The sequence below is a fragment of the Xenorhabdus sp. SGI 60 genome (assembly GCF_056632175.1).
In genome coordinates, this window is the sequence record NZ_CP196860.1 from 1,607,052 (window position 1) to 1,664,722 (window position 57,671).

Genomic DNA, 57,671 nt, shown 5'->3' on the forward strand with positions numbered 1-57,671 from the left:
TTTGCTCATCGTCCTCTGTCAGCGTCTTATTTTGCATTACAGAGATTATTGTTGAAGAGCAATTTGGCCTTGCCTGCGTTGAGAAAGCATCTTCAACAGCGACTAAGTATCGAACAATGTGTCAGTGAATTATCGCTGACTGGTCGTAAGGTCCTATTAAAACACTGGCGTGAAGAGACTGCTGATGCATTGGCAAGCATCGACAAAATACTTGCCAAGCACTGGAGAGATTGGGTTATTTCTTGCGATCCCGCTGTGGCCAATCATCCTCATCATCCCATTGATCATTAAGATCCCGGTGCGGGGGCAATTCGGGTTTGTTATCTAAGAAAGATTTCTTATCGACGCGACTTAGTGCTTTTACTGCATTAACAATAATGCCGATGAGCACTAACAGAACAATCCACCAATAATCTATCAACCAATGCATGGTATTTTCCTCAGAATGTTTAGAGCCTCTTCCATGAGGCTCAGGAGCCTAATGTGTTAATCAGCTATTTTTTATAAACAACGGCTTCTTATAACCAACCATTTTTGTAATGAATTATTTCTATCAATGAATTATTTTCATGACCAGCTATTTTGCTGATCTGTTATTTTCCTGATTTATAGTTTTCTTAATCTATTATCCTGATGTATTTTTCAAATATATAGGATAGATTGGTTTTTAACCAGTTTATGCCAGCAATATCACGATCTGCCCAAGCATTTAATAGAACTTGTTCATCGAATAAATTTTCGGCTTCATAGGATAATGGCCAATAGCTGATATGCCACGGCTCATAAGCTACACCTGCATCGTGGTGCGTAAAGGGACGGTAGAAATCATACTGAGACATATTTTCTGTCAGCCAATGAGTTAATGGCTCAAAGTACCCATCGTTTTCATACTCCCACGGCTCTAGCTGCAAATTTTTACCTTCTGGTAGCAGAAAGGGATCATAAATATCCAGTTCCGTCCCCCAATGATGGCGGCTTGCTCCTGGCAAAGCTGACCAGCCGAGAATGGCTTTACAACGTTCCCCTTCATCCATTTTCGAGATATCAAGGGGCTGGCTATGCTTATCTAATACTGGACGCTGACCACGGAATTTTTCATTCCAGATAGTTTGTTGGCGGGTGAAATCGCGGAACGAACTGGCAGGTTGTAGCTTAAAACCTGCTTTGGCCGCTTCTCTCTGCATGGCAAGAAACGCTTTGGTGGCATTAAACTGCAAACGGTGATTGCCGGTAAGAGTAACCAGGTGATCAGTGGACAGGCCGGTCAAAGTTTCAGGTGTCATCATTTGATTAATTGCTCCATGATACGTTGATAAATCAGGCTCAATTTTTGTAAATCAGTTACTTTGACACATTCATTGGTTTTATGGATGGTGGCATTAATTGGTCCCAATTCCACGACCTGAGTCCCCATCTTAGCAATAAAACGTCCATCTGATGTACCGCCACTGGTTGATAGCTCTGGTTTATATCCACAATAGTGCTCAATGGATTCAACTACAGTGTCAACAAGGATCCCCTTGCAGGTCAGAAAAGGCTGGCCTGATAACCACCAGTCAATCTCATATTTTAGATGATGCTTTTTCAGCATATTTTCAACCTGTTGGCGGATCTCGCTGTCTGTCAGTTCAGTGCTGAAACGGAAATTAAATTGTACCCACAATTTACCAGGAATAATGTTATTACTGCCGGTTCCCGCCTGAATATTGGCGATTTGCATACTTGTGGCAGGGAAAAATTCATTGCCGTTATCCCACTGAGTATTGACGAGTTCTTGCAGAAAAGGCATTGAACGATGGATCGGGTTATCTGCCAACTGTGGATAAGCAACATGTCCTTGGGTGCCAAAGATAGTTAAGCTGGCAGTTAACGATCCCCGTCGTCCGTTTTTGATCATATCCCCAAGGCATTGCTGGCTGGATGGCTCTCCGACCAGACAATAATCCAAACGTTCATGACGAGCCATTAACTCTTCAACCACCTTGACTGTACCGTTGGTCGCTTTGGCCTCTTCATCGGAGGTGATCAGAAAAGCCAGACGGCCTTTATGTTCAGGGTGTTCTGCCACAAAACGTTCGGCGGCAACAACCATTGCAGCCAGAGAGCTTTTCATATCTGCGGCGCCACGACCATACAGCATTCCGTCACGGATAGCGGGTTCGAAGGGCGGCGTTTGCCATTGTGAGATATCGCCGGCAGGAACGACATCGGTGTGCCCAGCAAGGGCAAAAGTGACTCCGGTTCCACGATAAGCCCAGAAGTTCTGGGTATCGCCAAAAGGCATTCGTTCTATTGTGAAACCAATGTCTTGCAGGCGCTGGATAAGCAGTTCCTGGCAACCTTGATCATCAGGGCTGACAGAAGGACGCTTGATTAACTGCTGAGCAAGGTCAATTACCGGACAAGTCATGAATGCTCTCCTCATCTAGTCATGCGAGAAAAATTGTTGATATTGTTCTGCCTTGAAACCGAGTAAATACTTTTCTGTCCCTTCGCTTTTTGAAGGCCTGAGACCAATAGAGGGCGTTTTATGATTGAAGGATGCTCCAGCATGAGTGCCTTGGCAGCTTCTGCATTGTTAATAGCTGCTTTTTGCTCGTCGGGCAATTTGCGCCACGTTGTACCGCGGGTATTCAGGAGAGATCCCCAGCCAACTTGCTCAATAAATGATTGAAGTAGCTCAGGAGATAGACCATCAACCCGATAGTCATGGAATTGATAAGGTATTTTTTGATCTTCTAACCAACGACGTGCTTTTTTTATGGTATCGCAGTTTTTAATGCCGTAGAGAATGGATATTTTGTGAGAAAGGGTATCTGGATGCAAAGTGGTATTTGACATGATGGGAGCCTTGGTTTTGTCTTGTTCAACATATCCGACATAATGCGGGAAATTGGCTATTTTATCCAGATAACACGTTTTTGCGCAGACTTTCTGTCTGCTTTTTCCTGGCATTGAAGTTACAGGTGTTTAAATTATCGACAAAAACAGATTGCCTGCATTTCAAGTAATAAATTTATAGATAATACCCTTATTTATTATATGCAAAATTAATTTGTTCCTAATTAATTTATTATTCTTAATAACGCACAATTTCCCCATCGGTAAAAATGAGGGAAATTGTGTTTCGTATTGGGGCGTTAAGCAACAAGCCAATGTTAAATGAACTCTGTTTTTCTGTGTTTTAGATAGATGATAGTGGCTTCGAGACGGGAACGTGATTTAAGTTTTTTCAATAAGTTACGGGTGTGAACTTTCACCGTTTCTTCTGAAATAAAAAGAAAATCAGCAATTTCTTTATTTGTCATTCCTTCTGCAATTTCTTTTAAAACATCTAATTCACGTTTGGTTAATTTTGATAACGGATCAACATAAAGATGGCGAGTGGATAAATATTGATGGACTTTTTCACTGAACACCGCATGACCATCTATGGCTTTTTTTATGTTGTTCAATAGAGAAGTAAGCTCGATATCTTTTAATAAATAACCATTCGCACCGGCATCAACTGCATCGTAAATATCACTTCTGTGATCTGAATCAGAAAGTACCAGAATATAGGAATCAAGCCCTTTGCGGCGGAGAGATTTAATCGTATCAATCCCTGAAAGACCATTGATTTTCAAATCTATCAGAATAATGTCAGGCTTTATTTGGCAAGCGATATTAATTGCGTCTTCGCCATTGCCAGTTTCGGCTGTCACAATGAGTTCTCGTTCTAATTCAATCAACCCTTTTAAGCCGTGACGAATGATAGGATGATCATCAACTATCATGACTGAATGATTATGCATATTCTTTCTCCCATATAGAAATGCAGATTTATGTTTAATAAAACATAAAAGACAGGTTTCTGCTTTATGTTAAATCGCTGTGTGATTTTTATGGAGTATATTGAATCATCGTTAATGAGATTCTGGAAATATATCCTGATATAAAAATAGAAATGGCGCAAACAGGTTTAACCACTCAGATGAAATTCACTTTCATAAGAAAATGTGTTTCCTTAATTGCTAATAATTTTCCAAATAAATTTGGATGAATATTTTATAGATTAAATTTTGTTTTTGTAAACTTATTTTAAATATTAATTTAAAAATCCATCTTTAATTAATTTATCAGGTTATTAATTGGCGACAAAATACTCCTATATGGGTATCATTAAGATAATATCTATATAATATTGATTAACGTAACGTCATCATTTGTTTGTTTTTGCGCCTTGATTTTAAAGATTATGAACAAAATGCTGCTGATATCATGATTTAACCTTCTGTAACTATTATACTGAAACGGTTTTCACTAAGACATGACGCGTAAAGGATCTGATGATGGATGAAAAATTAAAACAAAGTGCTCTTGATTTTCATGAGTTCCCACAACCTGGAAAAATTACGGTTACACCAACCAAGCCACTGGCAACACAACGTGATTTAGCATTGGCATACTCACCGGGTGTTGCTGCCCCTTGTCTTGAAATAGCAGAAGATCCTTTGGCGGCCTATAGATATACTGCACGTGGCAATCTTGTTGCGGTTATCTCTAACGGCAGCGCTGTCTTAGGGTTGGGGAATATCGGTGCATTAGCCGGTAAACCTGTTATGGAAGGGAAGGGCGTTTTATTTAAGAAATTCTCTGGTATTGATGTTTTTGACATCGAAGTGGATGAATCCAATCCTGATAAATTGATTGATATCATCGCAGCGCTGGAACCCACTTTTGGTGGTATCAACCTTGAAGATATTAAAGCACCAGAGTGTTTCTACATTGAGCAGAAACTCCGTGAGCGCATGAAAATTCCTGTATTCCACGATGATCAACATGGCACAGCCATTATCTGTACCGCCGCCGTGCTGAATGGATTGCGGGTAGTTAATAAAGACATTGGCAAGGTGCGCATGGTGGTATCGGGGGCTGGTGCTGCCTCAATTGCCTGTATGAACCTGCTGGTAGCATTGGGTTTGAAACGTGAAAATATTGTCGTCTGTGACTCAAAAGGGGTTATTTATCGTGGCCGCGAAGAGAGCATGGAAAAGACCAAGGCGGATTATGCCATTGAGGATAATGGCAGCCGTACATTGGCAGATGTGATCCCTGATGCGGATATTTTCCTTGGTTGTTCTGGTCCGGGCGTATTGACCCAAGACATGGTGAAAACCATGGCAAAAAATCCGCTCATTATGGCATTAGCCAATCCAGAGCCAGAAATTTTGCCACCATTGGCAAAAGCAGTACGTCCTGATGCCATTATTTGTACTGGCCGTTCTGATTTTCCTAATCAGGTGAATAACGTTCTTTGCTTCCCGTTTATTTTCCGTGGCGCATTGGATGTTGGGGCTACAACCATCAATGAAGAAATGAAGCTTGCCTGTGTGCATGCCATTGCTGATCTTGCATTGGCTGAACAAAGTCAGGAAGTGGCTTCTGCCTATGGTGATCAAGACCTGTTCTTTGGCCCTGATTACATCATTCCAAAACCGTTTGATCCTCGCTTGATTGTAAAAATTGCTCCGGCTGTAGCGAAAGCGGCGATGGACTCAGGTGTGGCAACCCGACCTATTACCGATTTCGGGGCATATATTGAGAAACTCAATGAGTTTGTCTATAAGACCAACTTATTTATGAAACCCATCTTTTCCCAAGCCAAAAAAGAGAAGAAACGGATTGTATTGGCAGAAGGGGAAGATGTTCGCGTACTACATGCGACCCAAGAACTTGTCTCCCTTGGGCTGGCATTCCCTGTCCTGATTGGCCGCCCTGGCGTCATTGAAATGCGGATTAAAAAGCAAGGGCTGCATATTGAAGCGGGTAAAGATTTTGAAGTGGTGAATAATGAAAATGATCCACGTTTCAAAGAATATTGGCAAGAATATTATCAAATGATGAAGCGCCGTGGTGTTTCGCAAGAGCAAGCACGTCGGGCAGTGATTGGTAATCCAACGCTGATAGGTACAATTATGGTGCACCGTGGTGAAGCAGATGGCCTGATTTGTGGCACTGTTGGCAGCTACAGCGAACATTATCAGGTCGTAAAAGATGTCTTTGGTTTTCGTCAGGGAGTGCATACTGCAGGTGCTATGAACGCCTTAATGTTCCCGATGGGAAATACGTTTATTGCCGATACTTATGTTAATGAAGATCCAAGCCCAGAAGAGTTGGCAGAAATCACGTTGATGGCGGCTGAAACGGTTCGCCGTTTTGGTATTGAACCTAAAGTGGCCTTGCTATCACGCTCAAGTTTTGGCTCTTCTGATTGTGATTCTGCGCAAAAAATGCGTAAGACATTGGCATTGGTTCAGCAAATGGCACCAGCGCTTGAAATTGATGGTGAAATGCACGGTGATGCTGCGCTGGTGGAAAGTATCCGCCGCGATATTATGCCGGACAGCCCGCTCAAGGGTTCAGCAAATCTGTTAATTATGCCGAATATGGAAGCGGCTCGTATCAGCTATAACTTGCTGCGTGTGACCAGCTCAGAGGGTGTAACTGTTGGCCCAGTTTTGATGGGGGTTGCGAAGCCTGTTCATATCCTGACACCGATTGCTTCTGTACGTCGTATCGTGAATATGGTGGCGTTGGCGGCGGTTGAAGCACAAACAGATCCACTATAAAAATAACTCTCCATTCTAACCGAGGTCTGGGATAAATCGGTAAATTACCCTGTTAGGCTTATGCCTGGCAGGGTTTTTAAGTTTGTAAATAATTCTCATTATCTATAATATGCGGGCAATTTTTTGATGCTTACTTTTTTTAATGACTAACAGTTATGCAAACATCTACCCGTATAAAATCGACTTTTTTAACCGGTTCTCTCCTGCTTGGTGGTTGTTTTCTTGCAGGTTGCACCGCAGTTCTAAACAACGCTCAAAATAGCTCTCAGGCAGCACTGCAAACTCTCCCCGGTGAGTTGATGCGATCGGGGGCGGTGCTTGATATGAAAACAGGCAAAGCGATCACGCCAGATCAACTGCGGGAGCAATTGGCAAATTACCCTCGTGTCATTGTTGGTGAAAAACATGACAATCCTTACCATCACCAAATCGAGTTATGGTTAGTGCAACAACTTGGGCAAAAGCGTCCCCAGGGTTCCGTATTACTGGAAATGATTAACCCAAACCAGCAAGAAAAAGTGAATAAAGTGAAAAGTTGGTTGCAGAGTAATCCGATCGTCAGGGAAGAGCGGATTCAGAATTTATTGGCATGGCAGCAGGGCTGGCCGTGGAAATGGTATGGTGATTTGGTTATGGAACTGATGGGGGCGCCTTATCCTCTGCTGGCCGCAAATTTGGATCGCAGTGAAGTTGAACAAGCGTATAGAAATCATGATGTAGAAGATAAAAATTCCTTGGTTTCTGATGAGGTCAAAAAGCTGATTGAAGTTACGATTAGAAATTCCCATGGCGGAAATATAGAGCCACAACTGCTTTCTGGTATGACTAAGATTCAGCAAATGCGGGATCAACGGATGGCAGAGCAGCTAATGAAGGCTCCATCACCTGCCTTACTGTTTGTCGGAGGATACCACGCGGTAAAAACCATGGGGGTTCCTCAGCATGTTAAAAAAATAGCGCCAAATGAAAAAATAGCCGTCTTTATCATTGCGGAAGAGGGCGTTTCGTTAGATAGCGAATATGCTGATTTTGTCTGGTTTACACCTAAAGTAAGCGGAAATATAACCAAATAATAGTAAGTATCACAAGGAAGTGACCAATTAATAAATAAAAATAGTTTTCATTTATATATTGAATTGATTATCATTCATATCCATTTATTATTGACATAATGTGCTATAAGAGATGTTGACGTACACCACGTATCAAAATGCTCACACAGGTCATGTGACAAAATCCTTCCTCGCTGCGATCACACTTCATGCCTTGTTCGTAGGATGGCTGGTCTATAAACCAAAGGATGTGGATCTTGAGGAGCTTCTTCCTCCGCCGGCGGTGATGGTGGAATTGTCAACGCAGACAGAAGCGCTACAAAAAATACAAAAACAGCCGATTGGCATTGAGCAGCAGCTATCCGTTGTCAGTAAGCAGCAGGAGAGCAAAGTTGACGAAATAAACATGCCAAAATTGGATGTAAATGAAAACGCCCTGCTTTTGGTGGATAAGCAGAAGAAAAAAAGAAAAAACAAGATACACCGAAGAAAACTCAGCCTGTTAAGCGAGTGAAAGCAAAAGAGCAAGAAAGTGAAAAATCCCACAGTAGTGCCGCGCCAGCAACCAGTAATACGACGGCCGATAATGTGACCGCTCGTACCGCAGCATCCTACGAAAGCAATTCTGATGCCATTGCTGATGCCAAAGCCGTTTGGCAGGCAGAGGTAGCCGGACACTTAAACCGCTATAAAAAATATCCAGAAGATGCCCAGAGAAGAAGACGAACAGGGCGTCCGATGGTGAAATTTATGGTTAACCCATTGGGTGTCGTAATTAACAGTGAACTCACTCGACGTTCAGGGACTAACTCACTGGACAGGGAAGCAAGGATGGTGTTGGAAAGAGCACAGCCTTTGCCTAAACCACCTGAAATCGTTTTAACTAATGGCAGTGTTACGGTTGAACTGCCGATAGATTTTTATTTATCCCAATAAAAATACAGGGTTGATGGCATGTCACAGCATAAGGCGGCGTTTTCACCAGATACGAAAAGGTCGAATAAAGAAAAGATAGTTTGCAGTAATACGATGTGCAGTAAGACAGTGTGCGGTAAAAGAGCAATGCTTGGCTTGTTACTCAGTGGTAGTTTATGGGGTCACAGTTTTGCTACTACTGCAATGGAGGAAAATAGGGTGCCACCTTTGGCCGCAAAACAGCCGCATAAAATGGAACTCCACGGGGATGTGCGTGTTGATAACTATTATTGGCTGCGCGATGACAACCATCAGGATAAAAACGTCATTGATTACTTAAAGGCTGAAAATCAATACGCCGAGCAGATGCTGAAATCAGGTCAGGAATTGCGCGAAACACTCTATAAAGAAATGTCTGATAGAATGAGCAAAGATGATCAGTCCGTTCCTTATACCTATAATGGGTATATTTATCGTACTGTTTACGAGGCAGGAAAAGATTTCCCGATCTATCAGCGCAAACCAGTCGATAATTCAACTGATTGGCAGGTCATGGTTGACGGTAATGAGCGGGCAAAAGACCATAAGTTTTATCAACTTGGTGGCTTTGCGGTTTCATTGGATAACAAGCGCCTCGTAGTGGCAGAGGATACCCAAGGGCGCCGTAACTACAAGATCTCATTTAAAAATTTCAGTGATACCGATTGGCAGAATAATGTCATAGAGAATACTTCTGGCCACATTGTATGGGCAAATGATGGCGAGACGCTGTTTTATGTGCGCAGAGATCCACAAACGTTGCTGCCTTATCAGTTATTCCGCCACCAATATGGCACTGACAGCCAACAAGATAAAAAGATCTATCAAGAGGAAGATGAACGTTTCTATCTGTCGATTTCGGAGAGTACTTCACTGGATTATATTTTGATTTCGAGTACCAGTTACACGAGTTCAGAATATCGACTCATTGATGCTAACCACCCACAATCAGAGCCGCAGATTTTTTCTGCTCGGCAAGTTGGGCATGAATATGATCTAGACCATTTCCGTGGGCAATTCTATATCCGCTCTAATCGTGAACATCCATTGTTTGGCCTGTATCGGACAGAGGCCATTAATAAACCCTGGGAAACCGTGATTGCCCCACAGGAAAATATCGATCTGGAAAATTTTGCCCTGTTCAACGATTGGTTGGTTGTACAGGAACGGACTAAAGGATTGCCGTTGATCCGCCAGATTGATTGGAAAACCCGGCAGGAAAAACGGGTTCAATTCGATGATCCGGCATATATGGCATCATTGGGTTTTAACCCAGAACCCGATACCCATTTCTTGCGTTATAGCTATTCATCAATGACCACACCAAGTTCAGTATTCCAGTGGAATATGCAAACAGGTGAGCGTGAATTGTTGAAGCAACAGGCAGTAAAAGGATTCAACAAAGAAAACTATGACAGCCAGCGCATCTGGGTAAAAGCCCGTGATGGCGTGGAAGTCCCTGTTTCTCTGGTATACCGCAAATCTTTGTTCAAAAAAGGTGAGAATCCGATCCTGATTTATGGTTATGGTTCTTACGGTATCAGCATGGACCCTTATTTTAGTTCTGCCTTGCTGAGTTTGTTGGATCGTGGCTTTGTCTATGCCTTGGTGCATGTCCGTGGTGGTGGTGATTTAGGCAAAAATTGGTACTTGCAGGGGAAACTCAAAAATAAGATAAACAGTTTCCACGATTTTACTGATGCGACCAAGACCTTGATTGCTGATGGATATGGTAATCGCAAACGCGTTTATGCTGAAGGGGGTAGCGCGGGCGGTTTATTAATGGGTACGGTTATTAATCAGGCGCCAGAATTATACCGTGGTGTGATTGCAAAAGTGCCTTTTGTGGATGTTTTGACAACCATGCTCGATCCCTCTATTCCATTGACCACGGGTGAATATGAAGAATGGGGTAATCCAAATAACAAAGAAGATTACTTCCGTATTAAGTCTTATAGCCCATATGACAATATTCAACATCAGCGTTACCCCCATTTATTGGTTACGACAGGTTTGTATGATTCTCAAGTACAATATTGGGAGCCGGCAAAATGGGTAGCTAAATTAAGAGAAATGAAACAAGGCGACAGTCTGTTATTGTTAGAGACTAATATGGATACGGGGCATGGTGGAAAATCAGGGCGTTTTAATCGCCTGAATGATATTGCCTTTGATTATAGTTTCTTATTAATGTTAGATGACGCGAAAACCTATTTTCCAGAATTAAAAGATTAATAAAAATAACTAATTATCACTCAGGGTACTGATAATTTTATCAGTGTCTTGGGTGTTTTATTACATAAATTTGTGAAGCAATGTGAGCGGTAATAAATATTCTTCAATTTAGGATAATATATTAATGAAAACTGTGGCAAAAATAGCTGGAGCCAGCGCAATGCTGATTGGGCTTCAGGGCATCGCTTATGCTGAAAATGGCAATGACGAAAAAAAAGAGAAAGTCATACGATTCAGCAGCCTGAAAGTTTCAGGCTCTCAGGATAATCATAATTCTCCTCAGATTGAGGCCATGGAAAAACCAGGGGCTTATAGTTCGGTAGGGGAAGATCATAAATTAGAATCCGTAGATAGCATATTGCGTAGCTTGCCAGGCACTTATACCCAAATGGATGCAAGTCAAGGGCAAGGGGTTGTAAGTGTTAACATTCGTGGTTTAAGTGGCTTTGGCCGCGTTAATATGATGGTGGATGGTGTCAGCCAAACCTTCTACGGTACGGCGCCGAGTGAATTTGCGCATGGAGGCCAGCCTTATAATCAGTTTGGTGCTTTGATTGATCCCAATTTTATTGTTCGGGTTGACGTTGCCCGAGGGCAAGCTGATGACGCTGACTCGATTAATGCCTTAGTTGGAAGTGCTAATTTCCGTACCATTGGTGTTGATGATGTCATATTCGAAGGTAATAATCTGGGTGTTCGTACTAAATGGTCATATGGTAATAATGGTATCGGCCGAAGTGGTATGGTGGCTGTTGCAGGAAAAACACAAGCATTTAGCTCAGAAGGTTCTTTGGGCGCACTATTCGCTGTTAGTGGGCACAATATTGAAGCGCATTATAGAAATGCGGAGGGTATCAGTAGTGAAGAGTTTGGTACCAAAAAAACATTTAAACAAAAACCAAATTCTCAATTGATGAAACTCAATATTAAACCGAATGATTTTCATGATCTGGAATTAAGCAGTCGTCTTTACCATAATAAATTTAACAAACGTCATGTTGATAATAATGATTATTATTTGAAATATCACTATACGCCATTTACTGAGTTGGTTGATACTAAAGTTATGCTGAGTACCAGCAATGGACAACAAAATTTTCAAAATCATTCCGTGGGGGTATTGGATAAGAGTGAAGCAAAAAGTCAATCCGATTCTATCAATATCAGCAATACCAGCCGATTCAATTATGGTGATATTGATTTTGCACTCACTCTGGGCAGCAAATGGATGAAAACTGAATATCGCAAAAAAATAGATACAAGTTCGGAGGATGAAAAAACAGATGGAGAGATACAAGAATACAATACCTTTGCTCCAAGTGGTAAACAAGATATTACCAGTATTTACAGTAGATTAAAAATTGAACGTGGCATTTATACCGCTAATCTGGGGTTAAATTATTTGGATTATAGTATTAAAGGATTCAAACCAGCCTGCGACCAACGTGTAAATTGTTTCCCACAAGGGAAGGCACTGTTAAATCTAAAAGAGCGTGGATTTAATCCAAGTATTTTATTATCGGCAGAAATTATTCCTGAATTTGAGCCATTTGTAAGCTATATTCACTCAATGCGAGCACCGAATATTCAGGAAATTTTTTATACTAATGAAAGCGGTGGTTCTATTAATCCATTCCTGAAAGGAGAAAAAGCGGATACTTATCAAATTGGATTTAATAGCTATCGTCCGAATTTAATTGTGGAAGGGGATTCATTCCGCCTCAAGGCTACAATGTTTCATACTAAAATCAAAGATTACATCCTCAATGAATCTTATTTACTTTGTGCGGGAGGTAGAGTTTGTAAAAATGATGGGACGTTGACAAATGAAGATTGGGCTGGTATCAACCCTAACTTTAATTTTTATATTCATAGTAATAGCCTGACTCCAGTAACTATGCGTGGTTATGAGCTTTCGATGAATTATGATGCTGGCATATTTTACAGCTCATTAGCATATAGTCAGCAAAAAACTGAGCAGCCAACTTCAATTTCATCAGTCATTTTTGGTTCAAGTCCTGCATCTCAATTGCCGGAGCGCTATGCTACTCTGGATATGGGAGTGCGTTTGTTTGATGAAAAAATGCGTATTGGCGCTATTGCAAAATATACAGGGAAATCTTATCGTCAGGAATCTTCAATGGAATTGAATGAGGACGGTGTTATGCTAGCACACATGAAAAATGATGATAAAATACCGACTATTATTGATTTATATACCGATTATCAAATTAATAAAAATATTTTAGTTAAATTTTCCGTTCAAAATTTAACTAATCGAAATTATTCTGATGCATTGAACCGTATGAATTCATCGGCGTTTTTAGGAGAACAAGATGCGAAAACTCAAACTTCCCGTGGCCGAACTTACGTCATGGGCGCAGAAATTCGTTTTTAATTTTTTAATAAAGAACAGAGCCTAAATAGCCATATAACGATAGCGGTGAAGATCCACCGCTATTTTATTAAATCTATTTTAATTTCTTTCTCTTATTGACTTTTGTAACCTGCGTTGCCTGACTCTCAACCCAGCCATCTTGCAACCGCGTTTTCAGCATATCGCCTGCTTTTACTTGTTTGACTTGCTTTAATAATTTTCCATCAGATACTTCGCTAATACTGTAACCGCGGCTCAATGTTGCCAGCGGACTGACTGCTTCCATACGTGAACAAGAAACGGCAAATTTTTCCCGATAACGCCCTAATTGCCGTTCAATGGCCTGTCTCAAACGAAAATCAAGCTGCTGGATAGATTGGTTATAACGCTGAATCTCCCGCTCAGGATGGATTTGCAGCAATCGCTGATTCAGCTTCTCATATGAAACTGATCGCTGTTTTAGGCAACGTAAAAAACTATCAATCAACTTTTGTCGTAACTCAGCCAAATGATTCTGCTGGCGGGCTAATTGCAGATCAGGACGCTGTTGCTGGAGGCGGTGCTGTAATATATCCAATTTCTGCTGTTTTTGGGCAAAGAAATAATCCATTGCCATTTCCAGACGTTGTTGCAGGGATTGTATTTGTCGTAATAACTCTATCTGATTGCGGCTAACCAATTCTGCTGCCGCGGAAGGCGTTGGTGCACGTAAGTCAGCGACAAAATCAGCAATGGTGACATCGGTTTCATGGCCGACTGCGCTGACAATGGGAATATGGCTTTGAAATATTGCCCGTGCTACTTGTTCATCATTGAAGCACCATAAATCTTCCAGCGATCCTCCGCCACGACCGACAATCAAAACATCACACTCTTGTCGCACATTTGCCAGTTCGATTGCTCGAATAATCTGTAATGGCGCTTCGGCTCCCTGAACAGCGGTAGGGTAAATGACAATTGGCAAGGAAGGATCACGGCGTTTCAGGATATGGAGAATATCATGCAGTGCTGCGCCACTGGTGGAAGTGATGACACCGAGTCGTTTGGCAGGAGAGGGCAGTGATTTTTTATGAATTTGATCGAACAAGCCTTCGGTGGAAAGCTTTTGTTTTAACATTTCAAACTGTTGTTGAAGCAAACCCTCTCCGGCAGGCTGGATACTTTCTACAATCAGTTGATAGTCACCCCTGGGTTCATACAAGGTGATTTGTGCCCGAACCAATACTTGCTGACCATTTTGTGGACGAAACGTTGCCCTCAAATTGTGACTGCGAAACATGGCAGCCCGAATTTGTGCCCGTTCATCTTTTAACGTGAAGTACCAATGCCCTGACGATGGCTGAGAAAAATTGGATATTTCGGCGGATAACCAAATTCTGCCCATTTCCAGCTCAAGTAACTGACGGACAGTTTGGTTTAAACGGCTAACGGAAAAAATTCCGGTATTGATTGGTAGTGACATGTGAGCTAGATCAAATTTTAAAACAATGACTTAATTGACTGATATTAATCCCATCATATTACTAATCAAGAATTTTTTTCAAAAAATGCTGGAGGCAACCGATTTCGGCCTGTATAATGCCGCGGCAATATTTTATCCCTCTTATTGCTCCATAGCCTGGTGAGATATTGCCCATGTTACGAATTAAAAAAGAAGCATTAACTTTTGACGATGTATTGTTGGTTCCTGCCCACTCAACAGTCTTGCCTAACACAGCAGATTTGTCCACTCAATTAACTTCCACTATTCGCCTGAACATACCTATGCTTTCTGCCGCTATGGATACTGTGACGGAATCTTCACTGGCAATCGCACTGGCACAAGAAGGGGGCATCGGCTTCATTCATAAAAATATGTCAATCGAACGCCAGGCTGAAGAAGTCAGCCGCGTGAAGAAACATGAAAGCGGCGTAGTCACTGATCCTGTCACTGTCACGCCACAAACGACCCTGCGCGAAGTCCATGAACTGGCTAAACGTAATGGTTTTGCGGGTTACCCGGTGGTAACAGAACAAAACGAACTGGTGGGTATCATTACTGGTCGTGATGTGCGCTTTGTGACTGATTTGGAGCAGCCTGTGACCGCGGTGATGACGCCTAAAGAACGTTTGGTGACGGTAAAAGAAGGCGAAGCCCGCGAAGTTGTTTTGCAGAAAATGCACGAAAAACGCGTTGAAAAAGCACTGGTTGTTGATGATAACTTCCACCTGCTTGGCTTGATTACGGTGAAAGATTTCCAGAAAGCAGAACGTAAGCCAAACGCCTGTAAAGATGAACAAGGTCGTTTGCGTGTTGGCGCTGCCGTGGGTGCAGGTTCTGGCAACGAAGAACGGGTTGATGCATTAGTTGCTGCGGGGGTCGATGTCCTGCTTATTGACTCCTCTCATGGTCATTCTGAAGGTGTGTTGCAGCGTATTCGTGAAACTCGCGCTAAGTATCCTGATTTGCAAATCATTGGTGGTAACGTAGCGACGGGGGAAGGTGCCAAGGCTCTGGTAGAAGCGGGTGTAAACGCAGTTAAAGTGGGTATTGGTCCGGGTTCTATTTGTACAACCCGTATCGTAACCGGTGTGGGTGTTCCTCAAATCACGGCGATTGCAGATGCGGTTGAAGCACTGGAAGATACTGGCATTCCTGTTATTGCCGACGGTGGTATCCGTTTCTCTGGTGATATTGCCAAGGCGATTGCAGCGGGTGCATCCTGTGTCATGGTTGGCTCTATGTTGGCAGGAACTGAAGAATCTCCGGGTGAAATTGAACTTTACCAAGGCCGTTCATTCAAATCTTACCGCGGTATGGGTTCTTTGGGCGCGATGTCCAAAGGTTCTTCTGATCGTTACTTTCAGACTGATAACGCTGCCGACAAACTGGTTCCTGAAGGCATTGAAGGTCGTGTGGCTTACAAGGGCCTGCTGAAAACCATCGTTCACCAGCAAATGGGCGGTTTGCGTTCTTGTATGGGGCTGACGGGTTGTGCAACCATTGATGAACTGAGAACTAAAGCCGAATTCGTTCGTATCAGTGGTGCAGGTATTCAGGAAAGCCACGTTCATGATGTGACGATCACCAAAGAATCACCAAACTATCGTTCAGGTCTGTAATTTATTGAGAGTGGCCCACCATTGGGTCACTGACTTTTTTTATTTTTTAATTGCCACTTGTTTTGGGAATTCACCTCAAATGACGACTAATATCCATCAGCATCGCATTCTGATCCTTGATTTTGGCTCGCAATATACCCAGCTTATTGCTCGCCGCATTCGTGAAATTGGTGTTTATTGTGAACTTTGGACATGGAATGTCACTGAAAAACAAATCCGTGAATTTAATCCGAATGGTATTATCCTTTCTGGTGGACCAGAAAGTACGACTGAGCACAATAGCCCACGTGCGCCTGAGTATGTTTTCAATGCAGGTATACCTGTATTGGGTATCTGTTATGGTATGCAAACCATGTCCACGCAATTGGGTGGTCAGGTTTCCAACTCTGATGAACGTGAATTTGGTTATGCGCAGGTTGAAATCAAGAATGATTGTGAACTATTCCGCGATATTCAAGATGCCCTGAGCGAAACAGGCAAACCGCTGCTGGATGTATGGATGAGTCATGGTGATAAAGTGACAGCGATCCCTGCTGATTTCACAACCATTGCCAGTACGGATACTTGTCCGTTTGCCATCATGGCCAACGAAGCGAAACGTTTTTACGGCGTACAGTTCCACCCAGAAGTGACTCATACTCACCAGGGTTTGAATATCCTGAAACGCTTCGTGCAGGATATTTGTCAATGTGAAGCATTGTGGACTCCTGCATCTATCATCGACGATATCGTAGAACGTTTGCGTGCGCAGATTGGGGGTGACCATGTTATCCTGGCACTGTCTGGCGGCGTGGATTCTTCTGTGACTGCACTGCTGTTAAACCGTGCGATTGGTAAGCGTTTGACTTGCGTTTTCGTCGATAATGGCTTGCTGCGTTTGAACGAAGCGGATCAAGTGATGGCGATGTTTGCCGGTAAATTTGACCTGAACATCGTGCATGTTAAAGCGGAAGACCGCTTCCTGTCTGCACTGGCAGGCATTGATGAGCCAGAAGCTAAACGCAAAACCATCGGTCACGTATTTATTGATGTGTTTGATGAAGAAGCATCGAAACAAACCCAGGTTAAGTGGCTGGCACAGGGCACGATTTATCCAGATGTTATCGAGTCAGCAGCATCTGCAACTGGCAACGCCCATGTTATTAAATCTCACCACAATGTCGGTGGCTTACCAGAAGATATGAAACTGGGTCTGGTTGAACCGTTGAAAGAGTTGTTCAAAGACGAAGTACGTCGTATCGGTCTGGAATTGGGCCTGCCATATGACATGCTGTATCGCCATCCATTCCCAGGACCGGGCCTTGGTGTTCGCGTATTGGGCGAAGTGAAGAAAGAATATTGTGACTTGCTGCGTCGCGCGGATGCGATCTTTATTGAAGAGCTGCATAAAGCGGATCTATACAATAAAGTCAGCCAGGCATTTACCGTGTTCCTGCCGGTTCGTTCTGTTGGTGTTATGGGTGACGGTCGTAAATACGACTGGGTTGTGTCCCTGCGTGCGGTAGAAACCATTGATTTTATGACCGCGCATTGGGCGCATCTGCCATATGACTTCTTGGGTCGTGTCTCGAACAGAATTATTAATGAAGTTGATGGTATTTCGCGTGTAGTTTATGACATTAGCGGTAAACCACCAGCGACGATTGAATGGGAATGATTTAAAGCTTCCCCAAGTCTCACGAAATCATCATGATTTTCTAATTAATGCCCTGATTTCAGGGCTTTTTTATTCGTGGCTTGCCACTAACATGATGATCTTTTGCAGTTTTTACTGGCCTAAACCATACATCCGTTAAAAATCATTCCAAAAAATATGCACTTATTTCACTCCTGCACTGAGCAAAGAGTGTGATTTCTTTCACGCTTTATGCTCGAACAAGGCAAAACTAGGAAATATTCTTAGTTAAACTAAGACCATGGCTCAAGCCAACCTGCCTCTAGTTTTCTAAACTGACCAGATAATAACTATATCTACGAAAACTATATCTCGGAAAACTATATCTGAGAAAATTTCCACTTTCTTGCGATTTGCCTTTTTTATTTTCACCTGTCTCAAAAAGGCTCTTTTTCTCGTTGTTATCTAAGGATTTCAAATGCTTAAGATTCTAGAACAAATTCGTAAGCCAACATTGGATCTTCCAGTGGAAGTACGCCGTAAAATGTGGTTCAAACCTTTTATGCAGTCGTATTTGGTGGTTTTTATTGGCTATATGGCGATGTATTTGGTACGTAAAAACTTTAACATAGCCCAAAACGATATGATTTCGACTTATGGTCTGTCGATGACGCAGCTTGGGTTGATAGGGTTAGGGTTTTCTATTACTTATGGTATTGGTAAAACCGCCGTTGCTTATTATGCCGATGGTAAAAATACCAAACAATTCTTGCCATTTATGCTGATCCTATCTGGCATTGCCATGTTAGGGTTTAGCATGAGTATGGGAAATTCCGGCATCAGCATTTTCCTGATGGTGGCATTTTATGCGATGAGTGGCTTTTTCCAAAGTATCGGTGGGCCTGCCAGCTACTCCACTATTACGAAATGGACTCCCCGTAACAAACGTGGAACCTATCTGGGTTTGTGGAATATGTCACATAATGTCGGGGGGGCTGCTGCGGCTGGGATTGCCCTCTTTGGTGCCAATTATTTCTTTGATGGTCATGTAATAGGGATGTTTATTTTCCCTTCTATTCTCGCCCTGATCATTGGTTTCATTGGATTGCGTTATGGTAGCGATTCTCCAGAAAGTTATGGTTTGGGTAAGGTAGAAGAGTTATTTGATGAACCTGTCAGCGAAGAAGATATCGCGGCAGAAAAAAACCAAATGACCAAACGTGAGATCTTTGTTGAATATGTATTAAAAAACAAAGTCATTTGGCTACTCTGTTTTGCCAATATCTTCCTTTACGTCGTGCGTATTGGTATTGACCAATGGTCAACCGTGTATGCCTATCAGGAATTGGGGCAATCAAAAGAAACCGCCATCACGGGTTTTACCATGTTCGAAATAGGAGCGCTGGTAGGCACATTAATGTGGGGGTATTTATCAGATTTGGCGAATGGCCGTCGTGCCCTGGTTGCCTGTGTTTCGTTAGGGTTGATTATTGTCTGCCTTGAATTCTATCAACATGCAACCAGTGAATACATGTATTTGGGCTCCTTGTTTGTGCTTGGTTTTCTGGTATTTGGTCCACAGTTGTTGATTGGTGTAGCTGCTGTTGGGTTTGTACCGAAAAAAGCGATTAGTGTGGCTGATGGTGTTAAAGGAACATTTGCTTATTTAATCGGTGACAGCTTTGCCAAGCTCGGTTTGGGAATGATTGCTGATGGTGTACCTGTCTTTGGTTTAACGGGTTGGAAAGGGACATTTGTTGCTCTGGATACCTCAGCATTCGTATGCCTTACCTTACTTGCTTTCGTAGCTATTGCGGAAGAGAGAAAGATTCGGAAAGCGAAGAAAGCACATTAAGCTATATTAAAAACTTACTGATGCTGCTGTATATCCGCAGTAGCATCTTTTCATCATTTCTGCCCTAATATCCCCTATTTTCTATCTATGACGTACTATTGCGAAGCTATATCAATAGGAGTAGTTTAGTCCGATGCTTAATTTGATAATAAATGATGATGATTAAAGTAGCATTAGTTGATGATCATGTTGTTGTACGTTCAGGATTCGCTCAGTTGCTGAATTTAGAGCCTGATATTGAAATCGTGGGAGAGTTCAGTTCATGTGCTGAAGCCAGGCAAGGATTACCGGGATCGGGGGCAACAGTTTGTATTCTTGATATTTCAATGAAAGACGAAAGCGGACTTTCACTACTGAAAGACCTTCCCTCAGGCATTGCCTGTATTATGCTCAGTGTTCATGATTCTGCCACAATGGTGGAGAATGCTTTGAAAGCAGGTGCGTGTGGTTATCTCAGTAAACGTTGCAGCCCGGATGAACTGATTCAGGCGGTGCGGACTACAGCCAATAATGGTTGTTATCTTACACCGGATATTGTACTTAATTTAACGTCATCAAAGAGCAATCCGTCTTCATTGGAATACCTGACCAGACGAGAACGACAAGTTGGAGAGATGTTGGCTCGTGGTATGGATGTTAAAGCCGTCGCGGCTGAGTTAGGATTAAGCCATAAAACCGTACATGTCCATCGAGCTAATGCGATGAGTAAATTAGGGGTAACGAATAACGTGGGTTTGGCGAATTATTTTGCCACTAGTGATCTTTAATGCGTCAATATCTGATTAATTCATTTTGCGGGGGGGTACTGTTTTCTTGTTGGTGGTTCTGCTTATGGGTCATCGCTTACTATTTTGTCAATGACTCTGAGCTGGCTATCCTGTTTTTCCCTTTTGCTTTACGCCTCGGCATGACTCTCCATACTCCCAAACGTTATTGGACGACTATTTACGGCGTAGAATGGGGGCTTACCATCTGTTTGACGCTCCTAATGGGGCAGCTACAATGGCTGACGGTATTAACTGCCAGCATGGCCAGTTTTCCTCTTGTTTGGTTTGCCAGTCGCTATTATTGTGGCAGTCAATGGCAGCGATTTGCTGTTATGGCTGGTATCATTCTGGCAACTTCCATGATTAATGTGGCGGCAATCAGTAATCATAATTCTGCTTTGAGTATTGCATTTTTGGTGAGTTTAACCGGTGGTGTCATGTTAGTCCCTTTGTGTTACTTAGTATGGCACTACCTGTTCCAAAATATTTGGCTTCCCCTGACTGCTAATCTTGTATCACATCATATTCAGTTTCATTTGAAACACATTGTTCTTTATACTTTATTGTTTGTATTGAATATTTTTCTTCAAATCGGTCTTCCGAATGAGTTGCGTTATTTTGCTCCGTTTTGTCTGGCTATTCCTATTATCTTGCTGGCTTTTCGTTACGGCTGGCAAGGCGCTGTGGTCGGCACTTTGCTAAACAGTATTGCCTTGATTGCCGCGCGCAATGGTGTCTCGAATAACGGTGTTTCGCATATCGAGATCACGGATCTCTTGTTATCACTGTTGGCTCAAACGTTAACGGGGATCATGCTGGGAATGGCAGTGCAGCGTCAGCGTGACCTTAATGCACAGTTAAAGCGTCAACTTCATTGTAATCACAGCTTGTCCCGCCAATTGGTGAAAGCAGAAGAGTCGGTAAGGCGAGAAATTGCACGTGAACTGCATGATGAAATTGGTCAGAATATTACCGCTATTCGTACGCAGGCCAATATTATTCAACGGGTAGAAGTGGCACCGATTAGCGCTAATTGTGCGAAAACTATCGAATCGTTATCCCTCAACGTTTATGATACAACTAAAGGGTTACTTAGCCGATTGCGGCCTAAAATTCTTGATGACCTCGGTTTGAAAGAGGCGATTGAGCAATTATTGCGGGATATGGAATTTGAGTCCCATGGCATATTGGTAGAAGTTTATTGGGAAACGGATTCAGCTATGGCAATTGCGCAACTCAGTGACACCGCCCAAATTACGTTATATCGCCTTTGTCAGGAAGCGCTGAATAATGCCATGAAATATTCTCAAGCGGATCGTATTGAATTACATTTTTCCATCAACGGGATGATCCACTTATTGATCAGGGATAATGGTATTGGTTGTAAATCTGAAGATCATATGAAAGGGTTTGGCTTACGTGGTATGCGGGAGCGTGTGCAGGCGCTGGGTGGGACGTTTTCAATTCACAGTGAAAAACGACAAGGTGATTCGACACCTTCGGGGACGGATTTGTCTGTCATCTTGCCTAAACTTTAAGATACGGTCATGACAGCTTCTTCTCAATCCAATTCGGTACATTACAAACAGTTATCAGGTGAAGAAATCCGGCAACAGTATCGCCACTGGCGGTTGCATATCATGCTGAGTCTTTATGTGGGATATGCGCTATTCTACTTTACCCGTAAAAGTTTCAATTATGCGATGCCTGCCATGATAACCGATCTCGGCCTTGATAAGGGGGAAATTGGTCTTATTGGAACGCTGTTTTATATCACTTATGGTTGTTCCAAATTTCTTTCCGGTATTATCTCTGATCGCTCTAATCCGCGTTATTTCATGGGGGGCGGGTTAATTGCTACAGGGATCATCAATATCTTTTTCGGCCTGTCCAGCTCGATTGTGATGTTTACCTTTTTGTGGATATTAAATGCCTGGTTTCAGGGTTGGGGTTCGCCGTCCTGTGCCAAATTGCTCACCAGTTGGTATTCTCGCTCAGAGCGCGGTTTCTGGTGGTCTCTGTGGAATACATCACACCATATAGGCAGTGCTTTGGTTGCGTTGTTTGTCAGTTTCTTAACATTACATTTTAGCTGGCGAGAAGGGTTTATTGTGCCGGGCTGTTTAGGTATTTTGGCTGGGATATTTTTATGTTGGCGGTTACGTGATAAGCCTGCAACAATGGGGTTACCAACCATTGGTCAATTTCGTAATGATCATTTAGAAAAGATACAGGAAAATCAAGGACAAGGGCTAACCCCCAGAGAAATACTGAAAACCTATGTTTTTTGCAATAAATATATCTGGTTGCTTTCACTGAGTTACGTTTTGGTCTATCTCGTCCGTACGGTTATTAACGATTGGGGAAACCTCTATCTGACAGAATATCATCATTACGATTTAGTGAGTGCGAACGCAGTATTATCACTGTTTGAAGTGGGTGGTTTTATAGGCTCGCTGGTGGCGGGCTGGGGATCGGATAGAGTGTTTGGTGGCAATCGTGGGCCGATGAATTTGATATTTGCGATGGGTATTTTCTTATCGGTAGCTGCTTTATGGCTGATGCCGGTGACTGATTTGATTTTTCAATCCATTGGTTTTTTCACGATTGGTTTTTTCGTTTTTGGTCCACAATTATTGATTGGTATGGCTGCTGCGGAATGTTCCCATAAAGATGCTGCGGGGGCGGCAACGGGGTTTGTCGGTCTCTTTGCTTATACGGGAGCTGCACTTGCTGGCTACCCTTCTGCGATTATTTTGAAGCATTACCATTGGACAGGGTTATTTATTATCATTTCTGTCTGTGCAGTAATGATAGGTTTATTATTACTACCATTCCTGCAAGCCCAGTTTTCTAGCCAGAAGGTGCAGGATTGATGGTTGAGTTAATTTGATGAAAAATATCCTAGAATTCGCAATTATATTTTCCTGAAACATACGTTGATCGATGGTGAATATGAAGCGTAAACTTCAAAAAGAATGGGTAACAAAAATATGGTATAGTATGTCCCTGATTTTTCCTATTCGTCGAAATGTTATGTCTTATCAATGTCCTTTATGTCACACATCTTTACTGTTTGCGAACCACCAATGGCGTTGTGAAAACAATCACCAGTTTGATTGTGCAAAAGAAGGGTACGTCAATTTACTGCCCGTTCAGCATAAACGCTCAAAAGAGCCTGGGGATAGTGTGGAGATGATGCAGGCGAGAAGGGCGTTTTTGCATTCAGGCCATTATCAAGCCCTGCAACAAAAAACGGTTGAGTTACTTGGGGAATATTTACCAGAAAGCGCTGAAACTTTGCTGGATATTGGTTGCGGCGAAGGTTATTACACCGCCGCGGTTCAGGAACAGTTGAATCCTCACCGAAAACTGGCGGTGTATGGATTGGATGTGGCGAAAATCGCCGTTCGTTATGGTGCCAGGCGTTACCCTGATGTTAATTTCTGCGTAGCATCTAGCCATCGACTGCCACTTGCGGACCATTCATTGGATGGTATTTTGCGGATCTACGCCCCTTGCAAGGTAACAGAATTGGCTCGGGTGGTGAAAACGGATGGTATTGTTCTGACGGTAACGCCAGGGCCTCGTCACTTGTATCAATTGAAAGCGCTTATTTATCAGGAAGTGCATTTACATCCTGAAAATCAGGAACAATGGGAAGAATTTGAATTAATTTCAACTGAAACACTGGCTTATGCAATGTCATTAGATGGTGAACAAGCTTATCATTTATTACAAATGACCCCTTTTGCCTGGCGAGCATCAGAAGAAGTTAAAAGGCATTTAATAGCGAGAGAACAGTTTAATTGTGAAGCAGATTTTACGTTAAAAGTATATCGACGTACTTGATAATAAGAAGACGGTTTTCACTTTATTAAACTGTTCCCTTGTCGCCACGACGCAATTTGAAGTTCATTGGGTATAAATAATCACCTTATTTCGTATATCAGAATAAATTAAGATGTTCGAATAATATATTGAAACCAATGGCAATTAAGACCAACCCCCCAATCAATTCGGCTCTTTTACCCAATAATGGGCCAATATAACGACCAATTAACATACCTAATGTAGCCATAATCATGGTCATAAGACCAATTGCCATAGCTGTATGGAGAATATCAACTTGCAGGAAGGCAAGGCCGACACCAATTGCCATCGCATCCAGACTGGTAGCGATGGCAGTGAGAATCAGTGCTACTGAACTATGGCGTTGAGGGGGGGCTTTACAGGAAAGTTCAGACTCATGCTTGAAGCTGTTAATTATCATGCGACAACCAAGGATCAGCAGGAGGGAAAAGGCAATCCAATGATCCCATTCCATTATATATTGGCTGGCATACAAGCCTAATGACCAACCAATTAAAGGCGTACAGGCTTCAACCAGGCCAAAGATGATACCTGTGCGGATAGCTTCGCGAAAATGAGGTCGGTGAAGAGCGGCTCCTTTGCTTACAGCAGCGGCAAAAGCATCCATAGACAGGGCGAGCGCGAGAATAAGTGTTGCATAGAGATTCATTAAAATAGCCTCGGCTGGGTGACTCCATATACACATAACACACCCCCAACCAATGGTGCTGCTATGTGTCTATGGTCTTGCCAACCGATTTATACCTGTATCTTTCAAGTTTCCATTTTGTTAACTGTTACTTGAAATAGACAAGGCATAATAACCTGACTTTTGTTAGGTTATTTAGGCATTCGTACCACGTTTTATTTTAAACGAGCATGTTGATACGAATTTTCCAGCGATTTCTGGAACAGGCTACTCCCCAATGACTGTGACGGACGATATCATATTCAGAATAAAAGGCAAAAAATATTTTGCCCTATTTTAAATATGAGAATGATAATGGTTATCGTTATATTATTTGTTTTGGGAGGTAAATAAGACCAATGTGAATGATTAATCTTATTTCGTCGAATCCGCCAAGTTAACTCATTTGTTGTTAACCAGAAATTGATAAATTTTTTCTAAGTCATCCAGCTTTGTTACGGATAGATATATTTTGTTTTGCCCTAAATCCATCATGAGAATACCGTCTTCAGATAAGTTCATTGCCTTAATGCTTTCATAAGAAAAAAACGGTTGGCATAATAAAAACCCTGTTTTTTGAATATTAGTTTTGGTGAGCGAATATAACCCAGATATAACGTTACCAGGATGATAAATGTTAACAAGTAGGTTGTGAACTGACTGCCATGTAATGTGACATTATTGTAAATAATAATAGCAATCAAAATGATAAATATCAGCGCATCAATTCGTTGCTTTCTTTTGAGTTTGATATTTAACAGTGTTTCTCCTTTGAGCTGATTGATAATAAATTCATCATAAATCGCAAAAGCGAGCATGAATATAATTAAAACGATTAGAACAATATCATTCAAACTCATTTTTAATCCCTATTTTATTTATTGTCTTAACAAAGAAAAGGGGAGGTAAACCTCCCCCGAATATTCATGCCATGCAGGAATATCAGATCTAGCCGAGGAAACCAAAACGGAAACCGACGATCCCCAGCACGAAAAAGCCGATGATAATCCATAACGGATTGACTTTCTTCCGCAGTAGCCACATACAGCCAAATGTTAATAATAATGGCATTAAGCCAGGCATTAACTGGTCAAGGATGGTTTGAACTGTAGTCACTTTCATCTCACCAGTGATTGGATCAGGAACTTCAGAAACCACTAGCGGAATATTTACTTTGGTCCATTTATTGACGAGTGCGCCCATGACAAACAAGCCGAGAATTGACGCGCCTTCTGTCATTTTCTGCAAGAAGCCGCCCCCCATATCTTTAACGATATCCAACCCTTTTTTGTAGCCATAAGCGACCCCCAAGTAACGGGTAAATAATCGCACTAAATTAAACAGGAGGAAAAACAGAACAGGGCCTAACAGACTGCCACTCATGGCAATACCTGCACCCAGAGCAGCGAATACCGGACGAACAGTTCCCCAGAAAATAGGATCACCGACACCTGCTAAAGGACCCATCAAACCCACTTTGATACCGTTGATAGCTCCGTCATCAATGTCAGCCCCATTGGCCCGTTGCTCTTCCATTGCCATAGTGACACCAAGGATAGGTGCTGCAACATAAGGATGGGTATTAAAAAATTCCATATGTCGTTTGAGAGCTTGCTTCCTTTCTTCGGTATTCTCTGGGTACAGACGACGAATGGCAGGTATCATTGAGAAGCAGAAACCGAGTGCCTGCATACGTTCGAAGTTCCACGACCCTTGAAATAGGTTAGAACGGAGGAATACACTACGAATATCGCTTTGTGTCAGCTTTTTCTGACCCATATTTGTTGCCTCGGACATGTTGTTTATCCTCTTAATCTAATTCGTTATCAAGGTCGTTTGGGGTATTGCCAGCAGGGGCGGTTGCCTGTGATTGATTGTATTTTGGACTAAGCTGGATATACAGGATTGCCATAACAATACCAATCACACCTAATGCCACAAGGTTGAAGTTAGTGAAGGCCGCCGTGACGAAACCAAGGTAGAAGAACGGCATCAGATAACCTGCGCGCATCATGTTAATCACCATTGCATAACCGACAACCACGATCATACCCCCGGCGATATTCAGGCCGCTGGTGACCACTTGTGGAATGGAATTCAACATATGCTGAACTTCGGAAGTTCCTACTGATACCGCAACAATCAGGGCAGGGATAGCGATCCGCATCGCCTGGAGCAGCAAAGCTGAAACGTGAATGACGCTAATTGCACGAAGATTGCCGTTTTCTGCTGCTTTGTCGGCTGCGTGCTGGAAACCCACCGTCAAGGTACGGACGATGATAGTCAGAACCTGGCCTGCTGCTGCCAATGGAATAGCGAGTGCGATACCGGCACCGACATCTTGTCCACCGGCGATAACCAGGATGGTTGAAATGATGGAAGCCAATGCTGCATCGGGAGCGACTGCTGCACCGATATTCATCCAGCCAAGGGCAATCATTTCCAGTGTACCGCCGATGATAATGCCGGTTTTCATATCGCCAAGCACTAAGCCGACTAATGTACAAGCAACTAATGGACGGTGGAATTGAAATTCATCAAGAATTGACTCCATACCTGCGATACAGGCAACGATGAATATCAACACAAGTTGAACAACGGTAATTTCCATTGTTTTTCTCCTGTAACCAAATGTAATTTGGTAAGAATTTTGTTATTAAGTAATGGTTGGTAAAATGACATCTGTTTTTATTATTAAACTTTTTTCAGTAGATCCATCATGTTCAAACGGGCATCGCTGGCAACTTTACGAGCTTCAAGTTCTATGCCCCGAGAGTTCAATTTTTCAAAAGCTTCAATGTCAGTCTTATCAACGGAAATCGCGTTGTTGATTTGGGTTTTTCCTTGGCGGAAAGCCATGCCACCGATATTTATGGATTCGATAACGACGCCACCTTCGACAATACGCAGAACATCTGTTGGATTGGTGAAGAGCAACATGACGCGTTCGTTAGCATATTTGGGGTTGTTGTAAACCCGAACGCACTTAGCAACGTCTATGACATGTGCGCTAACGCCGGGAGGTGCGACTTGTTTCAACAAGGTAGAACGAACAGTATCTTGGGCAACATCATCACTGACGACAATGATACGTTTGACGTTAGTTTCCTTCGTCCAACGGGTAGCAACCTGGCCGTGGATAAGGCGATCATCAATACGTGCAAGGGCAATCTTCATATGACCGCCCGCAGAGGTTGATGAAGCTGAAATGGCTGAAACAGGTGCTGCGGGTTTTACGGGTTCGGGTTTGGCTGGCTCTTCATCTTGTTTTGCTTTAAAGGCTCGGATCCCTTCTTTGCCGGTTTCCAATGCAACAGCAACCAGCTCTTCCATCGTTGGATCATCGTCACGACACATGAAAGCTTCAACCAACATCGGAACATTGACACCAGTAACGATTTCATAGTTGTCTTTATCAATCACAATACGGTTTGCGGCATTGAATGGACTGCCACCCCAGGTATCGACGAAAAACAGTACGCCTTGTTCTGTATCAAGCGATTCCAGCTTTTGGTTGTATTTCTCGAATAACGTATCAGCATTTTCACCGGGCACAAAGTCGATATAAGAAACATTTTCCTGCTCCCCAATCAACATCTCTGTGGTACGAAGCAGCTGTTCCGCCGCGGCCCCGTGTGTGCCAATCATAATGGCTATACTCACTTGTTTTCCCCTTTCTATAACAATTGAACTCAGACTACTGCAAGCTCATACTCAATATTTCTAATGTATTTAACTTCCTATCAATCAATAGGGTGGTCGTGAATATAAAACTGTCATAGTTTTATATTTTGTTACATAAGTAAATATATAGTTAGAGTATCATTTGCAGGCTTCAAGAAAATTGCTATCAGTCAGAAAAATTAAGATAGACTATTTTAATAGGTTAAAACAATATTTTATTCTAAATAATTATTTTTATTTGTTTTTAAATTCCTATTATTCATTCTAATTTGGTGTTTAAATCCGTTCCCGGTAACATTTTCTTAATTTTCTTATAAAAAAATTGTGATGTTTTTGGCGAAAATAGAAAAAAATATACTTTAGAAATTCGTTTCAGCCAAAAAAATATCCCTGCCAAATGGCAGGGATACTATTTCAGTTAAAATTCAATTGTAGAAAAAACAGGCATAAATATCGCTTATTGTAAAATAAATGAACGATATCTTACGACTAGTCACATTGAACTTTTATCGCTAAACCACCGCGTGAAGTTTCACGGTATTTTGCGTTCATATCTTTGCCGGTTTCATACATAGTTTCAATCACTTTATCGAGAGAAACACGTGGTTCACTGGTACGGCGAAGTGCCATACGGGCAGCATTAATCGCTTTAACGGAAGCAATAGCATTACGTTCAATACAAGGCACTTGCACCTGGCCTGCGACAGGATCACAAGTCAGGCCGAGGTTATGTTCCATACCAATTTCTGCTGCGATACAAACCTGCTCAGGGCTTGCGCCCAGTAATTCTGCAATGCCGGCCGCGGCCATAGAACAAGCAACCCCAACTTCACCCTGGCAGCCAACTTCGGCACCAGAAATAGAGGCATTCATCTTATATAAGATACCGATTGCACCGGCAGCCAGAAAATAGCGGGTGTACAGTTCTGCGGTTACAGGTTCAATGCAATGGTTGTAATAGGCCAAAACAGCCGGGACAATACCACACGCGCCATTAGTTGGCGCTGTCACAACCCGGCCACCCGCCGCATTTTCTTCATTGACGGCCAATGCAAACATATTGATTAAATCAACAACATTCATTGGGTCATTCGACAAATTGTTTGATGATGTCAGCATACGCTGCAATGCGGCGGCACGGCGAGGAACCCGCAAGGGGCCTGGCAAAATGCCTTCTGTATTCAGGCCACGTTCAATACAAGCTTGCATCGTTGCCCAGACATCGGCGAAATACTCAGCAATTTCTTCTTTGCTGTGTAAATCCAATTCATTTTTCATCATCAAGCCAGAAACAGACAAGCCGGTTTTATTACAGTTCATCAGCAGTTCTGCCGCAGAGCTATAAGGATAAGAAACAGGTTTGGAATCTTGGGATGGCTTGCCAAAATGCTCTTCATCAACAATAAAACCACCACCGATGGAGTAGTAGGTTTTGCTGTAAACTTTTTCGTCACCTGCGAACGCATGAACTTGCATGCCGTTTTCGTGCAGTGATAAGTTATCGCTACGGAAGTTCATACCGCCATCGCGAGGAAAATCGACTTCGTGTAAACCATTTGCCAGCGGCAAACGTTCAGTTTGCTCAACATCACGAATAAAACCTGGAATTGAATCAATATCAACAGTTGCGGGCATATTACCTGCCAGGCCCATGATGATAGCGATATCCGTATGGTGACCTTTCCCGGTTAATGAAAGTGAGCCGTATACATCAACAGCTACACGCGTGATAGAGGACATTACCCCCAGGTTTACAAGATCATCGACAAATTGTTTGCCTGCTTTCATAGGACCAACAGTATGAGAGCTGGATGGGCCAATACCCACCTTAAACATGTCGAAAACGCTAATCACGCCAGACTCCTTTAAAGAAGAAAGAGATATAGTTATTTATATAAAGCGCGCTACTTTACTGTTATTTGATAGTGTTGATAAAGGAGTTTACAGTTTTTTTTTAATTATAATAGCAATTGATATGATTATGGATAAGTAATGCACAGTTTTATGGTGTTTTGTGTCCAATTCAGAATGTTTTTTGCACTTGCTGTGCTAAGTGATAAATAATGGCTGCGGTTAATCCCCAAATCATATGCTCTTGGTGCCAATAAAAATAGACTCGACGTTGTTGATTACGGCGTTTTATATCCAAATACCGATAATGGGGAAGAGAAAGAGCATCAAACAGTGGGATTTCAAAAATGCTTGCTACTTCTGCTGGGTTGGTTCGAAAAGAGATGGGTTCGGAAATAAGCCCAATTACCGGAGTGACACGATAACCGCCAATGCTATCCAGGGGAGCTAATTGCCCCAGTATTTGTACCTTATTTTGCGGTAGGCTGACTTCTTCTTCTGCCTCACGCAAGGCGGTGGCAATCAGGGATGTGTCTTCAGGATCTGCCGCTCCGCCCGGAAAAGCAATTTGCCCGGCGTGGGAGCGGAGGCTTGCGGAGCGTTGAGTGAATAACAGCGTGGGTTCTGGCTTACATATAATCGGTAATAATACCGCAGCATTCCGCGAGTTGCTGGCTAAATGTATTGGTCGTGCAGGAAGCTGCAATTGAAACCGATGAATGAAGTCAGAGAGCGATGTCATGATAGAGAGAGTTCCCCCAATTGAGGTAAGATCCGTCCGAGTTTATCAAATGTTTCCTGATATTCTTTTTCAGCAATGCTATCTGCAACGATACCACCACCGGCCCAACAGTAAATTTTTCCTTTTTCTGTCAGTAAGGTACGAATAGTAATATTGCTGTCCATTGTACCGCAGAAACTAATATAGCCAACAGCACCACAATATCCGTGTCTGCGATGTGGTTCCAACTCTTCAATGATTTCCATGGCCCGAATTTTAGGGGCGCCCGTAATTGATCCACCGGGAAAACAGGCACGCAGTAAATCTGTGGCATGATATGTATCGGGCAAGGTTGCGGTGATAGTGCTGACCAGATGGTGCACGGCCGGAAAAGGTTCAATAACAAATAATTCAGGGACTTTGACCGAGCCTGGAATAGCAACCCGCCCAATGTCATTTCTCAACAAGTCAACAATCATCAGGTTTTCCGCACGATCTTTGCGTGAGTTTGCTAATTTCTCTGCTTGCAATTGATCCTCTGCGGGGTCTTGCAATCGGGGCAGCGTTCCCTTTATTGGGCGTGTCTGAATGTGATGATCTTTCAAAAGAATAAAACGTTCAGGTGAAACGCTGATAATGCAGTGCTCAGGCAAGCGAATAAAGGCAGAAAAGGGCGTTTGGTTACTTTCATTGAGCTGGATAAATGCTTGCCATTCATCTCCCTTGTAATCAGCCTGGAACCGTTGTGATAAATTGACTTGATAGCAATCCCCCTCTCGTAGGTAACGATGGATTTGAGCAATTTTTTCGTGGTATTGCTGCTCTGTCATATTGGATTGCCACGGACTCGTCAGGGAAAAACCTTCTTTCCTGTTTTCTCGCAGAGACTCTAACCATATCAGCCGTTGGTCAATATTGTGGTAGCTCAGTAACGTCGCTTTCTGTAGCTGATGATCAATAACCAATCCCCAATCGTAGATACCCATAGCCATATCAGGAAAGCTCAGTTCATTAGCCGCTAATTCAGGTAGCTTTTCGATACGTCGTCCGAGATCGTATCCCCATATACCTAATGCTCCTCCTTGAAAAGGGAGGTCTGGATCAAATTGAGCATCAATACCACCGGCGTGAAGATGGTCTTTTAATAGCTGGAAGGGATCTTCTTTGGAAAGAAAAACCTTACCATGATGATTAATTTCGGTAGAGGCTCTTTGGGTGACAAGCGTTGTCACTGGTTCGGCGACGATAATATCAAATCGATTATGCGGATGTTCGGCCGTTCCAGAATGTAACAGCATGGCCCAAGGTAATGCAGAAAGGGGGGCGAAATAGTGAATGGCGAGATCAGGAGAATACGGTAATTGTCGTTTTTGTAATGCAATTTTCATGACGGAATCAATATTGGTGTTTAGCAATCCACAAGGAATAACATATTAATCCACGGAGATTATCATACAATCTTGCTCCTGACTTGAGATAAAACAGGCTATAATCGCCGTTTGCCATTAATTGTTATGTTTTGTTTGAGGTTATAACGATGTTTTCAGGTATGCCAGCATTATCCCATGAAGAGCAGCAAGCTGCCGTAGAAAGGATCCATCAGCTTATTGCCGAAGGAATGAGCAGCGGAGAAGCCATTGCTATGGTTGCTCAGGAATTGCGTGAAAAGCACCAGCACCATGAGCAGATCCATGTTTTATTTGAAGACGGTGAAAACTAGTCGCAACGCATTTTTAACAAAACTCACATAATTACTTTCTATTACATGGTAATTTACCGCAACTTTTAATCCATACTATTTGGATGGTAATAGGAGGTAACATGAAAGCAAGTCAATTTATTCGTCGTATTGGTTTATTGAGTGCAGGTGTCCTGTTTTCTGTTTCGTTTACTGCAACCGCTGCTGATAATGAGCGTGTGGCGAAGTTTATTTCTTGTAAAAATTTAACCAAAGATCAAGTGGCAGCACAGATTAAACAAGATTTTTTACAAAATCGTATTAATCACTGGGATGAAGACAGAAAGCAATTAGGCACAGCAAAACTGATTGCGTGGGTAAATGTCAATGATATTACTGGTGATAAGGACGCATTGCAGGTTCCTTTGATCGTCCGGGGCACGAAAAAAGATAAAAGTTACAATGTCACAATTGATTGTCAAAAAGAGACTATCAATTATAGTAAATAATTTGCCGCGCTATCTTTTCTTTAAATAGGTACGGGATACTGGGGAAGTATCCCGTTTTGTTTAAACAGTGAGAGGGCTTTATGACGGAACAACGAAAACTCTATCCCGCTTATGATGCGTATCAAACAGGGTATCTGGATACGGGAGATGGACACCGGGTTTATTGGGAATTGTGCGGTAACCCGAAAGGTAAGCCCGCAGTATTCATACATGGCGGTCCAGGTGGTGGGATAGCAAACTATCATCGTCAGTTATTCGATCCCGAACGTTATCATATTATGTTATTTGATCAGCGTGGCTGCGGGCGTTCTAAGCCCTATGCTAGTCTGGAAAATAATACAACATGGCATTTGATAGCCGATCTTGAACGGCTGCGTAATCTTATGGGCGTTGAGAAGTGGTTGGTTTTTGGTGGGTCATGGGGATCAACACTGTCTTTGGCCTATGCTGAAAAACACCCGAATAGTGTGTCAGAATTAGTGCTAAGAGGGATTTTCTTGCTTCGTCCACAAGAATTGCATTGGTATTATCAAGAAGGCGCCTCTCGTTTTTTCCCAGAAAAATGGGAGCATACATTATCTATCCTGTCGGAAGAAGAACGTAAAGATGTCATAGCTGCCTATAACAAACGGCTGACCAATGAAGATTTGCAAGTACAATTGGAAGCTGCACGTTTATGGAGTCTCTGGGAAGGAGAAACGGTAACTTTGCTGCCTTCTGCAAGTTCAGCCTCTTTTGCAGAAGATAATTTTGCCTTGGCATTTGCACGTATTGAAAGCCATTATTTTATCAATAATGGTTTTATGGATGAAACCCAGCAATTACTGGATCATATTGATGTGATCAGACATATCCCTGCTGTGATTATACATGGTCGCTATGATATGGCATGTCAGATACAGAATGCGTGGGATTTGGCAAAAGCGTGGCCGGAAGCTGAATTGCACATTGTGGAAGGTGCTGGTCACTCTTTTGATGAAGCTGGTATTTTACACCAACTCATTAAGGCGACTGATAAATTTGTTGGAAAATAGATTTATTGAAAATAGTTAAGATAACCACCCGCAAAGTGGTGGTTATCCTTTCTTATCGTTCTTTCAACGACTTTTAGGCTCATAAGGCAGGCGCGCCAGTAATCTTGATTGCTGGCGGTAGTGCTGTAGGCGTTGTTGGAAATATTCCCGCAGATGTGTTGGTTGTGATTGTTCAACAGTGTTAGGAATGACAGGCATGTTATAACGTTCTTTAAAAGCAACACCGGATGCTGCTAAATCAACATTGACCTTATTCATCTCATCTTTAGATAATCTGGCTAAGTTACGTTCCATTTTGGCCTCTCTGAAAACTCATTTTTAATTTCTCTAACATAACAGAAAATTAATAGACTCTTTTTTGTTTAGCAAGTTGTTTAAAAAATGGCTACAATATACCTTGTAAACATAAATAATATCAATTCTCATTTTTATTAAAAATATTTTTTTGAATAAAAATGTAATTAAATAAAACTGATTCTTATTTTCTTATATTTAATGAGATTTATTCTTGTTTGTTTATATAAATAAATCATTATTTATCAAGTTGTTATATATTTTTATTTTGTTTTTGTATTGTGTGATTTTAATTGGCATAATACGCCAAGTTTAATGAGTTATTAGGAGAATTGGCCGATGTTAAAACAAGAAATGATCAAAAAATTAAATGAACAATTAAACCTGGAATTTTATTCTGCGAATTTATACCTGCAAATGAGTGCATGGTGCAGTGATAAGGGATATGAAGGCGCAGCAGCGTTTTTAAAGACTCATTCACAGGAAGAAATGCAACATATGCAACGCTTGTTTGATTATTTGGGCGACACGGGTTCAATGCCTGTATTAGGCACTATTCAGGCCCCGCCGGTTGAATTTAAGTCTATCTCCGATGTATTCAATCAGACTTATGAGCATGAAAAATTGATCACAGAAGAGATCAATAAACTTGCTCATGTAGCGATGACGACACAAGACTATTCCACTTTCAATTTCTTGCAGTGGTATGTAGCTGAACAGCACGAAGAAGAAAAACTGTTCAAATCTATTCTGGACAAACTGGATATGGTGGGTGAAACTGGAAAGGCCTTGTTCTTGTTGGATAAAGATCTTAAGGGATTGTCTATGGCGCCAGCACACGCCTGATATAGCCTTCGTTTTTCAATTTGATCTGTTTTTCCATCGTAACTCCCGTTTCTTTGCGTGTTTTTTCATGCATTGTGAAACAGGGGTTACGGCTCCCCCTCTTTTAATTCCCATTTTTGCGTAGTGTCTCACAGGTCAGGACATTACCCGTCATTTATCGCAGATTAAACAGATTTTTTGGTATAGAATCTCCCCTCAAGCATAAAAAATTCATCTACATATTAAAGGGTTATCTATATGTTTATTCTTAACATCCGTTCATTCTGGATCAAATTATCTACTCTTGTGGTTCTGTTTGTCGGCATGTCTTGTCAGCAGGCTTTGGCCCATGCACATTTGAAAGATCAGATTCCCGCAGAAAATACAACGGTTGAAGCTGCCCCACAAGCGATCACCTTGAACTTCTCAGAACGTATTGAACTTGGATTCAGTAAGGTAAAATTGATTGGCCCAGAAAAAGCCGTAGTTAAAACAGGTAAGTTGGAACTTGATCCTGAAACCAAAACCAAGTTAATCCTGCCAGTTGAAGGCAAACTTACGGCGGGAAAATACCGTGTTGACTGGAGTGTACTCTCTGTCGATGGCCATAAAACAAAAGGCGTTTATAGTTTTACCGTAAGATAATGATCTCTCTAGAGGCGCTATACATATTCTGCCGTTTCTCTCATTTTGTGGTCGTCATGTTGATGTTCGGCCTTAGCTTATTCACCGTAATGCTTGTTTCTGGGCATTTCTCGATCCTAATGAGAGAACGGTTAAAAGTCGGAGTTTTAATCAGCACCGTGCTGGCTCTGATAACCTCAATCATCTGGTTTATTGTACAGGCTGGATTAATGGGGGATGGCTGGCACGATGTTTATGCTCTGGATATCTGGCTAGCTGTCTTGGGAACCTCTTTTGGGCAAGTATGGAGATGGCAGTTATTGACAGCTGTCCTTGCTATTGGTGGACTGTTCCTTTCCAATATTAAAGTCAGAAATTTCTTGTTGTTAGGTTGCTCGGTTATTTTACTCTCAAGCCATGCTTTCATTGGACATGCAGCGATGTATGAAGGAAGCATAGGGCTATTACTTCAAGCCAATCAGGTTATCCATTTACTCAGTGCAGGTTACTGGTTTGGTGGATTGTGGCCATTCTTAGTGTGTCTGCAATTCTTGCGATTACGGCAGCCAACAGAAACAAACTTATCTCCTAATACGACTATCCTGTATGCAGATAGTGTAACAGCCATGAGGAAATTCTCTCTTTATGGGCATTTTGCCGTGTTTCTGGTGGTTGTGACAGGAATTGTAAGTAGTGTGATTCTAATTCCAGATTGGCCCATTTTCAGTCGAGTTCTGTCTGAATACCAATCCATGCTATGGTTAAAAATAGTGCTGGTTATTGGAATGGTGCTTTTGGCTTTGATTAACCGCTATATTTTAGTTCCTAAGTTAAAGCAGAAAAGGTGCTATCAGCAATTGATAATCAATAGCTGGCTGGAAATTATTCTGGGTACAGCCGCATTGTTATGCGTAGCGATTTTTGCAACGCAACCTCCTGCGTGATTCTTAAATGATTGGTGTAAATCTGGCTATATAAACAGGAAAATTAGCGATAAAATCACGGCATGTATCTATCAGGGGAAAGATAATGAAACGACTATTTTGGGCTTTGCCTCTTTTGCTTCTCTCTTTTCAGGGAGTGGCTGCACCAATAAAAACCATTAGCAAGCTACAGTTTGGCAAACAGTGGGCATTTACTCGCGAAGAGGTTATGCTTGATTGTCGAACAGATGGCGCGTTGTTTGTGATAAATCCCAGCACATTGATGCAGTATCCGTTGAATGATCGAGCAACACAACTTATGCAAGCCAATAAAGTGATTGCATCATCATTAGAGACAATCCTCTTAAATGACCCCGCTCATCCTAATCAAAAAATGAGTGTTGAGCCATTCCAGAAAGCGGCATTGGCTTTATGTGACCATCCATCCAACCGATAATGGTTGAAATTTGGTAAATCATTGTATGTCAACTACGCTTTAAATCGTAAGTTGTTCTACGTCTCAATGGCAACTTTTAGCGCAAGGCTCTTTGATAGAGCTATTTTTCCCTGGGTCGAGTAGAGGAGTGAACTCGGCCTTTTTTTTGTTTGTGCTTAAAGTCACAAAACCCGCTAGTTTTTAAATAATCGGTGATATCCCCCTAAGTTTTATAAGCGAATACTGGTAAAAATAATTAAAGAAAATTTAAATTCAGGAAGAGAGACGGTATTCTGAAAGAAAATTTAAATCATAGTGGCAGATTATGCTTAGAAATAGTCTGTTAAATATGGTAAAAATTTTATGTAAAATCATTGTTTCTATTTTGTTAAATATTGTCTATTGCGTAGGAGCTTATGGATAAGAATGAATTTTATCAAGAGCTAGCTGATAGTCTGATGGCACTGCTATCAGGGGAGTACGATCTTATCGCTTCTCTTGCTAACACAAGCGCATTGTTATATGAACGTTTGGATAATGTTAATTGGGTTGGCTTTTATTTAGTTGATGATGATACCCTGGTTTTAGGGCCATTTCAGGGTAAGATCGCTTGCGTTCGTATTCCTGTAGGTAAAGGTGTATGCGGAACGGCTGTTGCAAATAAGAGTATACAGCGTATTTCTGATGTGCATGCTTTCCCCGGTCATATAGCCTGCGATGCCACCAGTAATGCTGAAATTGTACTTCCTTTAGAAATCAATGGACAAGTTATTGGCGTTTTGGATATTGATAGCACGGTTTTTGATCGGTTTGACGAGAATGATGAAAATGGCTTGAAAGCCTTAGTTATCAGGCTTTGTAACCATTTGGAACAATGTGTTGTGTCAAAATATCTACAACAGAACGTAACTTAACATACGTATAACGTGGCATTTATCAGCAACACTATTATAATGTCGCCTGTTCATGCCTGCGCTGGTTGGCAAAACCGTTGTAATCAGGAAATTTCATGGAAAATCAACCTAAGTTGAACAGTAGTAAAGAAGTCATTGCTTTCTTGGCTGAGCGCTTCCCGCTTTGCTTTGTAGCAGAAGGTGAAGCACGTCCTTTGAAGATTGGGATCTTCCAGGACATCGTTGAACGTATTCAGGATGAGGAGTGTTTGAGTAAAACACAGCTCCGTTCTGCTTTGCGCTTGTATACCTCCAGTTGGCGTTATCTCTATGGTGTAAAAGAAGGAGCCCAGCGTGTTGACCTTGACGGAAACATGTGTGGGGAGCTGGAAATTGAACATATTGAACATGCGCGTCAGCAACTGGCAGAAGCGAAAGCACGGGTACAGGCTCAACGATCTGAACAGCGTGCCAAGAAACGTGAAACTGAAAACGTATCTGACAAGAAAAATGAACGCCCTGTGAATAAAAAGCCGGCTCCTCGTCATCAAAAGAGATCAGGTGATGGTGAAAAACGTCCGGTGCGTTCGCAAAACCGCCCGCAACAATCGCGTAAACCAGCAGATAAAACCATAAAAAAAATTGCACAACCTGAGTTAAACTCAGTCACTGACGTATCCTCTTTGAAAGTCGGTCAGACTATCAAAGTAAACGTAGGAAAAAGCTTAATGGATGCATCTGTGCTTGAAATTGCAAAAGATGGTGTCAGAGTGCAGTTACCTACTGGTTTAGCAATGATTGTACGCGCAGAACACTTAAAGTTCTGATACGGAGGCCAACTTGGGCATGAACAAACTCATTACATTGGCTTTCGTTTTAGGTCTATCATTTTCTAGTATAGGTTATGCAGATACGATTAATGACAATGTCGCGAGTGGTAGCCACGCGACTAACGCCAATGTCATTAATGGTCACAATACGGCTGTTATCAGCCTGAGCCAACTGCCAGATTTAAAACCGGAACCACAGCATCTTACAGTAAGTAAGCGGATTGTTTCCCGCTTCCTTCGTTCTCATTATCGCCAGTTTTATCTGGATGCAGATTTTTCAGGAAAAATTTTTGATCGTTACCTGAATCAACTGGATTATGGACACAATGTTTTTTTGGCATCTGATATCGCCCCATTCGCGTCTCAAAAGGGAGAATTAGGAAAAGAGCTTGAAAATGGCGATCTAAAACTTCCTTATGATCTATTCAATCTGATGCAAAAACGCCGCTTTGAACGTTATCAATATGTGCTCTCCCGTTTAGAACGCCCCGTTGACTTAAACGGTCATGACACCATTGAAACCGACCGTATCAAAGCACCATGGCCAAAGAGTGTTGAAGAGTTGGATAGGCTTTGGGATGCCAAAATCAAATTTGATTGGATAAACCTCAAGTTATCCGGCAAAAAAGACAATAAAGAAATTAAAGAAACCCTGACTAAACGCTATCGGACGTTATTAAAACGCCTCACACAAACCAAGAGTGAGGATGTTTTTCAAAGCATTATGATGGCTTTTGCCCGTGAAATAGATCCGCATACCAGTTATCTCTCTCCTCGTGATACAGAACAGTTTAATTCAGAGATGAGCTTATCTCTTGAGGGCATCGGTGCTGTTTTACAATATGATGATGAGTATATTGCCATTCGTTCATTGCTTGCAGGCGGTCCGGCAGCCAAAAGCAATTTATTGAAAATTGGAGATAAAATCATTGGTGTTGGGCAAGTCGGCAAGCCAATTGTCGATGTTGTTGGGTGGCGTTTAGAAGATGTTGTTGCGCTTATTAAAGGGCCGAAGGGGAGTAAAGTCCGCCTTGAAATCACGCCGAGTACAAAAGGGGCAAAAAACCACATTGTTACCTTAACCCGCGAGAATATCCGCCTTGAAGATAATGCTGTCAAGATGTCGGTGAAAACGGTAGGGAAAGAGAAGGTTGGTGTTCTGGATATCCCCAGTTTCTATGTCGGCTTAACTAACGATGTAAAAGTACAGTTGCAGAAACTCACTAAACAAAGGGTTGCCTCGGTTGTTATTGATTTGCGCGGCAATGGTGGTGGAGCGCTAACAGAAGCTGTATCGTTATCTGGCTTATTTATTCCTACTGGTCCCATTGTCCAGATTCGGGACAATACCGGTAGAGTCAAAGTGGAGGCAGATACAGATGAGGCAAGATACTATAAAGGGCCTCTGGTCGTTCTGATTGACAATAGAAGTGCTTCTGCATCTGAAATTTTTGCGGCTGCGATGCAAGATTATGGCCGTGGATTAATTGTGGGAGATCCGTCTTTCGGTAAAGGTACAGTTCAGCAATATCGCCCTTTGAATCGTATTTATGATCAAATGTTACGGCCTGAGTGGCCTGAAATTGGCTCTGTGCAATACACTATCCAGAAATTCTATCGGATAAATGGGGGTAGTACCCAGCTTAAAGGGGTAACGCCTGATATCATTATGCCGACAGGAGAAGAACCGTCTGAAATAGGGGAAAGTCAAGAGGATAATGCGTTACCTTGGGACAGCATTCAGCCTGCGCATTATACTTCCTTGAAAGTGATTTCAGAGTTAACCCCGCTACTGACTAAGCTGCATAATCAACGGATTGCTAATGATCCTGAGTTTAAATATATCAGACAGGATATTGCTTACTATAAAGCCATGAAAGAACGTAAGGGCGTTTACTCCTTGAACTATGCTCAAAGAGAGAAAGAAAACAAGGAATACGAAACAAACAAATTGAATCGTCTTAATGAACGCTTTAAACGGGAAGGTAAAAAACCGCTCAAATCGCTTGATAATTTACCAAAAGATTATAAAGGGCCTGATCCTTACTTAGATGAATCTGTAAAAATTGCCTTGGATTTGGCGCATCAGCCTGCTGAAATGGCTGTAACGAGATAGTGTTAAAATTCGTTATAGATAAAAGGTCGGCTTGTTAGTCGGCCTTTTTTTATCATATTGTAAAGTTATGTTGTTTATATCGCTTAACATCTTAAAAAACTTGAATAATATGGGGTTAATCCCCATCTTATGGCTTAACTCTTAGTTGAACTGTTTGATAATTAAAGGAAGCAAATTTATATGATGAGAATTGCCTTGTTTCTTCTCACAAACCTTGCTGTCATGGTGGTGTTTGGAATAATACTTTCACTTACAGGAGTTCAGCGGAGCAGTGTTGCTGGCCTCATGATTATGGCTGGTTTGTTTGGTTTTGGTGGTGCATTCATTTCGTTGTTAATGTCGAAGTGGATGGCTTTACGTTCTGTTGGTGGTCAGGTTATTGAAAAACCGTCCAATGAAACTGAAGCCTGGTTGATGGAAATTGTACGTCGTCAGGCGGATCAGGTTGGAATTACTATGCCACAAGTGGCTATCTATGATGCCCTGGATATTAACGCATTTGCTACAGGGGCAGGCCGTAATGCTTCTCTGGTTGCTGTTAGTACGGGGCTACTGAACAATATGAGCCGTGATGAAGCCGAAGCCGTCATTGCACATGAAATTAGTCATATTGCTAATGGTGATATGGTGACGATGACATTGTTGCAGGGTATCGTGAATACATTCGTTATCTTTATTTCACGTATCATTGCACAGGCTGCTGCGAGTTTCCTTTCCAGCAGCGATGATGAAAGTGAAAGCAGCAGTAATGGTAATCCAATCGTCTACATGGTGATTTCCATGGTATTGGAGATCGTATTTGGGATTTTGGCAAGTATTATTACCATGTGGTTCTCCCGTTATCGTGAATTCCATGCGGATGCAGGATCAGCGAAATTGGTTGGCCGCGAAAAGATGATTGCTGCATTGCAACGTCTTAAGACCAGTTATGAACCTCAGGAAGAGGGAAGAATGATGGCATTCTGTATTAATGGCAAAGCTAAGAGTTTCAGTGAGTTGTTCTTATCTCATCCGCCGTTGGATAAGCGTATTGAAGCCCTTCGTAGTGGTGAATATCTAAAATAATGCGATAACCAGTAGCCTAAATAGAATATCCCAAGTTACATATTAATTTGTATGGCGGCATAAACCGCCATATTCTTTATTTATATTTCATTGCCGTGATAACCGGTCAAAATCCGTTCCCATTCTTGTTGGGCGAACCAGATTTGAGTTTTGCCATTAAAATGCATTTCATCGGGCAGGAAGACGCCATAGTTGCTAATTAGCTATAATTGTCAGATAGATAAATAAGTACATTATATTTAATATTAAATAAATAATATTTTATATTGTGATTAACTAATTAATATAAGTTTATTGAGGGAAGACTCTGGTGTTTGATATTACACGGTAAGCTTTGAAAATATATCAATGAGGGTAATAAAATGATTCGATTTGAGGATAAAGTTGTCATTATTACTGGTGCAGGTAGTGGCATTGGTGAGGCTACAGCAAAGCGTTTCTCACAAGAGGGAGCCATTGTGGTGTTAGCTGGGCGGGATACAGAGAAGCTTAATCGTGTATTGAGTGAATTGCCTTCGAGCAAAGCGTTAGTGATTCAGACAGATGTCGCGGACCGGGAATCGGCTAAAAATATGGTTGATGAAACAGTCAGGCATTTTGGCCGGATAGATATTCTGGTGAACAACGCAGGGTTGTATGTGGTTGGTGATTTATTGAGTACTTCACAAGAAGACGGTAATGCAGTACTGGCTACGAATCTCAATGGTGTACTCAATTGTAGTTATTCTGCTTTGCCTCATTTGCTGAAAAGCAAAGGGTGTATTGTCAATAATGCCTCGGTATCTGGCTTGGGGGGAGATTGGGGAGGCGCTCACTATTGTGCGGCAAAAGGTGCTGTCGTGAATTTAACCCGTGCGATGGCGCTGGATCATGGTTCACAAGGGATCCGTGTCAATGCGGTTTGCCCAAGCTTGGTATTGACTCCGATGGTTGCTCGCTTTGATGATGAAACCCTTGCGCAGTTCGATAGTCGTATTCCGTTAAAAAGGGCGGGCCAACCTTCTGAAGTGGCAGCAGCCATTGCATTTTTGGCCAGCGAAGATGCCAGTTTCATTAATGGGGTGAACTTGCCGATAGATGGCGGGGTAAATGCATCCAATGGTCAACCTAATTTTAACTAAGTCTGCCGAACACATTGCCTGTTAGGTAATTGATTGAAAAGTGGCTCCACGGGGTATGGAACCACTTGATTTTGTTTTGAGCAATGGTATTAGTTTAGGCGACTCACTACAGTTGAGCGATTTGGGTTTATAGCCCTGGCCAGTTCACATAGTGTAGGGTGAGTGAACAAAGTTGCTAATGGAATTTCCATGTTTTGTTCACGCATACGAGCCAACAATTGTATTGCTATCAATGAATGACCCCCCAATGCAAAGAAATTGTCATAACGACCGACCTGTTCCCGTTTCAGCAATTTCTGCCAAATCTCAGCCAGTGCAGTTTCCACATCACCGAGAGGCGCTTCGTAACCGGAAGTTGTTCCAATAGTGGATTGTCCTGATGTCAGTGTATCTTGCGGCAATTCAGCCTGAACAGTGTTGAAATCGGTCAGTAGCTGCTGGCGCTCAGTGGCAGACAGGGTAGTAATGTTCATGATTGGTTTTTGGGGTTCGGTTTCCAATGTTTTTACCAGATCCGCTAAAGCAGTCGTTATATCAGCAATCAGGTGTGTCGGATCGATTCCTGATATGGTCTGAGCTGTCAGCAGGAAACTTTTACCCAAATCATCTACAGCCAGGTAGATGGGATAGTTAGTCCTTTCTCGCCCTGTTACCAGACGTATACCTTCCCATAGGGTATTGATAACATTCGATTGGCTATGGCGATAATTAAGAAGTGTATTAAAAAGCGGCAGAGGATGTGCTACACCGCTGCAACGTTGAGCCAGTGCCAGTGGTGCCTGTTCATGTTCAAGTAACTGCGTCAAATTGCGGTAAGTTGCTTGCACGGTTTCTTGTGTGCTGTTCCCCGCAAGCGTGATCCGCACGGGCAGGGTGTTGATAAACATTCCCAGAATTCGTTCAATATCGGCACTTCCTTGCATCCGTCCTGATAAGACTGTCCCGAAGACGACATCATCTCGCCCACTTATTTTTGCCAGAACTTGTGCCAACGCAACATGGAACAGAACTCCGGGGCTAACACTTTGCCGGCGTGCCTGTTTGCGAATAGCGTTAGTTAGTGCTGCATTAAGTGGCTTAATGACCTCAGTGACTGGTCTGTCTCCACTGTGAACATCCAGTATGCCGAAAGGTGTTGTTGGCGTATCCACACTAGCGAGTACTTCCTGAAAATAGGCCTCGTGATCGGGCTTCGGCACACACAAGGATTGAGCGATAAAATGACGGTACGGTAATACAGGTGGTAATGGCTCAGTACGATGGTGCAGAAGTTCATTAATTTCAGCAATGATGATATTCAGCGATATGTGGTCATTGAGGATATGGTGACAACACAACGCTAACAACCACTCTCCCTGATTCGGATCATGTGTAATATCAGCAGAGAATAGCGGAGCCTGGCTGATATCGAGGCGGTGTTGGTATGGATCTGTCTGTGCCAATAATTGAGATGGCACGTCTTTATCGTTATTTGGTACAAAGGTCTTGATGCGCAGAGGAGCCTGGCGCCAGACAACTTGTACTGGCTGTGTTAAACCCTGCCAGCAGATGGCTGTGCGTAAAATATCGTGACGATTAATAACCTGTTGCAAAGCAGCCAGAAAAGCATCAAGACGCTCGCGAGTGTTGAAAGCAAGCAAGAGGTGCAACAGATAAACATCACCTTGTGTTTGCAGCAGATGATGAAACAGCATACCTTCCTGTAATGGTGCAAGTGGATAGATATCCTGAATATTGTTAACACCATGGGGAATAGTAGCCGCGATGGTATCAATCTCATGTTGCGTCAGAGAAACCAGCGGCAGCATATCAGGAGTGATGGCGTTGCAACCCGCAGGGATGAGATTGGGTGGCACGGTGAGAGTGGACTCATCATATTGAATTTCCCGCATTATTTTCGCCATTTCAGCCAGTGTTGATGTGGAAAAGACAGTACGAATATCAAGGTGCCAACCTCGGTTGCGCAACCGCTCAATCAGGTTGATAACCATCAGAGAATGACCACCGAGTTCAAAGAAATGATCATATCGTCCAACCTTTTTCAGCCCTAATAATGCTTGCCAAATTTCAGCCAGGGCAATTTCCATTTCACCGAGCGGCTCTTCATAAGTGTGGGTTGCAATGGATGTCTGATCCGGCATCGGTAGGGCTTGGCGGTTAATTTTGCCATTAGGAGCCAACGGAAAAGCATCCAGTGTCACAAATGCGCTGGGCAGCATATAGTCGGCGAGATGTTGTGCGAGTTGCTGGCGCAGTTCTGTCGGTATCAGTTTTATATTCGGTTCGGCGATCAGATAAGCAATCAGGCGCTTATCACCCAGCTTATCTTCGCGAGCAAGCACGATAGCCTCACGCACGCCGTGGCATTGCATTAATTTGGTTTCGATTTCCCCTAACTCGATACGGAAGCCGCGTAACTTAACCTGAAAATCATTGCGGCCAAGGTATTCGATATTGCCGTCAGATCGCCAGCGAGCCAAATCTCCGGTCTTATACATGCGAGCGTTGGGATGTTCACTAAAGGGATCGACAACAAATTTCTCTGCTGTCAGCTCCAGTTGGTTTGAATAACCACGGGCGACCCCCATTCCGCCGATATAGATTTCGCCACTTACGCCAATAGGAACTGGCTGACCAGATGCATCTAAAATATAGATAAGTGTATTGGACAGTGGTCGGCCAATCGGAATATTGTTGGTGATAGGCGGAGTATATTTGTTATCTATCACCATTTCTTTATCTATCTGCATAGCGGTAGCAGTGATGGTAATTTCTGTCGGGCCATAAGCGTTGAACCAGCGGCAGGATTGGGTTTCCGGGCACGACAGCCAATCCATTAAATAACGGTATTCTACTTTATCCCCCCCAACAATAACGGTACGTATATAGGGGCTGAAACCGACACGTTCAGCCTTCATTTCTTGCGCCCAATGGTGCCAGAAAGCCGTCGGTATATTGATGATCGTTACTTTCTGTTTACGTAAAAAATTAACAAACGTGCTATTCGGTATTTTGATATAAGGTGGGCGCAGAACCAGCGTGGCACCTGATGCCAGAGTAGGAAAAATATCTGACACTGAAATGTCAAACGCGAAAGTCACAAATTGCAGAATACGATCCCCCAAGCCAGGTTCACTGATCTGGCTATGAGCATGGATAAGGCTGACAACATTGCGATGTTCCAGCATGACGCCTTTGGGGTTTCCGGTTGAACCCGAGGTATAGATGATATAGGCCAAATGATGAGGCTGAACGCCTGTTTGCCGGCTGTCAGGATTATAATCAGGCTGTTTTTGCAGATTATTTTGACGAACTTCATCGTCCAGCAGCCAGATGGGAATATCTTGTATTGGTAAGCGTGTCTGTAAATGTTTCTGGGTCAGCAATATAGCAGGCTTGCAGTCTGACAACTGATAAATCAGCCGCTCGGCAGGATATGCTGGATCAAGCGGGATATAACCGGCCCCTGCTTTTAAGATCCCGAACAGACCAATGATCATATCCACACTTCGTTCAACCTGAATTGCCACGCGGTCATCAGGGCGTACACCAAAAGCCATCAAACTATGTGCCAGTTGGTTGGCACGGCAGTTCAGTTCGTCATAACTCAAGGATTGTTCTTCAAAGATCACCGCCGTAGCATCTGGTGTGCGTTGTACCTGAGCTTCGAACAGTTGGTGAATCAGCGTATTATGCGGAAAATCAGCTTGAGGGGCATTGAAATCAATCAATAATTGTTGGCGTTCTGCCACGGACAACATCGGCAGACGAGCAATAGTCTGTGTTTCATTCGTTGTCATGGCAGTCAGTACATGGGTGAGATAACCCACCATGCGTTCAACCGTCGGCCGGTCGAACAGGCTTGATGCATATTCCAGATAACCATTGAGACCATCCTGGTTTTCGGTCAGTGACAATGTCAGGTCAAAGTACGCGCTGCGGTGTGGCGGCGCTATCTTCGAGACAGATAAACCCAGTAATTCAAGGGATTGAGTGGGGGTATTGTTCAGAGCCAGCATAACCTGAAAAATTGGGTTGTAGCTCAAGCTGCGTTCGGGTTTTAGGGTTTCTACCAATTGTTCAAAAGGCAGGTCTTGATGTGCATAAGCTGCCAGCGTCTGTTCACGAACATGGGCAAGCAGATTCGCCACCGAGTTGCCTTGTTCCAGTTTGATGCGTAAAGGCAGGGTATTGACAAAAAAACCGATCAAGCCTTCAAGGTCACTCAATGAACGATTGGCAACGGGGGTGCCAATGACAATATCATCCTGCCCACTCAAACGGGCCAACACAATGCTCCAGGCTGCAAGTAACGTCATAAATAATGTGGCATCCTGCCGTTGTCCGAACGCTTTGAGAGCCGATAATAAATCAGCATTCAGGTGAACGGACACATGAGCGCCGGTGTAACTTTGTTCTGGCGGGCGTGGATGATCAATAGGGAGAGTCAGCAATGTCGATGCGTTTTGCAGTTGTTTCTGCCAGAAATCCCGTTGTGCAGTAAGAACATCACCTTGTAGCCATTTCTGTTGCCAAACGGCATAGTCCGCATACTGAATGGGAAGGTGAGGCAAAGGATCGCCACACTTCCCTTGTGCGGTACGGTAGAGAACACTGAGTTCGCGGAGCAATATCCCTATTGACCAGCCATCGGTGATGATGTGATGCAGAGTAAGGATCAGCACATGTTCTTCATCAGACAGTTGCAGTAAATGACCTCGAATCATTGGCTCATTAGCGAAATCGAATGGGGTTTGTGTTTCAAGTTCCGCTAATTCGTTAATGCGGGCCATACGAGAAATTTCGTCTAGCCTGCGTAGATCCTGACAGGTCAGAGAAAAACCCGTATCTGCATTATCTATGTGTTGGTAAGGTTGGTCATCAATCAGGACAAAACGGGTTCGCAAACTTTCATGTCGGCTAACGAGATGGTCAAGTGCAGACGTAAATGCAGCATGATCGAGATATCCGCTGAGATGCAGGGTTATCGGGATATGATAGGCCAGACTGGCTTTGTTGTTGAGCCTGGCAAGGAACCACAAGCGTTGTTGGGAGAAAGAGAGTGGTAGTGGTTGATTGCGAACGGTAGCGGGAATAACGAGTTGGGTTGTGACAGGCGTGTCGATGAGCAAGGCAGCCAAATCGGCCAGAACAGGATGGGAAAAGAGTTGCTGCAAATGCAATTCTCGCGCCAGTTTCTGGCGTATTCGTGCAGCAAGCTGAATGGCGAGCAGAGAATGACCACCGAGTTCAAAGAAATGATCATGACGACCGACTTTTTCCAATTTCAGCAATTCTTGCCAGATTCCGGCCAACGCTGTTTCTGTGTCTCCGATAGGCGCTGCATAATTGCGGGTCGCGAGTGCTGTTTGATCTGGCCTTGGCAGTGCCTGACGGTCAAGTTTGCCATTAGGGGTTAACGGGAAAGTCGCTAGCGTGACAAAGGCGCTGGGCAGCATATATTCGGCAAGATGTTGCGCCAGTTGCTGGCGTAATTCTGCTGGCACCAGTGTCGCATTGGGTTCGGCGAGCAGATAAGCAACCAGGCGCTTTTCATTCGGTGTATCTTCTCGGACAACCACAACCGCTTCTCGCACACCGCGACATTGTGCCAATGTCGTCTCAATTTCACCAGGTTCGATACGGAAACCACGTATCTTGACCTGAAAATCATTACGACCAAAATATTCAATATTACCGTCAGGCAACCAACGCGCCAGATCACCACTTTTGTATAGACGGGCATCAGGATTTGAAGAAAAAGGATCAGCAAGGAAGCGTTCTGCGGTTAGTTCTGGAAGGTTCAGATAACCGCGGGCAACACCGATTCCACCAATGTAAAGTTCCCCTGTAACACCGATAGGCACGGGTTTTTTGTGACTATCAAGCAGATAAATTTGGATATTGGTTATGGGTTTCCCAATCGGAACTCGTCCGATATAACGATCCGGCACGCATTGCCAGGCGGTGACATGAATCGCCGCTTCAGTTGGGCCATATAAATTGTGTAACTGGCAGTGAGCAAAATGGGACAGACATTTCTGTTGCAAAGCATAAGGAAATTCTTCACCACTGCATAAAATATGACGCAAGGAAGGGCAACAACCGGCAGGAATAGCATGGACAAATTGCTGTAGCATGGCAGGCACGAAGTAGATAAGAGTAATCTGGCGTTTTTCTATCTCAGACCGTAAATAGTGCGGATCTTTATGACCATCGGGACGAGCCAGAATCAATTGTGCCCCAAACATCAGGGGCGGGAATAGCTCCCAAACGGAAACATCAAAACTAAAAGGTGTTTTCTGCAAGACCCGATCCTGCGGGGTTAATTGATAAGTCTTCTGTGACCAGAGCAGACCATTCACGACACTGCGATGTTCATTCATTACCCCTTTAGGCAAGCCTGTTGAACCCGAGGTATAAATCACATAAGCCAGATGGCGTGAGGTTAGGCCAAGCACTTGGGGGTCTGGGTTGCTGATTGGCATGTTTGCGGTAAGGAATGCAAGATGATTGAGATCCACAATGAGTACGTTGGTCAATCGATTGATTAACGTTGTTTGGGTGAATAAAGTTTGGGTGAGCAAGGCAACGGGAGCGGCATCTTCAAGTATATAAGCCAGTCGTTCGGCTGGATAGCCTGGATCGAGTGGAACATAGGCTCCGCCAGCCTTAAGGATAGCGAGTAATCCCACTATCATAACCGGACTGCGTTCAGAACAAAGCGCCACCCGATCATCCGGGCGGACACCTAAGGTAATCAGATAATGCGCTAAGCAATTGGCTTGACGGTTCAATTCAACATAACTCAATGATTGTTCTTCAAAGATGACAGCAATCGCATCGGGATTTTGCTGTACTTGCTTTTCAAACAGTTGTTGAATAAATGCGTCTTGTGGGAAGTCGGTTGCTGTATTTTGAAAGAATACAGGGTCTGGAGAAGATGGGAGCACGTTAAAATCCACCAGCACTTGTTGACGTTCCACATTGGGCAAAATCGAAATAGCCAAAACTGGTTGATGGGGTGTGGTTTCCAGCGCTTCGAGTAGCCCCGTCAGGGCAGTGGTCATATAGCCGATCAGACGAATTGGATCGATGTCCGATACGGTTTGAGCAACTAAACTAAATCCATCGCCCCAATCATCAACAAATAAACCGATAGGATAATTGATTCTCTCTTCTTCCATCAGCAGACGCACACCTTCGCATTTAGCCAAGGTAATATCCGCCTGGCTATGACGATAATTGAGTAGTGTGTTAAAGAGTGGCAAAGGGGGTATCACGCTACTGCAATGTTGAGCCAGTGTCAGTGTTGCCTGTTCGTGTTCCAGCAAGTTCATCAAATTGAGGTAGGTTTCTTGAATGATCGCCTGTGCACTATTATCTGACAACCCGATCCGAATGGGTAAGGTATTGATAAGTAGCCCCATAATTTGATCGATGCCGGGACTGCCCTGCATACGCCCCAGCAATACCGTACCAAAGACGACATCGTCGCGCCCACTGGTTTTTGCCAGCACCAGCGCCAAAGCAACATGAAACAATATACTGGGGCTGACCCCCTGACGTCGGGCTTGTGTGCGAATGGCCCTGGACAGTGCCATATCCAGTGGCTGTCTGGCCTCGGTTATCTGCTTATCCTCACTGTGAATATCCAGTATCCCAAAAGGCGCTGTTGGTGCATCTATATCAGAGAGCATCTTACGAAAATAGGCTTCATGATCTGAAGTCGGCCAATGCAGGCATTGGGCGACAAAATGACGATAAGGCAATGTTGGGGGTAATTTTACAGAATGACGATTGTCAGGATATTCATTCTCGCTATCGTCAGGTGATAATGCATCAATTTCATCAATGATACGTTCCAGTGTTAAATGATCGCAAACTAAATGATGGATGCACAAAACCAGTAACCACTCATCCTGATGCGAGTCATAGGCGATGTCAGCGAAGAATAGTGGCGCCTTACTCACATCAAGGCGGTACTGATGGGGATCGGTACGCGCCAGTAATTGGAAAGGGATATCCTGTTCGCCATTGGGTAAGAATGTATTAATGTTCAGAGATGCTTGTCGCCAGACAACTTGCATTGGCTGTGCTAACCCCTGCCAGTAGATTGAAGTGTGCAGAATATCGTGACGGTTAATGACCTGCTGTAAAGTTGCCAGAAAGGTATCGAGCCGTTCGCGGGTGTCGAAGGCAAGCAACTCGCGCAACAGATAAGTATCGCCCTGTTTTTGCAACAGATGATGGAACAAAATACCTTCCTGTAGCGGTGCAAGAGGATAGATGTCCTGAATATTGGCAGCACCACCAGGAATAGTCGCGGCGATGGCATTAATCTCGTGCCGGGACAGGGAAACTAAAGTCAACATGTCGGGGGTAATGGCAGTACAGCCCTCTGGGATGAGATTGGGCGGGACAGTGAACATTGTTGCATTTTCTGGCGCTGTATTCCCTTGAACGGTATCTTTTTGAACCGACAGTAGCGATTTTGCCATCTCTTTCAATACGGGTCTGGTGAATACAACCTGAATGTCAAGAAACCATCTCAATTCGCGTAGTTTTTCGATCAGGTCAACGGCTGTCAGCGAGTGCCCGCCAAGCTCGAAAAAGTGATCGCAGCGGCTGACATATTTAACTCCGAGCAACATTTGCCAAATTTGACTCAGGATGGTTTCTGCTTCTCCTATGGGCGTCTGGTAACTGCGTGTGACGATTGCTGTATGATCGGGTTTGGGAAGAGCCTGACGGTCAAGTTTGCCATTGGGTGTCAGTGGAAAGGCATCGAGTGTCACAAAAGCGCCGGGTATCATGTATTCTGCCAGGTGTTGTGCGAGTTGCTGCCTTAATACCATGGGTTCCAGTTCAACATCGGTCTTCGGTAACAAGTAGGCGACTAGCTGTTTTGCTACCGGACTGTTTTCACAAGAGAGTACCACGGCTTCACGTACACCGTGGCATTGCCGCAGCCTTGCTTCGATCTCTCCCGGCTCAATGCGGAAACCACGCAATTTGATCTGGAAATCATTACGGCCGAGATATTCAATTTTGCCATCGGGTAGCCAACGCCCCAGATCACCGGTTTTATACATACGAGCATTGTGCTCAGAAGAGAATGGATTAATGAGGAAACGTTCGGCAGTGAGTTCAGGACGGTTCAGGTAACCGCGGGCAACGCCGACGCCAGCGATATATATTTCTCCCACAACTCCCTGCGGAACGGGTTGATCGTGCCTGTCAAGGATATAGATCTGGGTATTGGCGATGGGACGACCAATCGGCGGGGCATGATCTCCCTGACTTTCACATCGGCAAAGAGTAGTACAAACAGTGGCTTCCGTCGGGCCATATGCATTGATCATCTGTCGTCCTGGTGCCCAGCGTTTGGTCAACGTAGGCGAACATGCTTCTCCTCCCACCAGTAAGGTTTGCAGGGTTGCCGGAAGCGTCTCCATAGTTGCCAAAGCAGTGGGGGACAAGAGGGCATGAGTCATGGTGTGAGTTTCTAAATAGTGAGACAGGGTTGTTCCCGGTAGCAGATTCTCCCGCCTGGCAAGATAAAGGCGAGCGCCCGCCAATAGAGCCATACAGCATTCCCAAATACAGGCATCGAAACTGTTTGAGGCAAACTGCAAGATCCGACTGTCTGGCGTGATGGTTAGTATGTCTTGCTGGGTAGTAATCAAGTTACATAAACTGCGATGTTCGATCATGACTCCTTTAGGCAGCCCTGTGGAGCCAGAGGTATAGATAACATAAGCCAGATGACGAGAGGTTAGTCCTAATGACTGGACTTCTGGATTTTTATCCGATCTTCCATCCAAAACAGAATCGTCTGGAATATCAAGTAGAATGGCTGGCAGGTGACTGTTCTCTATTTCTGTCATCGTTGTTTGAGTAATCAGCGCCACGGGGTCTGAGTCATTGAGCATATATGTCAGCCGCGTGGTTGGATAAGTCGGATCAAGGGGAACGAAAGCACCACCGGCCTTGAGGATACCTAATAAACCGATCACCATTTCCAGACTACGCTCAATACAAATTGCCACCCGATCATCAGGACGCACGCCAAGAGCAATCAGATGATACGCCAGACGGTTGGCGCGTTTGTTCAGTTCATCGTAGCTCAGTGATTGCTCTTCAAAGACCACGGCGATGGCATCTGGTGTGCGCCGAACTTGTGCTTCGAACAATTGATGAATCAGAGTATTTTGCGGGAACTCGGCTTGGGTGGCGTTGAAATCCATCAATACCTGCTGGCGTTCGATGTTGGGCAGGATTGGCAGATTGACTATTTTTGTCTGCGTAAGAGAGGGTATCTCCAGAGAAGTGAGAGCGGCGTCAAGCAGGACAGCAAGACGGGAGCGGAGCGCCATAACCTCCGTGGTACTCAGATAATCAGGAGAAAAATAGAACTCAATGGAAATCGGGGAATAGGTCTCTTCAGGGCGGGCGGTGTTTGTATATTGCTTCATTCTGACACAAAGAGGATAGGGAGCGCCGGAACGCAGCTCGAACTGTTTGGCGCTGACGTTTTCTCCTTCCATATGCAAATTAGCTTTAAACGGTTCGAGAGATAAAGTCACGTCAAATAATCGCGCATTTCCGACTTGTTGCCGCGAGTGTATTTGTCGGTTGAGTTCTGCGATGGGAAAACGGTCATGTTCATGGCAAAGACTCATTTCAGTTGCGGCTTTGCGCATGACATCACGAAACGTATCTTCCGGTGAAAGGGTGATACCAATAGGGATCACGGATGCGAACATACCCATCGTGTATTTTTGTCGTGCATTTTTGCGGTTGTGCACGGGAACACCAATGACAATTTCATTGACATCTGTTATTCGGGTGAAATAGCAGGCCAGAATGGCATACATGAAATGCAGGAAGGGCAATCCCTGTCCGCCAGCCACTTTTTCGATACGTTTAAAAAGAGCCTGGTCGATTGACCAAATGACAGACTGAGGAGCAGCGGGTTTGGTTTGTTTATGGCTTGCCGTGTTAGTGTAATTGACAGGCTGGAGCAAGGGAGGAGGCAGGTTTTCATAGCGTTTCAACCAAAATTGCCTATCGTGTGAATAGTGTTCGGAAGCAAGATAATTGAGGTTATCCGTAATAAAATCCAGATAAGAATGAGCGGAGTTGTTCAGGTTTTCTCCTTTCATCAGGCGGTTATAGGCATCGATAACCTTGTTGATGAGGATGAACATACCCGTGCCATCAATGACCAAATGATGACAGCAAAATTGCCAGTACCGACAGGTATTGCTGACCCGCAATAATTTGGAACGCCACAGTGTCTCATTCAGGCGAAATGGATGCATGAATTCGTCATCCATGTATTGTTTTGCTTTGGTTTCAGCATCTGGATGCAATGAAAAATCCTGTATATCTACAGCTACCGAGAGGGAATGAACAACTTTTTGCCTGGGTAAAGCGTAGGTGTTGAGAAATTGCAAACGCAGAGTGTCATGACAATAAACAACAGATTCAAAGGCACGGGTAAATAATGCTTCATTCAATTCTCCTTCAATGCAGATAAAAATGCTGAGGTTGTAGTTGGAAGAATTGGGATGAATAGCCTGATCAAACCAGATGGCTTGCTGGGGAGAACTAAGAGGATAGGTAGACAAGGAGAGAGATGGTTATGACAAGCGCCTGAAGAAGTTTGTGAAGAGTTTTCGTGTAACATTTTCATTACTCCTTTGTAGTTATTTGGTTTTTATTTGTTGCATCCGTTTGAGAGTAAATTAAATACCGCCTATAACTGTTTTTTGTAAAAATGAACTGGTTATCGATAATTTGGTGGGTTTTTGTGCTAATTTCACGTTTGATAGTAACATTTTGAAATTAAATTAACTGAAATAAATACCGTGTGTCGATATTTTTTGTAGCTTAAATGTTAATGTTGAATGCGGGGGCTATAGCGGATGGTTGAAGAGGAATATCAGGATAAGATGGAAGTTATCCTGCCAGATTAGCGGGTTTATCAGAAAAATAACCGCTACCGTACCAGTTCATGAATAATTATCGCCAAATGGTCAAACATTTCTCCAAATAACCGCTCAGTAAATGGTATCAATGTTGGAAATAACAGGGAAAGCGTGAAAATTCCCACTGTCAGAGTCAATGGAAAACCGACCACAAATACAGAAAGTTGTGGTGTCATACGGTTTAACATGCCCAGAGAGAAGTTCAAGACCAGAAGTAGGGTAATCATTGGCATTGCCAACATCATGCCATTGATAAAAATCAGGCTGGCACTTTGGGATAGTAATAAGAAACCCTTTGGATTCAATTGGGTTGATTGAATGGGAATAGAATAAAATGTATCGGCCAGAATCGATAATAGCCATAAATGCCCATCAAAAGCCAGGAATAGCAACATCATCATCATGTTGAGGATGCGGGCTAAGATAGGCATATTCGGACCACCAGTAGGATCAAAAAATGTGGCGAATGAAAGTCCCATTTGTAAGCCGAGTACTTCACCTGCATGACGCACTACGGCAAAGGCGATCTGCATGGTTAGTCCCAAGGCCATACCAATCAATACTTGTTGTATCAAGATCCAAATTCCGGCAACAGAAAAAATCGGAATTTGCGGGGAGGGAAGGGTTGGAACGAGTAACGCTGTGATCACTAAGGCCAAGCCAATTTTAACTTTTATCGGTATCTGTTTTTCACTGAAAATAGGTGCTGTGCTGAACAAGGCCAACAGGCGCACCAATGGCCAGAAAAAATCACTGACGAGGCGGGAAAGTGTTTCACTATCAAACGGGATCATAATTAACCGATAATAGTCGGAATACTGCTAAACAGCGTGCGCATGTAATCCAGCAATAAATTTAACATCCAGGGTCCGGCAGTGACGATAGTCACGAAGACGGCCAGGATTTTTGGAATAAACGATAAGGTCATCTCGTTTACCTGAGTTGCCGCCTGTAATAAGCTGATGATTAAGCCACTAATTAAGGCAGATAAAAGGGGAGGGGCAGCCAGTGCTAACGCCACTTTCATTGCCTCAACACCGAGGGCCATTACCGATTCTGGAGTCATAATTTCCTCAAACCGCTTTTTGATCTTTATTCCAATAAGATTTCACGCTAAACATAAAGTTATTGATTAGACATAAAAACTTTGTGCCAGTGAACCCAGCAAGAGTTGCCAGCCATCTACCAGAACAAACAGCATAAGTTTGAACGGCAGTGAGATGGTAGCTGGCGGAACCATCATCATCCCCAACGCCATCAAGACACTGGCAACAACCAGATCGATGATCAGGAACGGAATGAAGAGAGTAAAGCCAATCTGGAACGCGGTTTTCAATTCACTGGTAATAAACGCGGGAACGAGTACGCGCATTGGAACAGAATCCGCAGTTTCAAATGCACCCTGATCGGCAAGACGGGCAAACAGTGCCAGATCATTTTCCCGTGTCTGACGTAACATGAATTGGCGCAAAGGCTTGGCTCCCTGATCCAGTGCGAATTCCAGGGTGATTTTATCCTCACTGTAGGGCAGGTAAGCGTTTTGGTAAACTTTGTCGAACACTGGCGCCATAATGAAAAAAGTCATAAACAACGCCAAACCCAACATAACCTGATTAGGCGGGGCAGAAGGCGTTCCCAGCGCGTTGCGCAGCAAACCAAGTACAATGATGATGCGGGTAAAACTGGTCATCATTAGCAGGGCAGCAGGGATGAACCCCAGTGCCGTGATGAAAATCAGGGTTTGGACTGGCAATGACCAACTTTGTCCACCATTGGCTAAGGGCTGGCTGATGATGCCAGGAAACTCGGCTGCTGCGTTCATGGGGAACAGTGGCAGCAGGAGCGCCATAAACAGAGTCGTCAAACGCATTGGATAAAGCCGTGAAACAAATTTCTTGCCTGTCATAAAAACACTATTTTTCATCATCGTCCTTGTTATTCTTGCTTTTTCTGGAGTGTATTT

Annotated in this window: 44 protein-coding genes, 2 pseudogenes and 1 riboswitch (2 of these 47 cut by a window edge); of the genes and pseudogenes, 26 read left to right on the top strand and 20 right to left on the bottom strand. The window is 43.3% G+C overall.

Going from position 1 to position 57,671, the window contains the following annotated elements; genetic code table 11:
- Positions 1 to 291 carry the 3' portion of a tRNA(Met) cytidine acetyltransferase TmcA gene (locus tag ACSJJG_RS07750; RefSeq protein WP_481089019.1) on the top strand. The gene continues 1,845 nt to the left of window position 1, outside the view, so 291 of the gene's 2,136 nt are visible here — the last part of the coding sequence; its start codon lies beyond the left edge, outside the window; its stop codon occupies positions 289 to 291.
- Here ACSJJG_RS07750 and ACSJJG_RS07755 read toward each other — a convergent pair.
- From ACSJJG_RS07755 to ACSJJG_RS07775, 5 genes and pseudogenes are all read right to left on the bottom strand, one after another.
- Positions 236 to 430 (bottom strand): YpfN family protein, encoded by a 195-nt coding sequence (locus tag ACSJJG_RS07755; RefSeq protein WP_481089020.1) that lies wholly within the window; start codon positions 428 to 430, stop codon positions 236 to 238. The two genes, ACSJJG_RS07750 and ACSJJG_RS07755, sit on opposite strands and share 56 nt — an antisense overlap.
- A gap of 187 nt (positions 431 to 617) precedes the next feature.
- Positions 618 to 1,286 carry a M15 family metallopeptidase gene (locus ACSJJG_RS07760; RefSeq protein WP_481089021.1) on the bottom strand — a complete coding sequence of 223 codons (669 nt, stop codon included), beginning with the start codon at positions 1,284 to 1,286 and terminating at the stop codon, positions 618 to 620.
- Positions 1,283 to 2,410 (bottom strand): succinyl-diaminopimelate desuccinylase, encoded by a 1,128-nt coding sequence (dapE, locus tag ACSJJG_RS07765; RefSeq protein ID WP_481089022.1) that lies wholly within the window; start codon positions 2,408 to 2,410, stop codon positions 1,283 to 1,285. Before dapE ends, ACSJJG_RS07760 begins: the two co-directional genes overlap by 4 nt.
- 15 nt (positions 2,411 to 2,425) lie before the next feature.
- Positions 2,426 to 2,841 (bottom strand): annotated as a pseudogene (locus ACSJJG_RS07770) (ArsC family reductase).
- Between the two features lie 317 nt (positions 2,842 to 3,158).
- Positions 3,159 to 3,794, bottom strand: coding sequence for a response regulator (locus ACSJJG_RS07775; protein WP_189759156.1), 636 nt, complete (start codon positions 3,792 to 3,794; stop codon positions 3,159 to 3,161).
- Between the two features lie 537 nt (positions 3,795 to 4,331).
- Between ACSJJG_RS07775 and maeB the strand changes: the two genes are divergently transcribed.
- The 6 genes from maeB (at position 4,332) to ACSJJG_RS07805 (ending at position 13,250) form a co-directional block, all read left to right on the top strand.
- Positions 4,332 to 6,611 carry an NADP-dependent oxaloacetate-decarboxylating malate dehydrogenase gene (maeB, locus tag ACSJJG_RS07780; RefSeq protein WP_481090401.1) on the top strand — a complete coding sequence of 760 codons (2,280 nt, stop codon included), beginning with the start codon at positions 4,332 to 4,334 and terminating at the stop codon, positions 6,609 to 6,611.
- A 155-nt stretch (positions 6,612 to 6,766) separates the two neighbouring features.
- Positions 6,767 to 7,684: a ChaN family lipoprotein gene (locus ACSJJG_RS07785; protein ID WP_481089023.1), complete on the top strand. Its 918-nt coding sequence runs from the start codon at positions 6,767 to 6,769 to the stop codon at positions 7,682 to 7,684.
- 112 nt (positions 7,685 to 7,796) lie between these two features.
- Positions 7,797 to 8,177, top strand: a complete 381-nt coding sequence (locus tag ACSJJG_RS07790) for a hypothetical protein (RefSeq protein WP_481089024.1) — start codon at positions 7,797 to 7,799, stop codon at positions 8,175 to 8,177.
- Complete coding sequence (locus tag ACSJJG_RS07795) at positions 8,174 to 8,599, top strand: energy transducer TonB family protein (protein ID WP_481089025.1); 426 nt, start codon at positions 8,174 to 8,176, stop codon at positions 8,597 to 8,599. The genes ACSJJG_RS07790 and ACSJJG_RS07795 overlap by 4 nt, the downstream gene beginning before the upstream one ends.
- A gap of 183 nt (positions 8,600 to 8,782) precedes the next feature.
- A complete protein-coding gene (locus ACSJJG_RS07800; RefSeq protein WP_481090402.1) occupies positions 8,783 to 10,852 on the top strand; it encodes a S9 family peptidase in 2,070 nt (689 codons plus the stop codon).
- Positions 10,853 to 10,976: 124 nt separating this feature from the next.
- Positions 10,977 to 13,250 carry a TonB-dependent receptor domain-containing protein gene (locus ACSJJG_RS07805; protein ID WP_481089026.1) on the top strand — a complete coding sequence of 758 codons (2,274 nt, stop codon included), beginning with the start codon at positions 10,977 to 10,979 and terminating at the stop codon, positions 13,248 to 13,250.
- A gap of 73 nt (positions 13,251 to 13,323) precedes the next feature.
- Here ACSJJG_RS07805 and xseA read toward each other — a convergent pair whose 3' ends face one another.
- Positions 13,324 to 14,691 (bottom strand): exodeoxyribonuclease VII large subunit, encoded by a 1,368-nt coding sequence (xseA, locus tag ACSJJG_RS07810; RefSeq protein ID WP_481089027.1) that lies wholly within the window; start codon positions 14,689 to 14,691, stop codon positions 13,324 to 13,326.
- Between the two features lie 173 nt (positions 14,692 to 14,864).
- Here xseA and guaB point away from each other — a divergent pair, with 173 nt between their 5' ends.
- The 7 genes from guaB (at position 14,865) to rlmA (ending at position 24,420) form a co-directional block, all read left to right on the top strand.
- Positions 14,865 to 16,331, top strand: coding sequence for an IMP dehydrogenase (guaB, locus tag ACSJJG_RS07815; protein ID WP_481089028.1), 1,467 nt, complete (start codon positions 14,865 to 14,867; stop codon positions 16,329 to 16,331).
- Between the two features lie 79 nt (positions 16,332 to 16,410).
- Entirely contained in the window at positions 16,411 to 17,988 is a 1,578-nt protein-coding gene (guaA, locus tag ACSJJG_RS07820; RefSeq protein ID WP_481089029.1) for a glutamine-hydrolyzing GMP synthase, read from the top strand.
- A gap of 436 nt (positions 17,989 to 18,424) precedes the next feature.
- Positions 18,425 to 19,801: a hexose-6-phosphate:phosphate antiporter gene (gene uhpT / locus ACSJJG_RS07825; protein ID WP_481089030.1), complete on the top strand. Its 1,377-nt coding sequence runs from the start codon at positions 18,425 to 18,427 to the stop codon at positions 19,799 to 19,801.
- Positions 19,802 to 19,959: 158 nt separating this feature from the next.
- Positions 19,960 to 20,568, top strand: a complete 609-nt coding sequence (gene uhpA, locus ACSJJG_RS07830; protein ID WP_481090403.1) for a response regulator transcription factor UhpA — start codon at positions 19,960 to 19,962, stop codon at positions 20,566 to 20,568.
- Positions 20,568 to 22,106: a signal transduction histidine-protein kinase/phosphatase UhpB gene (uhpB, locus tag ACSJJG_RS07835; protein WP_481089031.1), complete on the top strand. Its 1,539-nt coding sequence runs from the start codon at positions 20,568 to 20,570 to the stop codon at positions 22,104 to 22,106. The genes uhpA and uhpB overlap by 1 nt, the downstream gene beginning before the upstream one ends.
- Before the next feature lie 9 nt (positions 22,107 to 22,115).
- Positions 22,116 to 23,444: an MFS transporter family glucose-6-phosphate receptor UhpC gene (uhpC, locus tag ACSJJG_RS07840; RefSeq protein ID WP_481089032.1), complete on the top strand. Its 1,329-nt coding sequence runs from the start codon at positions 22,116 to 22,118 to the stop codon at positions 23,442 to 23,444.
- A 160-nt stretch (positions 23,445 to 23,604) separates the two neighbouring features.
- Positions 23,605 to 24,420, top strand: a complete 816-nt coding sequence (rlmA, locus tag ACSJJG_RS07845) for a 23S rRNA (guanine(745)-N(1))-methyltransferase (protein WP_481090404.1) — start codon at positions 23,605 to 23,607, stop codon at positions 24,418 to 24,420.
- 97 nt (positions 24,421 to 24,517) lie between these two features.
- On the opposite strand, the gene mntP is transcribed toward rlmA, so the two are convergent.
- The 8 genes and pseudogenes from mntP to pabB form a co-directional block, all read right to left on the bottom strand.
- On the bottom strand, positions 24,518 to 25,090 hold the full coding sequence (mntP, locus tag ACSJJG_RS07850) for a manganese efflux pump MntP (RefSeq protein ID WP_481090405.1): 573 nt from the start codon (positions 25,088 to 25,090) through the stop codon (positions 24,518 to 24,520).
- A gap of 152 nt (positions 25,091 to 25,242) precedes the next feature.
- Positions 25,243 to 25,359, bottom strand: a riboswitch (yybP-ykoY riboswitch).
- A 151-nt stretch (positions 25,360 to 25,510) separates the two neighbouring features.
- Positions 25,511 to 25,968: pseudogene (locus ACSJJG_RS07855) on the bottom strand (DUF986 family protein).
- Between the two features lie 88 nt (positions 25,969 to 26,056).
- Entirely contained in the window at positions 26,057 to 26,905 is an 849-nt protein-coding gene (locus ACSJJG_RS07860) for a PTS mannose transporter subunit IID (protein WP_481089033.1), read from the bottom strand.
- Between the two features lie 13 nt (positions 26,906 to 26,918).
- On the bottom strand, positions 26,919 to 27,719 hold the full coding sequence (locus tag ACSJJG_RS07865; RefSeq protein ID WP_481089034.1) for a PTS mannose/fructose/sorbose transporter subunit IIC: 801 nt from the start codon (positions 27,717 to 27,719) through the stop codon (positions 26,919 to 26,921).
- Positions 27,720 to 27,802: 83 nt separating this feature from the next.
- On the bottom strand, positions 27,803 to 28,771 hold the full coding sequence (gene manX, locus ACSJJG_RS07870) for a PTS mannose transporter subunit IIAB (protein WP_481089035.1): 969 nt from the start codon (positions 28,769 to 28,771) through the stop codon (positions 27,803 to 27,805).
- 510 nt (positions 28,772 to 29,281) lie between these two features.
- Entirely contained in the window at positions 29,282 to 30,646 is a 1,365-nt protein-coding gene (locus tag ACSJJG_RS07875) for an L-serine ammonia-lyase (protein ID WP_481089036.1), read from the bottom strand.
- 169 nt (positions 30,647 to 30,815) lie between these two features.
- On the bottom strand, positions 30,816 to 31,385 hold the full coding sequence (locus tag ACSJJG_RS07880) for a CoA pyrophosphatase (RefSeq protein WP_481089037.1): 570 nt from the start codon (positions 31,383 to 31,385) through the stop codon (positions 30,816 to 30,818).
- Positions 31,382 to 32,752 (bottom strand): aminodeoxychorismate synthase component 1, encoded by a 1,371-nt coding sequence (pabB, locus tag ACSJJG_RS07885; protein ID WP_481089038.1) that lies wholly within the window; start codon positions 32,750 to 32,752, stop codon positions 31,382 to 31,384. The genes ACSJJG_RS07880 and pabB overlap by 4 nt, the downstream gene beginning before the upstream one ends.
- Positions 32,753 to 32,901: 149 nt before the next feature.
- Between pabB and ACSJJG_RS07890 the strand changes: the two genes are divergently transcribed.
- The 3 genes from ACSJJG_RS07890 to pip all read left to right on the top strand — a co-directional run bounded on the left by ACSJJG_RS07890 (position 32,902) and on the right by pip (position 34,585).
- On the top strand, positions 32,902 to 33,084 hold the full coding sequence (locus ACSJJG_RS07890) for a YoaH family protein (protein WP_481089039.1): 183 nt from the start codon (positions 32,902 to 32,904) through the stop codon (positions 33,082 to 33,084).
- 101 nt (positions 33,085 to 33,185) lie between these two features.
- Positions 33,186 to 33,551: a protein YebF gene (gene yebF / locus ACSJJG_RS07895; RefSeq protein WP_481089040.1), complete on the top strand. Its 366-nt coding sequence runs from the start codon at positions 33,186 to 33,188 to the stop codon at positions 33,549 to 33,551.
- An 80-nt stretch (positions 33,552 to 33,631) separates the two neighbouring features.
- Complete coding sequence (gene pip, locus ACSJJG_RS07900; RefSeq protein WP_481089041.1) at positions 33,632 to 34,585, top strand: prolyl aminopeptidase; 954 nt, start codon at positions 33,632 to 33,634, stop codon at positions 34,583 to 34,585.
- 63 nt (positions 34,586 to 34,648) lie between these two features.
- On the opposite strand, the gene ACSJJG_RS07905 is transcribed toward pip, so the two are convergent.
- A complete protein-coding gene (locus ACSJJG_RS07905; RefSeq protein WP_481089042.1) occupies positions 34,649 to 34,879 on the bottom strand; it encodes a DNA polymerase III subunit theta in 231 nt (76 codons plus the stop codon).
- Between the two features lie 339 nt (positions 34,880 to 35,218).
- Here ACSJJG_RS07905 and ftnA point away from each other — a divergent pair, with 339 nt between their 5' ends.
- From ftnA to budC, 9 genes are all read left to right on the top strand, one after another.
- Complete coding sequence (ftnA, locus tag ACSJJG_RS07910) at positions 35,219 to 35,725, top strand: non-heme ferritin (protein ID WP_481089043.1); 507 nt, start codon at positions 35,219 to 35,221, stop codon at positions 35,723 to 35,725.
- Positions 35,726 to 35,962: 237 nt separating this feature from the next.
- The gene (gene yobA / locus ACSJJG_RS07915; protein ID WP_481089044.1) at positions 35,963 to 36,349 is read left to right on the top strand and encodes a CopC domain-containing protein YobA; all 387 of its coding nucleotides are present in this window, start codon (positions 35,963 to 35,965) and stop codon (positions 36,347 to 36,349) included.
- Positions 36,349 to 37,272, top strand: coding sequence for a copper homeostasis membrane protein CopD (gene copD, locus ACSJJG_RS07920; RefSeq protein WP_481089045.1), 924 nt, complete (start codon positions 36,349 to 36,351; stop codon positions 37,270 to 37,272). The genes yobA and copD overlap by 1 nt, the downstream gene beginning before the upstream one ends.
- Before the next feature lie 85 nt (positions 37,273 to 37,357).
- On the top strand, positions 37,358 to 37,708 hold the full coding sequence (locus ACSJJG_RS07925; protein WP_481089046.1) for a YebY family protein: 351 nt from the start codon (positions 37,358 to 37,360) through the stop codon (positions 37,706 to 37,708).
- Positions 37,709 to 38,103: 395 nt separating this feature from the next.
- Positions 38,104 to 38,601: a GAF domain-containing protein gene (locus ACSJJG_RS07930; protein ID WP_481089047.1), complete on the top strand. Its 498-nt coding sequence runs from the start codon at positions 38,104 to 38,106 to the stop codon at positions 38,599 to 38,601.
- Positions 38,602 to 38,696: 95 nt separating this feature from the next.
- Positions 38,697 to 39,407 (top strand): RNA chaperone ProQ, encoded by a 711-nt coding sequence (proQ, locus tag ACSJJG_RS07935; protein ID WP_481089048.1) that lies wholly within the window; start codon positions 38,697 to 38,699, stop codon positions 39,405 to 39,407.
- Positions 39,408 to 39,426: 19 nt separating this feature from the next.
- Positions 39,427 to 41,526 carry a carboxy terminal-processing peptidase gene (gene prc, locus ACSJJG_RS07940; RefSeq protein ID WP_481089049.1) on the top strand — a complete coding sequence of 700 codons (2,100 nt, stop codon included), beginning with the start codon at positions 39,427 to 39,429 and terminating at the stop codon, positions 41,524 to 41,526.
- Positions 41,527 to 41,706: 180 nt separating this feature from the next.
- Positions 41,707 to 42,591: a protease HtpX gene (gene htpX / locus ACSJJG_RS07945; protein ID WP_481089050.1), complete on the top strand. Its 885-nt coding sequence runs from the start codon at positions 41,707 to 41,709 to the stop codon at positions 42,589 to 42,591.
- A 362-nt stretch (positions 42,592 to 42,953) separates the two neighbouring features.
- Positions 42,954 to 43,712 (top strand): meso-2,3-butanediol dehydrogenase, encoded by a 759-nt coding sequence (gene budC / locus ACSJJG_RS07950; protein ID WP_481089051.1) that lies wholly within the window; start codon positions 42,954 to 42,956, stop codon positions 43,710 to 43,712.
- 89 nt (positions 43,713 to 43,801) lie between these two features.
- Here the strand turns inward: budC and ACSJJG_RS07955 are convergent, their stop codons facing one another.
- The 5 genes from ACSJJG_RS07955 to fliO form a co-directional block, all read right to left on the bottom strand.
- A complete protein-coding gene (locus tag ACSJJG_RS07955) occupies positions 43,802 to 55,348 on the bottom strand; it encodes a non-ribosomal peptide synthetase (RefSeq protein ID WP_481089052.1) in 11,547 nt (3,848 codons plus the stop codon).
- 371 nt (positions 55,349 to 55,719) lie between these two features.
- A complete protein-coding gene (fliR, locus tag ACSJJG_RS07960; RefSeq protein ID WP_481089053.1) occupies positions 55,720 to 56,502 on the bottom strand; it encodes a flagellar biosynthetic protein FliR in 783 nt (260 codons plus the stop codon).
- Positions 56,503 to 56,504: 2 nt separating this feature from the next.
- The gene (gene fliQ, locus ACSJJG_RS07965; RefSeq protein ID WP_099131305.1) at positions 56,505 to 56,774 is read right to left on the bottom strand and encodes a flagellar biosynthesis protein FliQ; all 270 of its coding nucleotides are present in this window, start codon (positions 56,772 to 56,774) and stop codon (positions 56,505 to 56,507) included.
- Between the two features lie 66 nt (positions 56,775 to 56,840).
- A complete protein-coding gene (gene fliP, locus ACSJJG_RS07970; protein WP_481090406.1) occupies positions 56,841 to 57,578 on the bottom strand; it encodes a flagellar type III secretion system pore protein FliP in 738 nt (245 codons plus the stop codon).
- 65 nt (positions 57,579 to 57,643) lie between these two features.
- A protein-coding gene (fliO, locus tag ACSJJG_RS07975) for a flagellar biosynthetic protein FliO (RefSeq protein ID WP_481090407.1) crosses the window boundary here: on the bottom strand, positions 57,644 to 57,671 show its end. It continues 443 nt past the right edge of the window; 28 of the gene's 471 nt are visible here — the last part of the coding sequence; its start codon lies beyond the right edge, outside the window; it ends in the stop codon at positions 57,644 to 57,646.

Bases quoted from the DNA above. Each gene is read 5' to 3' on its own strand.
- htpX (WP_481089050.1), top strand. From the start codon at position 41,707: ATGATGAGAATTGCCTTGTTTCTTCTCACAAACCTTGCTGTCATGGTG.
- budC (WP_481089051.1), top strand. From the start codon at position 42,954: ATGATTCGATTTGAGGATAAAGTTGTCATTATTACTGGTGCAGGTAGT.
- ACSJJG_RS07755 (WP_481089020.1), bottom strand. From the start codon at position 430: ATGCATTGGTTGATAGATTATTGGTGGATTGTTCTGTTAGTGCTCATC.
- ACSJJG_RS07785 (WP_481089023.1), top strand. From the start codon at position 6,767: ATGCAAACATCTACCCGTATAAAATCGACTTTTTTAACCGGTTCTCTC.
- fliP (WP_481090406.1), bottom strand. From the start codon at position 57,578: ATGCGTTTGACGACTCTGTTTATGGCGCTCCTGCTGCCACTGTTCCCC.
- fliQ (WP_099131305.1), bottom strand. From the start codon at position 56,774: ATGACTCCAGAATCGGTAATGGCCCTCGGTGTTGAGGCAATGAAAGTG.
- xseA (WP_481089027.1), bottom strand. From the start codon at position 14,691: ATGTCACTACCAATCAATACCGGAATTTTTTCCGTTAGCCGTTTAAAC.
- uhpC (WP_481089032.1), top strand. From the start codon at position 22,116: ATGACAGCTTCTTCTCAATCCAATTCGGTACATTACAAACAGTTATCA.
- ACSJJG_RS07805 (WP_481089026.1), top strand. From the start codon at position 10,977: ATGAAAACTGTGGCAAAAATAGCTGGAGCCAGCGCAATGCTGATTGGG.
- ACSJJG_RS07860 (WP_481089033.1), bottom strand. From the start codon at position 26,905: ATGTCCGAGGCAACAAATATGGGTCAGAAAAAGCTGACACAAAGCGAT.
- fliR (WP_481089053.1), bottom strand. From the start codon at position 56,502: ATGATCCCGTTTGATAGTGAAACACTTTCCCGCCTCGTCAGTGATTTT.
- ACSJJG_RS07905 (WP_481089042.1), bottom strand. From the start codon at position 34,879: ATGGAACGTAACTTAGCCAGATTATCTAAAGATGAGATGAATAAGGTC.
- copD (WP_481089045.1), top strand. From the start codon at position 36,349: ATGATCTCTCTAGAGGCGCTATACATATTCTGCCGTTTCTCTCATTTT.
- yebF (WP_481089040.1), top strand. From the start codon at position 33,186: ATGAAAGCAAGTCAATTTATTCGTCGTATTGGTTTATTGAGTGCAGGT.
- rlmA (WP_481090404.1), top strand. From the start codon at position 23,605: ATGTCTTATCAATGTCCTTTATGTCACACATCTTTACTGTTTGCGAAC.
- ACSJJG_RS07775 (WP_189759156.1), bottom strand. From the start codon at position 3,794: ATGCATAATCATTCAGTCATGATAGTTGATGATCATCCTATCATTCGT.
- pip (WP_481089041.1), top strand. From the start codon at position 33,632: ATGACGGAACAACGAAAACTCTATCCCGCTTATGATGCGTATCAAACA.
- proQ (WP_481089048.1), top strand. From the start codon at position 38,697: ATGGAAAATCAACCTAAGTTGAACAGTAGTAAAGAAGTCATTGCTTTC.
- ACSJJG_RS07760 (WP_481089021.1), bottom strand. From the start codon at position 1,286: ATGATGACACCTGAAACTTTGACCGGCCTGTCCACTGATCACCTGGTT.
- ACSJJG_RS07890 (WP_481089039.1), top strand. From the start codon at position 32,902: ATGTTTTCAGGTATGCCAGCATTATCCCATGAAGAGCAGCAAGCTGCC.
- ACSJJG_RS07930 (WP_481089047.1), top strand. From the start codon at position 38,104: ATGGATAAGAATGAATTTTATCAAGAGCTAGCTGATAGTCTGATGGCA.
- ftnA (WP_481089043.1), top strand. From the start codon at position 35,219: ATGTTAAAACAAGAAATGATCAAAAAATTAAATGAACAATTAAACCTG.
- yobA (WP_481089044.1), top strand. From the start codon at position 35,963: ATGTTTATTCTTAACATCCGTTCATTCTGGATCAAATTATCTACTCTT.
- guaA (WP_481089029.1), top strand. From the start codon at position 16,411: ATGACGACTAATATCCATCAGCATCGCATTCTGATCCTTGATTTTGGC.
- uhpT (WP_481089030.1), top strand. From the start codon at position 18,425: ATGCTTAAGATTCTAGAACAAATTCGTAAGCCAACATTGGATCTTCCA.
- maeB (WP_481090401.1), top strand. From the start codon at position 4,332: ATGGATGAAAAATTAAAACAAAGTGCTCTTGATTTTCATGAGTTCCCA.
- guaB (WP_481089028.1), top strand. From the start codon at position 14,865: ATGTTACGAATTAAAAAAGAAGCATTAACTTTTGACGATGTATTGTTG.
- mntP (WP_481090405.1), bottom strand. From the start codon at position 25,090: ATGAATCTCTATGCAACACTTATTCTCGCGCTCGCCCTGTCTATGGAT.
- ACSJJG_RS07880 (WP_481089037.1), bottom strand. From the start codon at position 31,385: ATGACATCGCTCTCTGACTTCATTCATCGGTTTCAATTGCAGCTTCCT.
- uhpB (WP_481089031.1), top strand. From the start codon at position 20,568: ATGCGTCAATATCTGATTAATTCATTTTGCGGGGGGGTACTGTTTTCT.
- dapE (WP_481089022.1), bottom strand. From the start codon at position 2,410: ATGACTTGTCCGGTAATTGACCTTGCTCAGCAGTTAATCAAGCGTCCT.
- ACSJJG_RS07925 (WP_481089046.1), top strand. From the start codon at position 37,358: ATGAAACGACTATTTTGGGCTTTGCCTCTTTTGCTTCTCTCTTTTCAG.
- ACSJJG_RS07790 (WP_481089024.1), top strand. From the start codon at position 7,797: ATGTTGACGTACACCACGTATCAAAATGCTCACACAGGTCATGTGACA.
- ACSJJG_RS07800 (WP_481090402.1), top strand. From the start codon at position 8,783: ATGGAGGAAAATAGGGTGCCACCTTTGGCCGCAAAACAGCCGCATAAA.
- prc (WP_481089049.1), top strand. From the start codon at position 39,427: ATGAACAAACTCATTACATTGGCTTTCGTTTTAGGTCTATCATTTTCT.
- pabB (WP_481089038.1), bottom strand. From the start codon at position 32,752: ATGAAAATTGCATTACAAAAACGACAATTACCGTATTCTCCTGATCTC.
- uhpA (WP_481090403.1), top strand. From the start codon at position 19,960: ATGATTAAAGTAGCATTAGTTGATGATCATGTTGTTGTACGTTCAGGA.
- ACSJJG_RS07865 (WP_481089034.1), bottom strand. From the start codon at position 27,719: ATGGAAATTACCGTTGTTCAACTTGTGTTGATATTCATCGTTGCCTGT.